Annotated in this window: 37 protein-coding genes and 3 pseudogenes (1 of these 40 only partly in view); 16 read left to right on the top strand and 24 right to left on the bottom strand. The window is 44.0% G+C overall.

Translation table 11 applies throughout. The features are described from left to right. On the top strand, positions 1 to 1,693 hold the 3' portion of the coding sequence (locus AB6D93_RS16275; protein WP_102332368.1) for a hypothetical protein. Its footprint begins 539 nt before the window's first position; 1,693 of the gene's 2,232 nt are visible here — the last part of the coding sequence; the start codon falls outside the window, past its left edge; it ends in the stop codon at positions 1,691 to 1,693. 43 nt (positions 1,694 to 1,736) lie between these two features. Here AB6D93_RS16275 and AB6D93_RS16280 read toward each other — a convergent pair whose 3' ends face one another. The 4 genes from AB6D93_RS16280 to ulaR form a co-directional block, all read right to left on the bottom strand. Beyond that, positions 1,737 to 2,198 carry a hypothetical protein gene (locus AB6D93_RS16280; RefSeq protein ID WP_017064007.1) on the bottom strand — a complete coding sequence of 154 codons (462 nt, stop codon included), beginning with the start codon at positions 2,196 to 2,198 and terminating at the stop codon, positions 1,737 to 1,739. A 206-nt stretch (positions 2,199 to 2,404) separates the two neighbouring features. Further along, positions 2,405 to 2,647: a hypothetical protein gene (locus AB6D93_RS16285; protein ID WP_017065673.1), complete on the bottom strand. Its 243-nt coding sequence runs from the start codon at positions 2,645 to 2,647 to the stop codon at positions 2,405 to 2,407. A 68-nt stretch (positions 2,648 to 2,715) separates the two neighbouring features. After that, positions 2,716 to 3,783: an L-ascorbate 6-phosphate lactonase gene (gene ulaG / locus AB6D93_RS16290; RefSeq protein ID WP_017060922.1), complete on the bottom strand. Its 1,068-nt coding sequence runs from the start codon at positions 3,781 to 3,783 to the stop codon at positions 2,716 to 2,718. A 120-nt stretch (positions 3,784 to 3,903) separates the two neighbouring features. Continuing rightward, positions 3,904 to 4,659, bottom strand: coding sequence for an HTH-type transcriptional regulator UlaR (ulaR, locus tag AB6D93_RS16295; protein WP_017064005.1), 756 nt, complete (start codon positions 4,657 to 4,659; stop codon positions 3,904 to 3,906). Positions 4,660 to 4,998: 339 nt separating this feature from the next. On the opposite strand from ulaR, the gene AB6D93_RS16300 reads away from it, so the two are divergent. The 6 genes from AB6D93_RS16300 (at position 4,999) to AB6D93_RS16325 (ending at position 10,552) form a co-directional block, all read left to right on the top strand. Continuing rightward, entirely contained in the window at positions 4,999 to 6,837 is a 1,839-nt protein-coding gene (locus AB6D93_RS16300; RefSeq protein ID WP_102332369.1) for a PTS ascorbate-specific subunit IIBC, read from the top strand. A 66-nt stretch (positions 6,838 to 6,903) separates the two neighbouring features. After that, the gene (locus AB6D93_RS16305; protein WP_017064004.1) at positions 6,904 to 7,371 is read left to right on the top strand and encodes a PTS sugar transporter subunit IIA; all 468 of its coding nucleotides are present in this window, start codon (positions 6,904 to 6,906) and stop codon (positions 7,369 to 7,371) included. Positions 7,372 to 7,381: 10 nt separating this feature from the next. Continuing rightward, on the top strand, positions 7,382 to 8,080 hold the full coding sequence (locus AB6D93_RS16310) for an L-ribulose-5-phosphate 4-epimerase (RefSeq protein ID WP_017064003.1): 699 nt from the start codon (positions 7,382 to 7,384) through the stop codon (positions 8,078 to 8,080). Between the two features lie 108 nt (positions 8,081 to 8,188). Beyond that, complete coding sequence (locus AB6D93_RS16315) at positions 8,189 to 9,010, top strand: pyridoxal phosphatase (protein ID WP_017064002.1); 822 nt, start codon at positions 8,189 to 8,191, stop codon at positions 9,008 to 9,010. Positions 9,011 to 9,014: 4 nt separating this feature from the next. Then, positions 9,015 to 9,662: a 3-keto-L-gulonate-6-phosphate decarboxylase UlaD gene (locus tag AB6D93_RS16320; protein WP_102332370.1), complete on the top strand. Its 648-nt coding sequence runs from the start codon at positions 9,015 to 9,017 to the stop codon at positions 9,660 to 9,662. Positions 9,663 to 9,670: 8 nt separating this feature from the next. After that, complete coding sequence (locus tag AB6D93_RS16325) at positions 9,671 to 10,552, top strand: L-ribulose-5-phosphate 3-epimerase (RefSeq protein WP_065583765.1); 882 nt, start codon at positions 9,671 to 9,673, stop codon at positions 10,550 to 10,552. A 163-nt stretch (positions 10,553 to 10,715) separates the two neighbouring features. Here the strand turns inward: AB6D93_RS16325 and AB6D93_RS16330 are convergent, their stop codons facing one another. After that, the gene (locus AB6D93_RS16330) at positions 10,716 to 10,925 is read right to left on the bottom strand and encodes a hypothetical protein (RefSeq protein ID WP_017063999.1); all 210 of its coding nucleotides are present in this window, start codon (positions 10,923 to 10,925) and stop codon (positions 10,716 to 10,718) included. A 246-nt stretch (positions 10,926 to 11,171) separates the two neighbouring features. Here AB6D93_RS16330 and AB6D93_RS16335 point away from each other — a divergent pair, with 246 nt between their 5' ends. From AB6D93_RS16335 to AB6D93_RS16345, 3 genes are all read left to right on the top strand, one after another. After that, positions 11,172 to 11,771 (top strand): HAD family phosphatase, encoded by a 600-nt coding sequence (locus AB6D93_RS16335; RefSeq protein ID WP_102332371.1) that lies wholly within the window; start codon positions 11,172 to 11,174, stop codon positions 11,769 to 11,771. A 36-nt stretch (positions 11,772 to 11,807) separates the two neighbouring features. Beyond that, on the top strand, positions 11,808 to 12,479 hold the full coding sequence (rpe, locus tag AB6D93_RS16340; RefSeq protein WP_102332372.1) for a ribulose-phosphate 3-epimerase: 672 nt from the start codon (positions 11,808 to 11,810) through the stop codon (positions 12,477 to 12,479). 251 nt (positions 12,480 to 12,730) lie between these two features. Continuing rightward, on the top strand, positions 12,731 to 12,868 hold the full coding sequence (locus AB6D93_RS16345; RefSeq protein ID WP_009845892.1) for a hypothetical protein: 138 nt from the start codon (positions 12,731 to 12,733) through the stop codon (positions 12,866 to 12,868). A gap of 199 nt (positions 12,869 to 13,067) precedes the next feature. On the opposite strand, the gene AB6D93_RS16350 is transcribed toward AB6D93_RS16345, so the two are convergent. The 13 genes and pseudogenes from AB6D93_RS16350 to yiaK form a co-directional block, all read right to left on the bottom strand. Continuing rightward, the gene (locus AB6D93_RS16350) at positions 13,068 to 14,267 is read right to left on the bottom strand and encodes an MFS transporter (RefSeq protein WP_102332373.1); all 1,200 of its coding nucleotides are present in this window, start codon (positions 14,265 to 14,267) and stop codon (positions 13,068 to 13,070) included. Between the two features lie 89 nt (positions 14,268 to 14,356). Beyond that, positions 14,357 to 14,680 (bottom strand): annotated as a pseudogene (locus AB6D93_RS16355) (hypothetical protein). 10 nt (positions 14,681 to 14,690) lie between these two features. After that, complete coding sequence (locus AB6D93_RS16360; RefSeq protein ID WP_102332374.1) at positions 14,691 to 15,560, bottom strand: L-ribulose-5-phosphate 3-epimerase; 870 nt, start codon at positions 15,558 to 15,560, stop codon at positions 14,691 to 14,693. A 9-nt stretch (positions 15,561 to 15,569) separates the two neighbouring features. Then, the gene (locus tag AB6D93_RS16365; protein WP_017058872.1) at positions 15,570 to 16,328 is read right to left on the bottom strand and encodes an IclR family transcriptional regulator; all 759 of its coding nucleotides are present in this window, start codon (positions 16,326 to 16,328) and stop codon (positions 15,570 to 15,572) included. 7 nt (positions 16,329 to 16,335) lie between these two features. Then, positions 16,336 to 16,980 carry a 3-keto-L-gulonate-6-phosphate decarboxylase UlaD gene (locus tag AB6D93_RS16370; RefSeq protein ID WP_017058871.1) on the bottom strand — a complete coding sequence of 215 codons (645 nt, stop codon included), beginning with the start codon at positions 16,978 to 16,980 and terminating at the stop codon, positions 16,336 to 16,338. Beyond that, positions 16,973 to 18,466, bottom strand: coding sequence for an FGGY-family carbohydrate kinase (locus AB6D93_RS16375; RefSeq protein ID WP_102332375.1), 1,494 nt, complete (start codon positions 18,464 to 18,466; stop codon positions 16,973 to 16,975). The genes AB6D93_RS16370 and AB6D93_RS16375 overlap by 8 nt, the downstream gene beginning before the upstream one ends. Further along, the gene (locus AB6D93_RS16380) at positions 18,466 to 18,954 is read right to left on the bottom strand and encodes a YhcH/YjgK/YiaL family protein (RefSeq protein WP_009845885.1); all 489 of its coding nucleotides are present in this window, start codon (positions 18,952 to 18,954) and stop codon (positions 18,466 to 18,468) included. Before AB6D93_RS16380 ends, AB6D93_RS16375 begins: the two co-directional genes overlap by 1 nt. A gap of 48 nt (positions 18,955 to 19,002) precedes the next feature. Continuing rightward, positions 19,003 to 19,866, bottom strand: coding sequence for a Cof-type HAD-IIB family hydrolase (locus AB6D93_RS16385; protein ID WP_017078564.1), 864 nt, complete (start codon positions 19,864 to 19,866; stop codon positions 19,003 to 19,005). Between the two features lie 10 nt (positions 19,867 to 19,876). Then, positions 19,877 to 20,587: an L-ribulose-5-phosphate 4-epimerase gene (locus AB6D93_RS16390; protein ID WP_102332376.1), complete on the bottom strand. Its 711-nt coding sequence runs from the start codon at positions 20,585 to 20,587 to the stop codon at positions 19,877 to 19,879. Between the two features lie 94 nt (positions 20,588 to 20,681). Next, positions 20,682 to 21,656 carry a DctP family TRAP transporter solute-binding subunit gene (locus tag AB6D93_RS16395; protein WP_017058866.1) on the bottom strand — a complete coding sequence of 325 codons (975 nt, stop codon included), beginning with the start codon at positions 21,654 to 21,656 and terminating at the stop codon, positions 20,682 to 20,684. A gap of 21 nt (positions 21,657 to 21,677) precedes the next feature. Further along, positions 21,678 to 22,958, bottom strand: a complete 1,281-nt coding sequence (locus AB6D93_RS16400) for a TRAP transporter large permease subunit (RefSeq protein ID WP_017058865.1) — start codon at positions 22,956 to 22,958, stop codon at positions 21,678 to 21,680. After that, the gene (locus AB6D93_RS16405) at positions 22,958 to 23,446 is read right to left on the bottom strand and encodes a TRAP transporter small permease (RefSeq protein ID WP_017058864.1); all 489 of its coding nucleotides are present in this window, start codon (positions 23,444 to 23,446) and stop codon (positions 22,958 to 22,960) included. Before AB6D93_RS16405 ends, AB6D93_RS16400 begins: the two co-directional genes overlap by 1 nt. 24 nt (positions 23,447 to 23,470) lie before the next feature. Continuing rightward, the gene (gene yiaK / locus AB6D93_RS16410) at positions 23,471 to 24,472 is read right to left on the bottom strand and encodes a 3-dehydro-L-gulonate 2-dehydrogenase (RefSeq protein ID WP_017058863.1); all 1,002 of its coding nucleotides are present in this window, start codon (positions 24,470 to 24,472) and stop codon (positions 23,471 to 23,473) included. Between the two features lie 426 nt (positions 24,473 to 24,898). On the opposite strand from yiaK, the pseudogene AB6D93_RS16415 reads away from it, so the two are divergent. The 3 genes and pseudogenes from AB6D93_RS16415 (at position 24,899) to AB6D93_RS16425 (ending at position 28,532) form a co-directional block, all read left to right on the top strand. Then, a pseudogene (locus tag AB6D93_RS16415) lies at positions 24,899 to 25,791 on the top strand (glycerate kinase). Between the two features lie 199 nt (positions 25,792 to 25,990). Continuing rightward, positions 25,991 to 27,442: a catalase gene (locus AB6D93_RS16420; protein WP_017066332.1), complete on the top strand. Its 1,452-nt coding sequence runs from the start codon at positions 25,991 to 25,993 to the stop codon at positions 27,440 to 27,442. A 217-nt stretch (positions 27,443 to 27,659) separates the two neighbouring features. Then, entirely contained in the window at positions 27,660 to 28,532 is an 873-nt protein-coding gene (locus tag AB6D93_RS16425) for a patatin family protein (RefSeq protein WP_065583767.1), read from the top strand. Positions 28,533 to 28,652: 120 nt separating this feature from the next. Here the strand turns inward: AB6D93_RS16425 and AB6D93_RS16430 are convergent, their stop codons facing one another. Together AB6D93_RS16430 and AB6D93_RS16435 are read right to left on the bottom strand one after the other, a co-directional pair. Then, positions 28,653 to 29,645 (bottom strand): 2-hydroxyacid dehydrogenase, encoded by a 993-nt coding sequence (locus tag AB6D93_RS16430; RefSeq protein WP_017058859.1) that lies wholly within the window; start codon positions 29,643 to 29,645, stop codon positions 28,653 to 28,655. 612 nt (positions 29,646 to 30,257) lie between these two features. Next, a complete protein-coding gene (locus AB6D93_RS16435; protein ID WP_102332377.1) occupies positions 30,258 to 31,058 on the bottom strand; it encodes a ferredoxin--NADP reductase in 801 nt (266 codons plus the stop codon). A gap of 332 nt (positions 31,059 to 31,390) precedes the next feature. Here AB6D93_RS16435 and AB6D93_RS16440 point away from each other — a divergent pair, with 332 nt between their 5' ends. Next, positions 31,391 to 32,335, top strand: coding sequence for an acyltransferase (locus tag AB6D93_RS16440; protein ID WP_102332378.1), 945 nt, complete (start codon positions 31,391 to 31,393; stop codon positions 32,333 to 32,335). Positions 32,336 to 32,440: 105 nt separating this feature from the next. Here AB6D93_RS16440 and AB6D93_RS16445 read toward each other — a convergent pair whose 3' ends face one another. The 3 genes from AB6D93_RS16445 to glgX all read right to left on the bottom strand — a co-directional run bounded on the left by AB6D93_RS16445 (position 32,441) and on the right by glgX (position 37,269). Further along, on the bottom strand, positions 32,441 to 33,169 hold the full coding sequence (locus tag AB6D93_RS16445) for a tRNA (adenine(22)-N(1))-methyltransferase TrmK (RefSeq protein ID WP_017069730.1): 729 nt from the start codon (positions 33,167 to 33,169) through the stop codon (positions 32,441 to 32,443). Between the two features lie 131 nt (positions 33,170 to 33,300). Further along, positions 33,301 to 35,043 (bottom strand): diguanylate cyclase, encoded by a 1,743-nt coding sequence (locus AB6D93_RS16450; protein WP_102332379.1) that lies wholly within the window; start codon positions 35,041 to 35,043, stop codon positions 33,301 to 33,303. Positions 35,044 to 35,274: 231 nt separating this feature from the next. Then, entirely contained in the window at positions 35,275 to 37,269 is a 1,995-nt protein-coding gene (glgX, locus tag AB6D93_RS16455) for a glycogen debranching protein GlgX (protein ID WP_102332380.1), read from the bottom strand. A 433-nt stretch (positions 37,270 to 37,702) separates the two neighbouring features. Between glgX and AB6D93_RS16460 the strand changes: the two genes are divergently transcribed. After that, positions 37,703 to 39,049 (top strand): carbohydrate porin, encoded by a 1,347-nt coding sequence (locus AB6D93_RS16460; RefSeq protein WP_081229325.1) that lies wholly within the window; start codon positions 37,703 to 37,705, stop codon positions 39,047 to 39,049. A gap of 73 nt (positions 39,050 to 39,122) precedes the next feature. After that, the gene (locus AB6D93_RS16465; RefSeq protein WP_081229326.1) at positions 39,123 to 39,971 is read left to right on the top strand and encodes a MalM family protein; all 849 of its coding nucleotides are present in this window, start codon (positions 39,123 to 39,125) and stop codon (positions 39,969 to 39,971) included. A gap of 526 nt (positions 39,972 to 40,497) precedes the next feature. Here the strand turns inward: AB6D93_RS16465 and pulA are convergent. Further along, positions 40,498 to 44,004, bottom strand: a pseudogene (gene pulA, locus AB6D93_RS16470) (pullulanase-type alpha-1,6-glucosidase); the annotation flags it as partial. Positions 44,005 to 44,063: the final 59 nt, after the last annotated feature.

A 44,063-nucleotide genomic window follows, 5' to 3' on the forward strand; every position in this document is an offset into this window, starting at 1 on the left:
GTTCGAACGGCTGACCTTTAAGTTCTCACAGTTTGCTGGCAGCGGCGAATTCTGGATTGAATACCCAACGGCTATTGATTCTCAGGGAAGGGTTTCACAGTGGGAAAGACTCGATGTAAAGAAAGACAAAACGCTCAGCATGACCAAAAACCAATCGGTGATTTGGAACCTTCCGGATAACTGGGTAAGAGCCACAACTCATGATGGCAGTGGTGCGAGCTATGGTGGCGGCCAGTATTTTGGTTCAACCTTTTTGAGAGATGGTGGGCGCTTATACGTTGTGAGAGTTCGTTGGCAAAGTGAGAACGCCGACGACAGGCCGCGTTTAAAAGAAGTGAAACTCAAAAACAGTTTTCCAACCGTCAAATTAACCGACGCTCCGACTACAACACCGGACGGCAATGCTATCAGCCAATGGCGAAAAATCCGCGGTTTTGATGTGTCTGCAGACCTAGATGGCGATAACTACTTGTCGCCAAGCGAGTATCGAAATCGAACCAATAAGAACGCAACAGCGCGTTTTCGTTGGGAATCAAGAGTGGTGCCATTTGGTCGAATGTGGAGCGCTAACTCATCTTGGTCGTTAACAAACGTCGCAAACGCGGATTATCTATCTGCCATTCATCGCTACTACAAGCAAAGTTGGGCAAGCCAAGGTTTGAATGGTGCGTACAACGACGACACAAATAAACTCATTGGTTCGAACCAGTTCTATGTTCATTCTGGCGGGCATGTTCAAGAGTTAGGAGCAGTTGCGGGTTCTAATCAAGCGGATGATCTCTATAAGCAACAATTTTCAGCGTTTCTGAAAAATCTATCTGCTTTAGAAAGTGATGCGTCGATTGGGTTGAATATCGGTACCGCGAACTTGCTGGGTCGAAATGGACAGTCTCATCTTAGCGAGGCGGGATCTCTGTATTTACGCGAGCACTACATTTTTCCATCTACTGGGTTTAGTGGTTACTCGGGAATCTCTAAATTCTGGGATAACTCTGCGCTCGCCTACAATGGGCAAAGTGTTATTTTTCAGGCGACAACGCGTTATGGGCGAGTTCAGTATCTTGGAAATAGTGAAGATAATTGGAAGCAAGACCAATACTCGACCCTAGCGATCTACCACCTCAATCGACACGCTCAACATAGCTACTTTAATCAGTGGAACAATGGTTACGTCTATGGAAGTGGCAATACGACGGCTGACACTTTCTGGCAAAGTGGTGTCCCTAAAAACATCGCCTACCAACCCAGTTCGTTATTGGCCGTTGACTTGGGAGAGCCGAGTCATCAAATCCCACAAGGCTTTGCGCCGATTCCTTTGATGCTTTCGACAACGACACCTCAGCCTGCTGACTACACCATCGTTGGCGATTCCTCGATGAACGAAATGGTGCATGCTGATCTGCCCAATGGTATCACTCACGTTCTACCGACGTTCACGTACTTTATGTATCAATCTGAAAATCAGGTGGTTGCTGGTGGCCCTGAGGACATGGTGTTAGCGAGAGAGTTCAGCAATGGTCGTGTGTTGTATCGCACGGATTTCCACGGTAAGAATCCGAGCTTTTATGACGCGGCAAAACTCACCATCGCGCTGGATGTTCCAATGAAACCTGTTGATGCTAACGGTAACGTTGGTGACTATGTGAGTGAAATAGAAATTGGCGGTTATGAAGGGCTGTTCTTACTTTATTAGAACTAATGCGAGTGAGCACTCTCGAACCAGAGCAGACTAGAGCTTAGGTTCGGGATATGAGCTTATTCTTTTTACACTGCTTAAATTCTTTGGCGATCCACGATTGCTCGTTTAAACCATTGTCGATTAGAGCAAAAAGGTAGCCATCGACTTTGCCTGAAGCCGCAGGATATTCTTGAAAAGCGTGCTTAGGGTAGCCGGGGTAATCCATCTCGTATTGAGCGTCTAACTGCTTACCGAGTTGACGCCATTTTACGAATAACTCAGAAGAAGATGTCTCAACCTTATATTGGCCCAAAATGCGTTGGTGATGGGTTAACGCCACTTTAGCGCAGTGGTTGGTCTGTACGACTTTTTGTATCAATTCAACTTGTTCTTCACTCATGGTTTTCGCCAGTACATTCTCTTGTTCGATGCGCGCCATTCGCTCACCAAACGTTTCAGCATGGATGGGAAACACAAAAGTAAGCGGTAAAGCCAATACCAAAAGACGCTTGTAGAACATAACCAAACTCGTTAGAAGGATTCGCGGCTATTATGCCGCCCGCCGCCAATATTATTAATGAATATAAACGCTTAATTGTAAGAATTATTTTTATCGAGTGGATTAATAAATGCTTTCTGTTTTCTTTTATTCGCTAGGCGAATGGTTTGCTTGTTCCGCTGGAATAACGGCTCTCTCCGATCTTAATTTAATCGGAATATGAGCGGTTAGAGATGTTGGATATCGATCGAGTGGTAAGGAAAGCCGATCGCTTTAGCGGCGTTCAACAAAGCTTGTTGAGTCTTGAATACCCTGGGTTGCATTTTTCTGTCGGATTCAAGAAAGCTGTTTACTCCCCACTTATGACTTTTGACCATTAAGTAATAACCATTAGCTCCAGGGGACACGACACCAATTGCTGCTTTCAGGTCGCCACGACTGAAATGTTTTTTGAACTCACGTAATACCATATCAACATCCTTATTCGATGATAAAAAAAGGGAGCGCATTGCTCCCTAGTTAGTGCTTTTCTTAATGTTTACAAGAATGCGCGGTATGGCAGTTCTGGGTCATTTGTGAAGATGTCTGCAAAGCCACGGAAGTGCTGGTAGTGCATGCGGCCTTTATCTGTTGGGTATGTGTATTTACCACCAACTTGCCAGAAGAAAGGTGCGAAGCCGTATTGAAGACGTTCTTTCTTCATGTTCCACAGCATTTCGATTTCACGCGGGTCATTTTGGAAGTTAGCCCAAATGTCGTGGTGGAACGGAACAACTACTTCACAGTTCAAAGACTCAGCAGCACGAAGAATGTCTGAAGATGTCATTTTGTCTGTTACGCCACGTGGGTTCTCACCGTAAGAAAGCAGTGCAACGTCGATCTTGTGGTCATTACCGTGTTTAGCATAGTAGTTTGAGTAGTGAGAATCACCAGAGTGGTAAACTGAACCGCCTGTTGTTTCTACTAGGTAGTTCACTGCACGGTCGTCCATTCCGTCTAGAATTTCTTTGTCTAGGGAAGATGTTCCTTCAGGAAGTGTCACTAGAGCTGTACGGTCGAATGCGTCAAGAACCTTGATGTTCACGTCTTTGATTTTGATCTCGTCGCCAACTTTAGCAATAACACACCGATCTTCTGGCACACCCCATTTCATCCATAAATCAACACACGCTTTAGGGCCAATGAATTTAACGTGGTCGCCGCAGTTTTGTAGAACTGCCGCTGCAACGTTGATATCAATGTGGTCGCCGTGGTCATGAGATGCCATAACTGCATCGATCTCTTTGATAGCGAAAGGGTCCAATGGGAAGATCGCGGTACGTAGGTTTGGTTGAAGTGCTTCCACACCGCCCATACGCATCATTTGGTGCTGGTTTTTCATTTTTTGAACGGCTTGTGTTTTTTTACCAGTACCACACCAGAAGTCCATTGATAGGTTTGCACCTTCTTCTGATTTTAGCCAAATACCTGTACAACCTAGCCACCACATAGAAAACGTACCCGGTTGCACAACTGTTTGTTCAATCTCTTCATTTAACCATGTGCCCCACTCAGGGAATGTATTTAGGATCCAAGACTCGCGAGTGATTTCGTTTACATTGCTCATGATAATACCTTTTATTTCAATAATTTGATTAATTTTGGATGTAGGGAGCCGAGCGCCTTAATTTGGATTAAGGCACTGAGCTAAATTTATTATTATTGGTGGGCTAGTTAGCCCTGCGATTTAAACTAGGATGACTTGCGTCCCTTGAGCTTCAATCAGTTTTACGACTTCGGGATTGGCGTCTTTACCGGTGATGACGATGTCTATTTGCTTGGTGCTGCAAAAGAGCATTCCGGTACGTTGTCCAACTTTTGAGCTATCGACCACGACGACAAGCTTATCGACCTGTTCGAGCATTTGTTGTTCGGCTACGGCCGTTAACATGTCGGCTTTGTACAGCCCGGCATCGGTTAAGCCTTTACCTGAGGTGAACATCCAGTTTCCCGCATAGCCGCCTAATGAATTAGGGGCAGGGTTTAGAAAGATGTTCTGCGCTTTGTTGTATTGACCACCAATGATGATGACATCGTCATGATCTTCGTTGATCAAGTAGCTTGCGAGTGGAAAGTAGTTCGTTACGATTTGAACGTCATCGCCACATAATTGCTGACCGAGTAGGAAAGCCGTCGAACCACAGTTGATCACGACTGTATCGCCAGCCTGACAAAGCCCTGCAGCTGCTTGAGCAATCTCTGATTTCTCTTCATAGAACTCAGTGCTGTTGATATTCAGTGGTGACCACTTTCTCTTCTGAGTTTCTACTCGTTCCGCACCATTTCGAATTTTTCTAAGTCGGCCAACTTCATCTAACTTAGCGATATCGCGCCTAGCAGTAGCAGGAGAAACGCTAAATTTATCAATAATATGAGAGACGTTGATTGTCTGCATATCTTCTAACAGCGACAAGATGCCGTTATGTCTTTGTACTTCATTCATATTTATCACTCTTTTTGTCGTTGTGACAATTTAATGATTACTTTTGATTTGTTTTGATTCTAATAATCACCATCATGATTGTCAAACCACATCGCTATAAAAACCAGACATTAATCACAATGTTTTATAAGTATTTGATTTTATTGTATTTACTATTTTTGCGTGTGATCTAAAGCTCAATTAAGCACATTCTGGGTGTGGTTAATTGATATAAATCAAAGTAATCACAAGTGAGCATTGAATGATTACTTTTGATTGGTAAAGTCTAGTTCGTGAGCAAAACTAGAATCATCACATCCTACAAATCATTAAAATTAAAAATCAATCAGGGGTAAAGATATGGAATTCTTATACGATATTTTCTATATTTTTTACAGTCAGGTAATGACCAAAGCACCGTTGCTACTCGGTCTTGTTACTTGTCTCGGCTACATCCTTCTAAAACGTGACGCAACAACTGTTATCTCCGGCTCTATTAAAACCATCGTTGGTTTCATGATAGTGCAGGTAGGTGCAGGAACATTGGTAGCGGGTTTTAAACCGGTTATTGAAAAAATGAGTGAAATACATGGATTAACGGGATCGGTAATTGACCCGTACACCTCCATGATGTCCACCATGGAAACCATGGGCGACAACTACTCTTGGGTTGGGTATGCAGTATTACTGGCTCTTGGGCTAAACATTCTACTTGTTGCCTTCCGACGTATTACGGGTATCAGAACCATCATGCTGACTGGGCATATCATGTTCCAGCAAGCTGGCCTCATTGCTGTTTTCTACTTCGTGCTTGGTGCAGGTATGTGGGAAACCATTATTTATTCAGCAATATTGATGGCGTTGTACTGGGGTATCTCCTCAAACATCATGTTCAAGCCGACTCAAGAAGTCACTGGTGGTGCGGGTTTCTCGATTGGTCACCAACAACAGTTTGCTTCATGGGTAGCCACCAAGGTTGCACCGAAGCTTGGCGACAAGAACGACAGTGTTGACCACATCAAACTGCCTAAGTGGTTACACATTTTCCACGACAGTATCGCTGCAACAACGTTAGTAATGACTGGCTTCTTCGGCATTATTCTTCTTTCGTTCGGTCTTGATAACCTTCAGGACATGGCAGGTAAAACGCACTGGTTTATCTACATTTTTGAAACTGGTTTGAAATTCGCTGTTGCCATTCAAGTCATCGTTACTGGTGTTCGCATGTTCGTTGCGGAACTGTCCGAGGCATTTAACGGTATTTCTCAACGCCTTATTCCTAACGCTGTTTTAGCAATCGATTGTGCTGCTATTTACGCCTACTCTCCTAACGCAATGGTATTTGGTTTCATGTGGGGCGCAGTGGGTCAATTCGCCGCTGTTCTTGCAATGCTAGCGTTTGACGCACCAATCATGATCATTCCTGGCTTTATCCCAATGTTCTTCTCGAACGCCACTATCGGTGTGTTTGCTAACCACTTTGGTGGCTGGAAAGCGGTGATGAAGATCTGTTTCGTGATGGGCATCATCGAAGTGGTTGGCTCTGCGTGGGCAATCCATATCTTCGCTCAATCAGGTACTGAGTTTAATGGCTGGATGGGCATGGCTGACTGGGCTCTGGTATTCCCACCAATCATGCAAGGTATCTCAAGCTCTAGCATGTTCTTCTTTGTGATTTTGGCTTTGGCTGGCATCTACATGTACTTCGCTTCTAAGCAACTACGAGCTGAAGAAGACGCAGAAGCTGCTGCTGAAACAATGACCGCAGTAACGCCTGAAGGTATTGAGGTTGAAGTCGCGGTTCCACAACAATCGACAGCAACCGCTGAAGCACCATCTGTTTCAACAACGGCAGCTTCTACAACATCAGAAACTCGAATCTCACCAGCCGCTGACCAGAAACCGGTTCGTGTCTTAGTGTGCTGTGGCTCAGGACAAGGTTCTTCAATGATGTGCTCTAAGAAAATCAAAGAGTATTTGGACAAGAAAGGCATCCCAAGCTCGACCTTTAACAGCGCCATCACTGATTACAAATCACACCTTGGTTCATTCGACATCATCGTTACTTCGGTTGCTCTTGCAGCGAAGATCACGGGTCTGCCGGAAGGTAAGCAACAGTTAGCGGTTAAGAACATGATTATGGTGAAAACTTTCGGCGACGAACTTGTTTCCATCATCGAGAACAACTTCCATAAATAATTAAAAACGGCTCAGTGGTGTCGCACTGCTGAGCCAATAAAAACAATTATATAAGTGAGCAATAACATGAACTTAAAAGAATCTCTTATCAAGAATAACTCTATCCTACTGAACGCAAAAGCAGCTGACTGGAAAGCGGCGATCAAGCTTGGGACTGATGCATTGGTGAAAGCGGGTATTGCAGAAGAGCGTTACTACGACGCGATTACCAAAGCGATTGGTGAAGAAGGCCCTTATATCTGTATTCACGATGCGTTCGCACTGCCACATTGCCGCCCTGAAGACGGTGTTATTCGTACTGGGTTTGCGCTAACCGTGCTTGAAACGCCAATTACGTTTGAAGGTGTTGATGAGCCTGTAGATGTGCTGATAACACTAGCGGGTAAGGACTCAGAAGAGCACATCGAAGGCACCATGCAAGTGGCGAACTTGATTGAATTCGATGAAGACTTCTCAAAACTTCGCGCGTGCAAAAGCCCAGAAGAAGTGGCGCGTTTAATTGATGCTGCATTGCTTCAAGCGGAAGCGGCGTAAGGAGGCAACGATGTCTAAATATAGCCAATTGAAACAACGTGTTTTAGAAGCCAATTTGCAACTTCCGAAATACGGTTTGGTGACATTTACTTGGGGTAATGTCTCTGAGTTTGACCGTGTTAACGGAGTGATAGCGATTAAACCATCAGGTGTCGAATACAGTGATATGACGGCTGAAGACATGGTGGTCGTCGATCTCGAAGGCAAGGTTGTTGAAGGGAAACTCAATCCTTCAAGCGATACCGCAACGCACTTAGAGCTCTATAAAGCTTTCCCTGAAGTGAGTGGCATTGTTCACACGCATTCACGCAGTGCCACCATTTGGGCACAAGCGGGTATCGACATCCCAGCCTTAGGCACCACTCACGCTGATTATTTCTACGGTGACATCCCATGTACACGTCGATTGTCTCACTCTGAAATTTCTGAAGAGTACGAGAAAAATACTGGCTTGGTGATTATTGAAGAGTTCAAGCAACGTCGAATCGATCCAATGGCCGTTCCAAGTGTGATTGTTGCAGGACATGCGCCGTTCTCTTGGGGCAAAGATGCCAACGACGCCGTTCATAACGCGGTGGTATTAGAAGAAGTGTCGGCAATGGCGTTGGCAACGCGCACCTTGAATAGCGGCATCAAAATTCAGCCAGAACTATCCGACAAACACTACTTACGTAAGCACGGTGAAAATGCTTATTACGGCCAACAGTAAATCGGCTTTTTGTTTAAATAAGCCGTTTAAGTAAGCCGTTACGAGCTTCGACTCTAAGTAGTTTCAATATTGATTAGGCCCGACTTCAGGGAATAAGTAGAGGACTCTATGTATAAAGTGCTGGCGTTAGATCTCGATGGAACCGTGTTAAAGGATGATCACACGATTCATCCAGAAGTAAAAAAGGCGATTCAAGAAGCCAAACAAAGTTGTCACGTCATGATTGTTACTGGCCGACACCACACAGCAGCACGACCTTACTATTACGAATTGGGGCTAGATACTCCAATCATCTGCTGTAACGGCACTTATGTTTATGACTATCAAACTGAAACGGTATTGACTCAAAACGCCATAGAGAAAGATAAGGCACTTACTTTCATTAACATGGCTGACGAGTTTCAGCTCAAGATGGTGATGTATATAACTCATGCCATGACGTACTCACAGTACAACCCATTTGCCTACATGTTGGCATTGGAAAGCTGGGCTGAAACGGCACCAGAGCAACATCGCCCACAAATTTACCAAGTGGAATCATTCATAGAAACAGCTCAACAAGCTGAACACGTTTGGAAGTTTGTGGTAGAGGGGAGCCAAGATTCCGTCGACCGTTTAATGCAACACCCATGGATAGGAGAGAACTTCAACGGTGAGCGTTCTTGGTCAAACCGAATCGACTTTGCTGCAAAAGGTAACAGTAAGGGCCTACGCCTTGCTGAATACATCGCAGAACTCGGTTATCACGCCGATGACGTCATTGCCGTCGGTGATAACCACAACGACATATCCATGATTAAGTACGCCGGATTCGGTGTAGCGATGCTCAATGCTGATGACATCGTCAAATCACACGTTCAACGCGTGTGCTCAACAGATAACAACCATGATGGCTTAGCCCGTCTAATACGTGAACAAATTAAAGGATAACAACATGACTAAACCAATGATTCAGATCGCCCTAGACCAAACAAATCTTCCTGCCGCAATTGAAGTAGCAAACAACGTTGAAAGCTTTGTTGATGTGATTGAAGTGGGCACTATTTTGGCTTTTGCTGAAGGGATGACAGCGGTTTCTACCCTTCGTAAAAACCACCCAGACCATATCCTTGTGTGCGATATGAAAACCACCGATGGCGGCGCAATTTTGGCTCGAATGGCATTCGAAGCGGGTGCTGATTGGATAACCGTTTCTGCGGCTGCACACATCGCAACCATTGGTGCGTGTAAGAAAGTCGCTGACGAATTTAACGGTGAAATACAAATCGAAATTTACGGCAATTGGACAATGGACGATGCTCAATCTTGGGTCGACCTAGGTATCTCTCAAGCTATCTATCACCGTTCTCGTGACGCTGAATTAGCTGGTGTGGGCTGGACTGAAGAAGATCTTGTGAAGATGCGTGCATTGTCTAAAATGGGCATCGAGCTTTCTATCACAGGTGGCATCGTGCCTGAAGACCTTTACCTATTTGAAGGCATTAAAGCGAAAACCTTTATTGCAGGTCGCGCACTTGCGGGTGAAAAAGGTAAAGAAACAGCAGAAGCACTAAAAGCTCAGATCGACCGTTACTGGAATTAGGAGGCGTTATGTACCAAAACTTATTACGCCACCGAGTAGGGCTTTATGAGAAGGCCCTACCTAACGAACTCAGCTGGGAAGACAAACTGGCAACAACCAAAGAGCTCGGCTTTGATTTTCTTGAGATATCGGTAGATGAATCAGACGAGCGCCGTAGCCGTTTGGATTGGAATGACGATGAAGTGTATGTCTTACGTCGCCTGTGTGAAAAGCATGGTGTACCGCTGCAATCCATGTGTTTAAGCGCGCATCGCAAGTTCCCATTTGGATCTGCAGATCCGGTGATTCGTGAACAAGCGGCTATCCATATGGAAAAAGCGATCTCACTCGCTTACAAATTGGGTATTCGTACCATCCAATTGGCTGGGTATGACGTTTACTACGAGCCTGCGGATAAGGTGACTCACCAGAGGTTCATTGAAGGCATGAAGCTTTCTGCGCAGTTGGCGGAAAGGTCGGGCGTTATGCTCGCTGTGGAGATCATGGATACCGATTACTTGAACTCTTTGAGCAAGTTTGAAGTGCTGAGTCGTGAAGTCAATTCACCGTATTTCACGGCGTATCCAGATGTGGGTAATATCTCCGGTTGGAATTACGACATAGTGACGGAACTAAAGTTGAGCAAGCCTCATATCACTCAGATCCACCTCAAAGACACTTATAAAGTGACTGACGAATACAAAGGTCAATTTCGAGACTTAGTGATTGGTGATGGTGAAGTCGACTTTAATGCCATTTTTGAAACGTTGAAAGAGACTGAGTGCGTCGTACCACTCGTGATTGAGATGTGGGCTCAAGATGAACGTTGGAAAGAGAATATTCTGACGGCACAAAAGCGTTTGAACGAGGTATGTGTGCAAACGGGTGTTCCGATGTTGTTTGACCACTAGCTCTACTTAGAATGATTAACCCGTTTCTCTTTGCGTTCTCAATGCTCCTAACGAAAAGAGAAAATGCAGCATATTGCCCCCCAATATGCTGCATTTTTATATCAACATGTCGCTCTAAACTGTTGAAGCTGAGGTTATGTCAATTTCGAAATAGTGGCTGTTCTTAAACAGCAATAGTCACATGATCACGGCCTACTTCAGCCATCTTAATTAGGTAGTCCGTATGGTATTTCTTCTTGATGACGATTTGGCTACCGATTTCAGCAACAATCTTTACCACTTCCAACGCATCAGAAGGATGCAATGAAGAGTCTTTTGAAATTTCGATATTAACGCCTAAATTTGCCAATTTGATGATGTCGCTAGAATGCATGGTCGTGTCCAAGGTATTTGATTTTCGTGGACTATATCATCTTCAATTTATGCAACTCTACTTGGTTTAAGCAAAAATGGGTGAGATGTGCTCAAAATATGATTTCAATAGTAAAACAACGGCTTTTTTTGCATCAATTCGTTTAATTGTCGGATTGTTGAATAAGATCATATTAAGGCGATCATGAATAGGTTTTATGTATGGTGATTAGTAGTATGAGTCTCAAAACAATATGAGAGATTGACGATGCCAAAGTTAGATAAATATAAAGGAATTATTTTTGATCTCGATGGGACTCTGGTCAATTCTATGGTGGCACACGCTCATGCATGGAAACAAACTTGTCAGAAGTTTGGTATTCCCTACGACAAAGAGTGGCTCGATCAACTTGGTGGGATGCCATCGCGAAAAGTGACTCAAGAGATCCTTAAGCGTTACGATCTAACTCTTGATGCTCAACAAATTACTTCGGACAAAATCGCTAACTTTGAGGCTATTGAGCACAAAGGGGATGTTATCCCTGAAACTTATGCGCTCTTGCAGCAACAGTATCAATTGAAAAAAATTGGAATTGGCACTGGTGCGCAGGCAAAGCATGCGAGGGCGATTCTCAAGACGACGGACATCCCTTCAATGATACGCACAATAGTGACTTCGGATGACGTAGAAAATCATAAACCTAACCCAGATACTTTCTTGAAAGTCGCAAGGCAGCTAGAACTTGATCCGACGGATTGTGTGGTATTTGAAGATACGATCATTGGGCAACACGCTGCAACGGCTGCAGGTATGGATTGTTATATGGTCGAGGATGGGCGCATAACCCAGTTTGTTCCAGCTAGCTAAACAGAATTTAACGATACAAAAATAACTAGGAAAACAATGAAACAATATCTTATCGCACCTTCGATTCTTTCTGCTGATTTGGCTCGCCTTGGTGAGGACGTAGAACGTGTTCTCGCGGCTGGGGCTGATGTTATTCATTTTGATGTTATGGATAACCACTATGTACCCAACCTGACTTTTGGTGCGCCAGTATTAAAAGCACTACGAGATTTTGGAATTACAGCGCCGATTGACGTGCATTTAATGGCAAAGCCTGTTGATCAACTGGTGCCTCAATTTGCTGAAGCGGGTGCGACGATGATTACGTTTCATGTAGAAGCGTCAGAGCATGTTGACCGTACTTTACAGTTAATTAAAGAGCACGGGTGCCAAGCCGGAGTTGTATTAAACCCTGCAACGCCGTTGAGTCATCTTGATTACATCATAGATAAAGTTGACCTGATATTAGTGATGTCGGTGAACCCTGGCTTCGGCGGTCAATCTTTCATCCCAGCTACGCTTGATAAGCTACGTTCAATCCGATCACGCATTAATGAATCTGGGCGTGATATTCGCTTAGAAGTCGATGGCGGTGTGAAAGTTAACAACATAAAAGAGATTGCTGAAGCGGGTGCGGATATGTTTGTTGCTGGCTCGGCTATTTTTGATAGTGAAGATTATGGACAAGTCATCGGTTCAATGCGCTCGGAGTTGGCTCAATTGAATTAAGTTGTGTACCTATTGCCGTACAAAGGTTCGAAGTGTTCTGTGTATCAGGCTTCGGGCTTTTTTTTGTATCTAATGGATGTTGATTGAATGAAAAATTACGTGGAGTAAGCAGAGGTTTCGAGGCGTTGTTTGGTTGGTGTGCTCTTCAATTGGAGTTTAGATTGTTGTGTAATAAAACTACAGTTATTATTGACTTTTGTCACATAATGGCGCAAAATTGACCTCAGATCACACAACGATGAGAACACAGTATGAACGCTACAGTAATCACAAATGAAAACAACGCATCACTAGCAAAACCTTCAGTAATGAATGAAGTTCTATTTTTTGCTAAGTCTACCGTTATCATGGGTGCAATTATCCTACTTGTTGCTTCTGCTTGGGTTTAATTTCTTAAATAAACCTGCGTTAAGTGTGATCAGTGGTGGTGATTAGCCACTCACTGACACAAATTAATATCAGAAGCATTACATCCATTCTCTGTATCTTTTTTCTCACCTCTAAGCCATTCAGGCCGAATTTCTCGCTATCGATTGCCCCCTAAACTTCTTTACTTCTTCAAGCCAAGCGACGTATCAAACCGATGGTTCAAATACGATGTTTTAAGCTCGCCCAATACAAAGCCACCATCAATAGATACGCTAATGTAGGCGCAATATAACTCGTGCTCAGCGACATCTCATCAATCAAGCTCGCCTGTGCGAATGGCAAAATAACCCCTCCAATGGAACACATGATTAGAATCGCTGCCCCTTGTGAGCTTTGCTTACCGGACGCATGTAGCGCTTGTGCGTAAATGATAGGGTAGAGAGCTGAATTACATAGCCCGATGAAAAGCATTAAATAGCCTATCCAAACATGATTTTGATACATCGCAATGGCACTAATCAAAGCTGCAATTACGCAAGACAGTGAGAATAGATAATGTTTGTTTACTGTATTGCCGAACTTTGCGAATAGCACTCTGCCAACAAACATGAATACCCAATAAAGAGCGATGATCTGTGTTGCGGATACCAAACCAAGGCCGCCATATTGCTGATCGGCAAGGTACGTAATAGTAAAGGTTCCAAAACTGACCTCGACACCTATGTACAGCAAGAGTACCAACGCTAACTTCATAAATTGCTGATTTTTAATTAGAAGTGTTAACCCTCGCCAAAAGCCGGTCATCTGTTTTGGTTTGATATCTGGAAGCGTCATTTTGCTAAAAAATACCAACAAGCCGAAAAAGAACAGGGCGATGAGTAAGAACAGATACGACACTTGATGGGCGGTGTTGTCGACGTTAAAACTTGTCGCCACGAGGATCACTGCGGTAAGTACTAACGGGCCAAGCACAGTGCCAACGGAGTTCGATGCTGTCGCCACACTTTGACGTATAACGCTCTTATCAGGTGTCGAGAGTAGTGATACGTAAGGTGAACTCACAACTTGAATGGCCGATACTCCTGAAGCCATCAACAAGATACCAAGCAGGGTTGTAACCAGTTGTTCTCCTCGGACCAAATATGCCATCGTTAGGCAGCCGAAAAGGCACCACATCAAGCAGAACTTCAATGTACTTCTATAACCCACTTTCGCCATCACAAATGACGTTGGAAGCGAAACTGTTATTCGCGTTATAAAAAAGGCCATGGGGAAGAGCATCGCCATTTTATAATCGAGAGAGAAAGCTTCTTTGTAATAGGGAATGAGGGAGTTACTTGAAACGGTAATGAGTCCCCAGATAAAAAATATCAGAGACAGCAAAACCAGTGGGGCATCTTTTAACGGGAATACTTTCATAGTGATTCCTTATCAATAGCGATAAAAAAAGCAGAAGATGATCTTCTGCTTTTCGATTGAGACTTTACGGTGTATTGCCTATTCAGCCGTTAATCACGAACAAAATTGATGTGATGAACATGAATATTGTATTTCTCAATTATCACTTTGGTCGCATGCATACTTTTGATTCGTTGCTCAGAATCTAAAGCAGCAGCCATTGCTGACTCGTTCTCGTAACTGTGTTGCATCATAAGCAGCAGGTTCTTATGGCTTTCAGCTTCAATCGCTTCAGGCTTATTCAGCGTTAACCCTTGGTTATTCGGAAACGTGCGAATAATAGGCGCGACTTCGTTTTCCATGTATTGGTAGAAGTCTTGTTTTTGTTCTTCAGTTTAATCAGCTTCGAAAAAAGCGGTGCGAAAAATTGTCATGGTCGTTTCCTTACAGTTCAAAGCCAGATTGGTTAGCGATAGATTTCAACGTTGCTTTTGCTTGTTTGATATCGTCTAACCAGTTGTCATTTTGAGCCCACATTTCAATCACTAATGGTGCGCTGTAATCAATTTCAGCGAGTGTTTTGAAAATAGCAGGGAAGTCGACTTGGCCTTCACCAATCACCAGATCTCTGAACTGACCTTTACAGGTTTCTGAAACTCGTAACGTGTCTTTAAGGTGAACTTGTACTAGGTGATCGCGGCTCAATTTTAGCTCGGTACACACGTCGTAGTTCCAACCAGAAATATTACCTACGTCTGGGTAAGCCATGAAGTAAGGTGATGGGATTTCACGCTTAAGTACTTCAAATTTGCTCAGAGAGTTAAGGTACGGGGTATCCATGATCTCCACACCTAACATGATGCCTGCACGCTCCGCCATTTTGGTGGCTTGTTGCATGCCTTCAATGAAGCGAGCGTGAGTTTCAGCGGATTGCGGCTCGTAATACACGTCGTAGCCCGCCATTTGAATACAACGAATACCCAGTTTGTATGCTAATGAAATCGCTTTCTCCATGATGATCAGCGATTCCGTGCGAATAGCTTCATCCATAGAACCAAATGGGAATTTACGGTGCGCGCTTAAACACATCGATTGGAAAGGCACTTGGTGCTTTTCACAAAGGCGACGAAGCTCGTAAATTTCTTCATCAGACCAATCCAAACGAGCGCGTCGCTCATCGGTCTCATCGACAGAAATTTCCACAAAGTCGAAGCCCGCTTCTTTCGCGTGAATCAGGCGCTCTTCCCAAGTAAGGAAAGTTGGCATCGCTTTTTCGTAAATACCTAATCTGAATTTGTTTTTAGAATCAAACATTCTTTTTCCTTAAAAGAGTTGTTGTTCTATACGCGTTGTAATGTCTTGAATTCTGCTAGCAATTTCTTCGTAGCCGAGTGCTTTCATTTTGGGCGTAAGCGACGAGACACTTACCGCGTATACAGGAGATTTGTTCTTGTCAAAAATAGGAACAGCAACACAAGAGATACCCGCTTCGTTCTCTTCATCATCAAGCGCATAACCACGCGCTTTGATTTTATCGAGAACATCAAAAAACTGAGACTTATCGAGAATCGTATTCTCAGTTAACGGCTTCATCGTGCTGACATTGCGTTGCCAGTAGGTTTCTCGAACGCTCTCTGAGCTGAATGCGAGGTAACATTTACCTGCAGCAGAGCAGTACATTGGTGAATGCAGCCCGACGTAGGTTCGAGTTCTAAAGGCAGAGTTAACGGGTTCGAACTTGTCTTTAAAAATGATGTTGTCAGCATCAAAAGAGAGAAAGTTAACCGTTTCATTCACATCGTCGAGCAGTTCAGATAGATATGGCTTAACCGTGCCAGTGACATCAGAGTTGATAGCAGCATGTCCTAGCTGAACCAACTTCATTGTTAAGCGATATTCTTTACCTGAACACATTTGAGCAACATAACCAGAGGCTTCAAACGTCGCTAAAATACGGTGGACAGAAGACTTGTTGAAGCCTGTCCCTTCAGACACTTTTTGTAGAGAAACTCCATTCGGGTAGTTCCCAAGGAATTCCAATACAGTCAGTGCTTTAGACAACGATTTAATTTGCTCACTCATATATGTGCTACCAGTGTTTACCTATTTCAGTATGGAAGTTTTCTGCGATGTCACGGCCATTGCTACCGGCTAATGCACGACCAGCAATAAATGACTTTGCAGACAGATTCTTAAACAAATGCAGATCGTCTGGCACAATACCACCAGTTATGGATAGTTCAATTCCAATATCCGATAATTTCTGCATTTTTATCAAATCTTCTTCGGTCCAGCTCACACCTGCGAGCTCAGCATCACGTGAGCGGTGATAAATTGCTTGTTTAATACCCATGTCGACCCATGCTCTTGCGTCGTCTAGAGTCCAGTGTCCATAGAGCTCAATTTGTACCTCGCCACCAAATTCGTCAGTCACTTTTTTGGCTGAACGTATTGTTTCGATATGAGCCGCTGCACTCACGGTTACCCAGTTGGCCCCCGCTTCCATTGCTAGACGCGTTAAAATAGCGCTGGCATCGGTGATTTTCATATCACACACAATGATGTGGCTTGGGTATTTTTCTCGTAGGATTCTTACGCTATCTACGCCGTGGGCGAAGGCTAAAATCGTCCCGATTTCAATCACATCTAACTTATCTGCAACATGCTCTATTGAGGCTAATGCAGTGTCGATATCATTGGCATCAAGTGCCATTTGTAATAAGGGCTTAGACATTCATTTCATCCTCAAATTGTTTGAACAACTGCACCAGTCTTTGATAGTGCTTATATTTTGTTTGGTATAGGTCGTAATGTTCAGGATTTGGTTCAACACGTGATGCAGAATTGGTAATGGCTTGCGTGCATTCTTCTAGTGATGTGAATTCGCCTGCTCCCACCATCGCCATCATGGCTGCGCCTAATGAGCCCGTTTCATCAACGTCTGATATTTCAACCGTCATACCGGTTAGGTCAGCCAGCATTTGCATCCATACAGGACTAGACGCAGGGCCGCCGGTCACTTTCAATACGTTTGCTTTCGGAAAACGCTGGCGCATACGTTCAAGATGTATGTTGTGACAGAACAAAATACCTTCCCAAATCGCTTGAATCAGGTGACCTTTTGTATGGTGCGATTGCAGCCCGTAGAAGCCTGACTTCAAGCCGAGACCTTGGTTAGAACCGTAAAGAAATGGCACGAAATAGAGGCTGCTTGATGCCGTGTCTAATGCTTCCACTAACGCTTGATTTTGCTGGTGGTTAATCTGGCCATTTTCACCAAGGTAGTCGGCGAACCATTCATAATTACCCGCAGAGGTTGGGCTCGCTTCGTGAATGATGTATTCGTTATCGACGGCGTAATGGCCGTAAACAAAGTTGTGGCTCTCTTGCGTTACTTTCTTTGATATGCCAGACGTTACCGCCCATGTTCCCATCACGTAATTCAGGGTATCTTCTGAAGAGTTGATTCCAGAACAGATCGCGGTAGACACAACATCAAACAAACCGCCGAACACAGGTGTACCTATTGCTAGTCCGGTTTCATTAGCAACGGCCGCAGTGATTTTCCCTGCTTGCTGTTGAGGTTTTACAACGGGTGGTAGCGCATCCCAAATTTCTTCGATGTCAAAGGTTTCCAGAAGGGCTTTGTCATACTCACCAGTGATGGAGTTGAAAAAATTACTTTCTGAAATATTGGTCAGTTCTGCTGCGACTTCGCCCGTTAAGCGATAACGAAGGTAGTCGTGAGACATCATCACTGCGCCAATGTTGTTGTATCGTTCGGCATCGTTCTCTTTGATCCAGCGAATAATCGATACAGGGTGACCTGTCCACAGTGTTTGCAGTGTGGTTGGATAAATCTCTTGTGCTTTACCCTGTTCTAGCCACTCTTTAACGATAGGCAGTGAACGCGAGTCAGAAGACATAATGCCGTGGCCGAGGTTTTGTCCCTCTTTATCAAGAAGGTAAACGCCTTTGCCTTGGGCTGAAATGCTCAAGCCTTTGATAGAGGTCGGTTCTACTTTTGTGGTCTCTAAAAGCTGCTTAATGACATCGACAGCGTTACCCCATAGTGCGTTTAGGTCGCGTTCTACCCAACCTTGTTTTTCGTTGATGACGCTCGCCGATACGCGGGCAAGACCTTGTTGTTCACCTTTTGCGTTAAACAACGCGGCTTTCATAAAAGTGCCGCCAGAATCAATTCCAATGTAGTAATTCATTATTTGGCTTCCAGTAAATCGTTGTGAATTTTCACCACCAGTTTTCTAACGGGTTGGCTGTCATCATTTTCAATATTGGTGATATGCACGATATTTGGTGTGAATAAATAAAATTGATTGCGTTTTGCATGAATGAAGCTGAGTTCAATTCCTGGGTATTCGTAAAACTGAAGGTCACGTTCTTGGTTATAAGGTTGTGCGTTGCTGTGTTCGCCAGTGTCGATCGCCCATGCCATCACTTCAGAACCTTCGAGAATGATCTGCAAGTCAGAATGGTATTTATGGACTTCAGGTTGGAAGTTTCCTAGAGGCTCTTTGTCATATTCCAATACAACAAACCATGCCTGTTTTGAATCAAAACCAGGGAGTTCATGGCGACCTAATGCGAGTTTTTCTTGGTCGAGACTGTTCAAGTACTCAAGCACGTTTTGAATAACGACAGGGTACGACTTACTGATCTGCGTAGGTTGAGTATTTCCGACTAACATAAAAATTCTCTTTAAATATAAACAGCTTAATAAAGCCGATGCTTTAAATTAATGGGCACCAAATAGATCTTGCAAAAGCGTCGCTAGCCCTGTCTTATCATCATTGTTTTTAGGCGTGATCAGGTTGGCTGAGCTTTTTACGGTGTCATCTGCGTTTTGCATTGCGATGCCAAGCCCTACTGCTTTAAGCATCGAAATGTCATTGTGGTTATCACCAATCGCGACACACTGCTCTAGGCTGATACCGAGCGGCTCAATGTAGCGAGTCAATGCATTACCTTTGCTATTACCTGTTGCAGCGAAATCGACACGATCAATCCAAGATCGCTCGCCATTGAAGTTTTCTTTCACAAAAGGAATTTCTGCGAATGTGTTTACTTCACCTTCAACGACAAACTTCCACACATACTCTGAAATTTGTGCTTCATGTTGGAAGTCGTCGACCTTTTGAATGTTTGGTCGCTGGCTTTCTGGAAAGGTTTGAGACCACGTCAGTAGCGCTTCCATGTATTCAATAGGGCGTGCTCTCGAGTAAAGCATTGCATCACGCACATACATCACCATCTTTAGATCATGAGCTTGAGATAGGGTGATAAACTCAGCCGCAATTTCTTTGTCGATTGCGTTTTCTTGAATGACCGTATCGTTCTGGTAATCAAAGATGTAAGTGCCATTGCAACAAATTATTGGCGTCGATAAACCAAGCTGATCGTAATAAGGTTTTGCCGCGACATGATGGCGACCCGTAACGATAACCACATGAGTGTGTTGAGCGACTTGCTTGATGGCTTCGACTAACTTTTGGCTAATAGTGTGCTGCGAGTTGAGCACCGTCCCATCGAGATCTAACGCCAATAGCTTGTGCTTATCCAATTTATGTTTATAGAACTTATGCGGTGATGACTTGTGCATGTGCGAGGCCTTACTTCTGTCCGTAGTATGAATTCTTACCGTGTTTACGGTTGTAATGCTTGTCGAGTAGCTCTGGTTGAATTGCTGCTTCTGGACTGATGGCACGAGTAGCTGTTGCCATGGCTGCAATCTCTTCCATTACGACAGCATTGTGCACTGCGTCTGAACCATCCTTGCCCCATGTAAATGGTGCGTGGCCTGCGATGATGACACCTGGCATTGCCTGTGGATCGATATCGCGTTGGTTGAATTCTTCGATAATCACTAAGCCAGTGTTTTTCTCGTAATCAGATTCGATTTCAGATTTCGTTAGTAGGCGAGTACAAGGCACATCACCGTAGAAGTAATCGGCGTGTGTGGTTCCAAGCGCTGGAATGTCTCGGCCGGCTTGCGCCCAGATTGTTGCATTGCGAGAGTGTGTGTGAACAATGCCGCCAATGGTTGGGAAGGCTTTATAAAGCTCAACGTGCGTTGCTGTGTCGCTCGAAGGATTCAGCTTGCCTTCAATGCGGTTGCCTTCTAAATCGAGAATAACGATGTCATCTGCCGTCATTACATCGTATTCAACACCTGACGGTTTGATTGCAATCACGCCACGTTCACGATCGATTTCAGAGACATTGCCCCAAGTGAAAGTCACTAAGCCATATTTAGGAAGTTGTAAGTTTGCTGCGAACACTCGTTCTTTTAATTCTTGATACGCGTTTGGTTCTTGAGACATGGTATTTGCCTATGTTGTATTGAGTTGAAGTACGAGTTGATTGCCTAGCTAAATTCTTAGCCAAAAACGCGCTAGGCAATCGCACTCAATCGCGTTACTTAGTGGCTAGCTTGATCTTGTTGATCATGACATCGCCATTTTTCTCGATGTAAGCGCTCCATACTGGCTGAATTGCTTGTTGGAAAGCTGCGCCATCAACATCACGGTTTACTTGCATACCGTTCGCTTCTAGCTGAGCAATCATCTTGTCTTCTTTCTGGATACTTAGCTCTCGCTGCATTGCCACGGCTTCAGCAGAAACCTCTTCGATGATTTTTTGCTCTTCCTCAGTTAGCTTGTCGAACTTACGTAGGTTCATAGTAAGAACCAGTGGCGAGTATGCGTGTTGTGTAAGGCTTAGGTATTTTTGTACTTCATCAAATTTGAAAGACAGCGTTACAGAAATTGGGTGGTCTTGAGAGTCAACAACGCCTGTTTCAAGTGCAGTATAAAGTTCAGATACTGGAAGTTGCTGCGGGTTAGCCCCTAGTTCATTGAACATGTCATTCAGTGCTTTCGAGCCGTTAACACGCATTTGTAGGCCTTTTACATCTGAAGGTAGACGAATCGGCTTCTCGTTGTTGGTCATGTTGCGGTAACCATTTTCTGGGAAACCAAGGCCTTTAAGACCGAATTTCTCGAAGTTCGCTAGCACTTCTTTACCCGGTTCGCCGTCTAGTACTTTGTAGGCTGTTTGACGATCTGGAAACATGAATGGCAGTGTGAATGCTGCTGATTCAGGCATTAGACCGTTGTAGTTGTTTAGGCCAACCATCGCTAAATCAACGATGCCAGCGCGTGAGCCATCGATCATTTGCTTATCACTGCCCAGTTGACCTTGTGGGTATACGTTTACTTTGATTTCGCCGTTTGAACGAGCTTCTACTTCTTTCTTAAAGAACAAAGATAGGTCTTGTTGCAAATCTGACTCTGGTGCAGCGTGCGCCAGTTTTAGAGTGGTTGTTGCAAGCGCGTTTGAGCTCAATGCAATCGTTGAAGCAAGTAACGTAAGTTTTAGTAGGGATTTCATTATTATTTTCTCCGTCGAGGATTAACCAATGACAAACGACATTGGCACAGTGATAATGCTTGGGAAGATGACAAACAGTGTGAGCAGAGCCATGTACGCAGCGATGAATGGCAATACACCTTTCACAGCCGTTGACATAGGAACTCTAGCTACACCACACACTACGTTCAGTACGGTGCCTACAGGAGGCGTAATCAGACCAATTGAACAGTTAATAACGAACAAGAGTCCGAAGTACGTTGGGTCAATCCCAGCCATCTTGATGACAGGCATTAATAGAGGTACAAGAATCAGAATTGTTGGGCTCAAGTCCATAACCATGCCAACACACAGCACAAGCAACATAATCACTGCCATGAGTAGACGAGGGCTATCCACTAGTGGACCTAACATTTCTGCGAGTTGTTGAGGAAGTTGAGCAACAGTAATTAGCCAAGCTGCAACCATTGCACAACCTACTAAGAACATTACCATTGCGGTCGAACGACCTGCGTTCAGTACGATGTGATAGAACTTCTTAATGGTGAGTTCTTTGTACACAAACGTAGAGATAAAGATTGCGTATGCCGCCGCAACGACTGCCGCTTCTGTTGGGGTGAAAATACCAAAGCGAATACCAACAATGATGATGACTGGCAGCATCAATGCCCAAACACCATCTTTCAGTGCTGCGCGCTTTTCTGCTTTTGTCGCTTTTTCTGAGGTCGCTAGATTTTCTTTACGAACCGTCCAACGCCAAACAAACATCAATGTCATACCCATCAACAGGCCTGGAACAATGCCGCCTAGGAATAGGTTTTTAATTGAGATACCGCCAGCAACACCAACCAAAATCAAAGGTATTGAAGGTGGGATAACAGGTGCGATGATACCGCCGGATGCCAATAGACCCATTGAAGGTGCTTCTGGGTATTTCGCTGCTTTCATCATTGGGTAAAGAATACTTACCAAGGCTGCGGCATCTGCTACAGCGGAACCTGAAAGGCCAGCAAGTAATACCGACGTCATGATTGCGACGTAACCTAAACCACCTTGACGATGCCCAACGTAAGTGGTCGCTAAGCGGACAATACGCTGTGACAAACCACCCGATGCCATTACTTCTCCTGCAATAAGGAAGAATGGGATGGCAAGCAAAGTAAAGCTGTCGACACCATTAATTAAAGACTGCGCAAGAATGTCTGCACTAAAGAAGTCCATATGAAGCATCAACGCCATTGAAGACAACAACAGTGCAAATGCGACAGGAAGACCAAGTAAGATTGAGACAATCAATACCGATAAGAAAATGGCTAACGTCATTATTCTTTCTCCTCTTCTAAGCTATCTAGCTGCCAGTCTGGTTTGAAGATTCGTACAAAGGCAATCACACCCATTAACGCGCCTGATACCACGCCAGCTAAGTAAAATAATGCTGAAGGAAGCCCTGTTAGTTGAGAAATATCTGACCAGTTGGACATCATTTGACGGTATGAACCAACGTAAAGCATGCCAACTGATATCAATACAATTACCCAACAAATTCGTCTTAGTACGGGTACTGCTTTAGGGAATAGTCGTTCAGAGAATTCCGAAACCGCGAGGTGCTCACCTCGGCGCAGCACAACGGCTGCACCAAGCATGACAATCCATACAAGACCAAGGCGAGATAGTTCTACAGAGGGACGAAGACCAGAAGAAAAGCCGTAGCGTAAAACTACGTTTGTAAATACGAGAATAATCATACAAGTCAGAATGACCGCCATGATGACATCGATACTTTTCCAAATACTCTTAAATACACTTTGCATAAAGCTTTCCCTACCTTTGGCAAATTACAGAGATGTAATCTGTTCCCAAATTCCATCATTGATTTCAATGCCGCCAGCTGCTTCGTGTTTCTTGATGAAGTTTTCAATTTCAGAACCAGCAATCATCACTGAGCCAGTTTCTGCAGGCTCTGATTCAAGTACGTAGTCACGAATGCGCTTCATCTCTTGTGCGTAAGTGCTTTGGTCCATTGTCTTGCTTAGGTCGATAGCGATAAGGAATTGAGATACACCAAACTCACCACCCATATCTTCAGTTAGTGCGGGTACTGAGTGGCCGCCAGTGATGGCAGTTAGCATCATGTCTAGCACGATTGCCATTGATGAACCTTTCCAAAAGCCCATTGGAAGTAGACGTTTATTTTCCCAAAGTACATGTGGGTCTTTGGTTAGTTCGCCGTTATCATCGAAGCCGCCGACGACAGGCAGTTCTTTGTCAGCAAGGACGAAATTTTGAAGTTGGCCGTAAGAGAATTGAGTCATTGAGCAATCAACAACAACAGGTGGATCGCCAGCTACTGCCATGATTAGAGGGTTTGAACCGACACGGTGATCTTTACCACCCCATGCTGGCATTACTGCTATTGAGTTTGTCGATGCAATCCCTGCGAAACCTTCACGAGCCATTTTTAATACGTAAGCTCCGCCACGCATCCAGTGGTTCGAATTACGCATACCGACCATGCCGATACCGTAGTCACGTGCTAATTCCATTGCACGTTCTGCACAGATAAGACCATTAAGAACGCCAGGTCCGTAGTTACAATCCCATTGCTCTAGTGCTCCCATGCTGTTAACACATTCTGGCTCGGCATTTAATTTGATTTGACCTTTATCTACTTGGTCAATGAATACCGGAAAACGGTTGATGCCATGTGAGTAAGTGCCTTCGTTTGCCATTTCAACAAAACCTGCAGCAAGCTTGCTTGCCATCTCTGGTTTCATGTCTCTAGCCAAAAGGATTCGTTCATATTCTTGTTGTAGTTTCTCTGTAGATACTAAAGGCATCAGTGCTCTCCGATAAGTTAAATTCCATAATGCGGAATCAATTATTGTTGTTATTCCGAAAATATTCTGTGAGCAAAGTTGCGAAATATTTCCTTATTAAGTTTTTCTCTGATAACTGTTAACTGGTTAAAAAGTGAAACAAAAAGATTTCATGATTCCGTAATGCGAAACAAAAAGCGTGTTCAGGATCTGGTTTCTAAGACTAAATCTAATGAAATTCGATAAGTTCGGCGGAATAAACTTGTCAAATTATGGAATTCGAGCAAACAGTAACTTTACTGAATATAAAATAGTGGCGTTGAAATCTGAGCGAAGGGTCAAATTTAGAGAGGGAAATCCGTACAGTTGAGCAGTCTTCTATATAGTGGTTTTGTTGTTTTGGAATTATTTCTTGGTAGATATTCGTTAAGCATTGAGCTTACTTCTATGAAAATTGTTATTGCACCAGACTCGTTTAAAGAATCTTTATCGGCTGTATCTGTGGCGGCGTGTATTGAAAAGGGCTTTCGTGAAATCTTCCCAGACGCTGAATACGTAACATTGCCTTTGGCTGATGGTGGTGAAGGGACTGTGGATGTATTGCTCCAAGGGCTTGTTGGTGAAAAGCGACATAGGCAAGTCGAAGGGCCGTTAGGGCAACAAGTTAATGCTGAATGGGCGATGCTTGAGTCATCCAATAGCAACCCGAACAAAACGGCACTGGTTGAAATTGCTGCTGCATCGGGTTTGGACTTGTTGAAACCAGAGCAGCGTGATCCATTGATTGCTTCTTCATTCGGAACGGGGCAATTGATTTTGGAGGCGCAAGCCCAGAACAAGTTGTGATGCTTGATAAGGCGCTTGAGAATTTTGCTCAAGTAGTTGAATCGCAAGGTTGTGTTCGTGGGGATGATCCCTTTCACAAGCGTACTGGTTATGGCGCGGCTGGTGGTGCTCCAATGGGGCTTGGTTTATTGTTTAACATGCAGATTAAACCGGGTATTGAGATGGTGCTTGATGTTTTGCAAGCCGATGAAGTATTGAAAGGCGCAGATCTTGTGATTACCGGTGAAGGGCAAATGGACAATCAAACTCTGCAAGGAAAGACGCCTTATGGCATTGCCAAACGTGCGAGCTTACAAGGCATTCCGACCATAGGGATTGCAGGTTCTTTAGGTACAGAAGTCGAAGCCTTATATGGTGAAATGAACAGCTTGTTTGGTACAGTGCGCTCTCCTCAGTCACTCGAGCAAGTACTGCGAGAAGCTGAATTGAACCTAACCAGAACGGCGAGGAACATTGCCTCAACTCTGAGGTTAGGCCATGCCATTTTTAAATAAACCGAAGTTATACATAGGCTTATTCGCAGTGAAGTTCAATAGGTTTCATAGATAACAACGATAAATATAAACGATTATATTTTCTGCCAACTCAGGTCTATTCTTTATCCATATTGTTTTAGTGGTTTTTAAAGTATTGAATCCACTTAAATCTAAGATGTGGCAACGATGCGATATCTTTAACCTTAAGGAATAGACCATGAGTAAAAAACTGACCACAGCTGCGGGTTGTCCTGTCGCTCATAACCAGAATGTTCAAACGGCGGGCAAACGTGGTCCACAACTTCTTCAAGACGTTTGGTTTTTGGAGAAATTGGCCCATTTTGATCGTGAAGTGATTCCAGAGCGTCGTATGCACGCGAAAGGCTCAGGTGCTTACGGCACATTTACCGTTACACACGACATCACAAAATACACCAAGGCAAAATTGTTCTCTGAAATAGGTAAAAAAACCGACTTGTTTGCACGTTTCACAACAGTTGCGGGTGAGCGCGGTGCTGCCGATGCTGAACGTGATATTCGTGGCTTTGCATTGAAGTTTTATACTGAAGAAGGCAACTGGGATATGGTGGGCAACAACACGCCAGTATTCTTCCTTCGTGATCCTCTTAAGTTCCCTGACTTAAACCACGCGGTGAAACGTGACCCACGCACCAACATGCGTAGCGCGAAAAACAACTGGGATTTCTGGACTTCTTTGCCGGAAGCTCTGCACCAAATTACTATCGTAATGAGTGACCGTGGTATCCCTGCGACTTACCGTCACATGCACGGCTTTGGTAGCCACACGTTCAGCTTCATCAACGCTGATAACGAACGTTTCTGGGTGAAATTCCACTTCAAATCTCAGCAAGGTATTAAGAACCTTTCTGATGCAGAAGCGGCACAAGTGATCGGTGATGATCGCGAAAGCCACCAACGTGATTTGCTAGACAGCATCGATAACCAAGATTTCCCGAAATGGACGTTGAAAGTACAAGTGATGCCAGAAGCGGATGCAGCGAAGGTTCCATACAACCCGTTCGATTTGACTAAGATCTGGCCTCATGCAGATTACCCGTTGATCGAAGTGGGCGAATTTGAGCTAAATCGTAACCCGCAAAACTTCTTCGCAGAAGTAGAGCAGTCAGCATTCAACCCAGCGAACGTAGTTCCAGGTATCAGCTTCTCGCCAGACAAGATGCTGCAAGGTCGTCTGTTTGCTTACGGTGATGCACAACGTTACCGTTTGGGTGTAAACCATCAGCACATTCCAGTGAATGCGCCTCGTTGCCCAGTACACAGCTACCACCGTGATGGCGCGATGCGTGTCGATGGTAACTTCGGTGGCACATTAGGTTATGAGCCAAACAACGAAGGTCAATGGGCTGAGCAACCAGATTTCGCTGAACCAGCACTGAACCTAGATGGCGCAGCAGCACACTGGGATCACCGCGAAGATGAAGATTACTTCTCGCAACCGGGTGACTTGTTCCGCCTAATGACACCAGAGAAGCAAGCGATTCTTTTTGATAACACTGCTCGCAACCTAGGCGGCGTGCCAAAAGAGATTCAATTGCGTCACCTAAGACACTGTTACAAAGCTGACCCTGCATACGGTGAAGGCATTGGTAAACTGCTTGAAATCGACGTGAGCGAATTTAAGTCGTAATCAATCATCTTGATTCGTTAATTGAAAGGCCGTTGAGTGAATCACTCAACGGCCTTTTTTGATCTCGCTGTTTATTAAGCAACCCTAAATCATTGAAAAATTTAATAATCCACATTGATAGTTTTTACCTATCGAATTGATAAATCTATCCCATTATCTTTGTAAGAGTGATGGGATTATTCTACGACTATCAGTTTATAAAGTAGAAGAGTTTGAGATGAATAAGAGCGCATTAATCGTTGAAGGTGGAGCAATGAGAGGTATTTTTGCTGCTGGAGTTTTAGACGCCTTCATGCAAGACGATTTCCGTCCTTATGATTTTGCCATCGGCGTATCTGCAGGTGTGTCGAATCTGGTTGGCTACTTATCTCATGCACCAAAACGCAGTTATGATGTGATCACCACGATGGCGACGGATAAAACTTTCTTTAATCCTGCTCGCTTTGCCAAAGGCGGTAACTTGGTAGATGTTAAATGGTTATGGAACGAATCCAATCAACGTTATCCGCTCGATTGTGGTGAGTTGTTTTCAAGTATCCCACTCATTGCTGCTGTCACAAATGTCGATACGGGCAGTGCAGACTACTACCATATTAAGCCAGAAAACCTTTCTAATGTTGTTGAAGCAACAACGGCTTTACCTATCGCTTACCGTGAAACTCCGTGTTTCTCTGGTGGCTGTTATACCGATGGCGGTGTAGCCGATTCGATTCCGGTTCGTGAAGCATATCGCCGTGGCGCACGCGATATTACCGTGATTCTGTCTCACCCATTGAGCTACCGAATGAAGCCTCAAAAGCACCAATGGATGCTGAAGAAACTATTAAAGAAATTCCCGAATATTGCTGAGTCGATGGCGGTACGTGCTGAAAACTACAACCAGTCTCTGGAGTTCATTCGTAACCCACCCAAAGATGCGACCATTAAAGTGATAGCGCCACCTGAAGCCTTCGCGGTTAAGCGTTTAACTATGGATCAAAGTACTCTTAATACAGGTTACGAGATGGGCGTCAAAGCCGGTGAAGAGCACCTTGCTATTAGAAAAGGCGTTTATGGTTTAGACACTGAAGATTGTCATTTCTGCGTCTAGGAACGGTTTTAGAATACTGAATAAACGACGAAGCCACGCTGTTCACTTCAGAATAGCGTGGCTTTGTATCTGTAGACTTAGTTTGTTTTTAACTCAGCCTGCTGTTAACTCAATCTGTTATTAAACGAGTTCGTTGCCGCTGGTGTTGCCAGCAAAGAAAGCATCAACACTGGTGAGTGTTGTGTTCGCGATATTGAACAGAGCATCTTTGGTTAAGAAAGCTTGGTGACCTGTGAACAGCACGTTGTGACAAGCAGATAGACGGCGGAACACATCATCGACAATCACGTCATTTGATTTGTCTTGGAAGAACAGCTCTTTCTCGTTGTCATACACATCAAGACCAAGTGCGCCAATCTTACTCTGTTTAAGCGCTTCGATAGCAGCTGTGGAATCCAGTAGTTCACCACGGCTGGTGTTGACAATCATCACGCCGTCTTTCATCTTCTCAAACGCAGTCGCATCTAATAGGTGGTAGTTCTCTTTACTCATTGGGCAGTGTAGAGAAATCACATCAGACTCTTGGTAAAGTTCGTCGAGTTCAACGTATTTAGCGCCTAACTCAACAGCTAACGGGTTTGGATATGGGTCATAGCATAGGATATTCATGCCTAAACCCTTCAGAATTCGCATCGTCGCTAGGCCAATCTTACCCGAGCCAATCACACCGACCGTTTTACCGTGGAAGTTAAAGCCAACTAACCCCTCAAGAGAGAAGTTCGCATCACGAGTGCGTTGGTATGCCTTGTGTAGTTTACGGTTCAAACACATCATCATGCCAACCGTGTGTTCTGCTACCGATTCTGGTGAGTAAGCCGGAACGCGAACCACTTGCAGACCAAACTCTTTGGCTGCGTCTAGGTCGACCTTGTCAAAGCCCGCACAGCGCATCGCGATTAACTTGGTGCGGCCTTGAGCAAGAATCTCTAACACGTCTCGCGATAGGTCATCGTTTACAAACGCACAAACCACTTCGTTGTCGTGCGCCATTTTTGCTGTTGTTGTGGTGAGTCGAAAATCGTGAAAATGAAACTCAGCGTTGAGTTCGCCTTTTGCCAGTTCGAATGATTTTTCGTCGTATGATTTTGAGCTAAAAAAAGCAATGTTGAGCATGGCTTCCTCTCTTACCTAAAATATAAATAACCCACTAATTCATTCTCTGAAACGGGATTAAAACAAGGGCATGTTGACCTTTCGCGGTTAAGTTTTGTTCGAGATAAAATCGTTTTAATCGCGACGAGAGGTTTGCCGCCTAGTCATTCTAAGCAAAACCCTCTCAACAAAGAGTAAAACGATTTTAGCCGAACCCTTCGGGCAGTGTTTGTGGTTCCTTTCTACAGCGTTATCGAATTCTCATGTAGGCGAGCTACACGTCGAATTCTCTGCCTTGTATAAATAACCCACAAACGGCTGCAAAAATCAGCTCGATAGGTCAACATGCCCTACAACTCTGTTCAGTGTGCTAGAGTTTTTTTCTCTTGTCTATCACCATTAGTCATTGTAATTGCTATGGTTATTTGATCTTTTGTCTTCACTTATTGAACATTAAAAATCACATTACGAGGTTGCTTGCTTATAAGTTCATCAATATTGAATGAATCTTACTTTCGGGTGTGGAACGTTGAATTTTCCAGTGTGACGGAATACGTAAATGACTCATATAAAACCTCTTCTCTAACTGTTCTTTGAAAGTTGTGCTTCTGTCTAACGAGTGGCGGTTGTTATTTACCAGTAGTTCTCACTGCTGAATTGACCGGGTTTTCTGCGTAAGTGCTTTTCGAAACCTAAGCTAGTTAGCGCTTCGCTTGTGTCACGAACCATTTGCGGATTGCCGCAAAGGTAGAAAAAACTGCGGGTTTGATTGAAAGCGACAGACGCGGCTTGCTCGAGGTCGCCTCCAAGTAACAAATTTGGGATTCGTCCGCGCAAAGTTCCGGTAACTGATTCTCTAGAAATAATTGGCACATATTTAAGTCTCCCTTGAAAGTGATTAACGAGTTGAGTGATACGATCTCGATAAGTCAGGTCTTGCTCTGTTCTTACAGCATGCACTAGAACCAGATTCTTGAATGAAGAGGCTTTGTCTGAAGCCAACTCAGTTTGCTGTATCTGCATGCTCTCAAGTATTGAGATAAATGGGCCTACCGCGGTTCCGGTTGAAAGCATCCATAGATCGTCGGCGATCTCTGGGATCTCATCTAAGGTCATAAAGCCACTTGGGTCTTTGCCGACAAAGATGTCATCGCCCATCTTCAACTCATGAAGTTGAGGTGAAAGCTGACCGTTCTGATCCTTAATAATCAAAAATTCCAGATGTTGATGACCTTGTTCGTGCTCTGGCGCGTTCACCATCGAATAGGCGCGTCGAACAAATTCACCTTCACTGTTGCGTAACCCCAACTTTGTGAATTGACCAGCTTGGTAGGATGAAACTGGTGCACTGACTTGGAGTGAGAACAATTGATCGGTCCACTCTATCTTGTGTAGGACTTTTCCGGTTACCAAACCATGAGGAATATCTGTCATATCATCACCTTTACGTAGAGAAGCTATCTCATTAAGGATACTCAACTATCTTACTTTTTGGAGTTGCATGTACCATGCCAATAATGAGAATGCTTATCAGTACTAATTCTTTAGTGGGATATAGGTTTGATTGAGTCAGAAAGACTAGATTATTTTGGTGTCCAAAAGACTCTATTGTGTTTTTTTGTTTCTATTAGCGTTCTGAGAGTTAAGTGAGCCATGTCCGAGATCTGTTGAGTGGTTCGACCCTTAGGATATTCCACCAATAACTAAAGAGAATAATTTGTAGATGCGTATAATGGCGGCTTTCGATCTCAATATAGCCGTGTTTTATGCTTGATAATCTTCGTATGGCCTTGAACGTGTTGTTCGTGACCATCAATACTGCAATGACTGCGTTTACCGTAAGCTTCTTTGGCCTCATTAAACTAATTCTTCCAATCCCTGTTGTGCAGAAGTCATGTACTCGTCTCGCTAACTTCACATTTTGGTGTTGGGCTTCGCTCAATTTTTGGATGTTGAATGTTAATAATGATATCGAATGGCAAGTGGAAGGGGGGGAAGATATTTCGACCAAGCAGTGGTATTTGATGATGTCTAACCACCTAAGCTGGGCAGATATTGTGATTTTGTCTTCAATCCTAAAAGACAAAATGCCGATGACGAAGTACTTCTTGAAACATGAATTGTTGTACGTACCATTTGTTGGCTTGGCCTGCTGGGGCTTAGATATGCCATTCATGAGACGCCACTCTCGTGAGTTCCTATTACGCAACCCAGAACGCCGTAATGATGATTTTAATGCAATCAATAAAGCGTGTACTAAGTTCAAATTAGCACCGACAACATTGGTTAATTTTGTTGAAGGGACTCGTGCAAACCACGAGAAACTGGCGTCAGCAAAGACCCCTTATCGCCACTTATTGAAGCCGAAAACTGGGGGCGTGGCATTTGCTTTATCTGCAATGGGCCCAATTTTGGATGGCATCGTGGATGTGACCTTAGCTTACCCTGAAAACCAAACCTCTCCGTTTGAAGATATGCTGAAGGGCAAAATGACTAAGGTCGTTGTGCGTATTAAATTGCATCCAATGGATGAGAACGTGAACGGTAATTACTTTGAAGATAAGGCTTTTAAACGTCGCTTCCACAATTGGTTGAACAGCACGTGGAAAGAGAAAGACGTCTACCTTGATACGGTTTATGGGGTTGATAAGCCTTCTGAGGTAGAGACAGTTGACGAGCCTGATGTGGCTTATAAGAAACAAGAACAGTAAGCTAAAACTGAATCGATAGCATTAATAAAGCCGATAGCTCATTGAACTATCGGCTTTTTTATTAATTTGACTTTCTTAATATTCAAACCATTAAGTTAGTACTTACTATGGCTTAACCGCCTGGTAAGCATCAATAATATGCTTTACTTGGCTAGGTTTGCCTTGCTTCTCTTGTCCTTGATGGATACGTAAGTAGTGCTGCAATGTTTTGGCTTTGTATTGCTGTGATACCTTCACTTGTTCATCACAACTTGGTGTCCAGATCTTGTCACCGACGTTTGATATCTCGCTAACGGTTTGGCTCTTTTCTGAATCACCGCGACTATTACTCACCAATAAAATCTCGTAGTAACGACGGTTCTCTTCAATCAACACTTCATCAATAAGGCCAAAATGGATCGCCTTTAAATGGCTTCTCAACTCGAATTGCTGATGCACCGGACAAAGCAAGAAATCGATCGCTTTGTCTGGGTGTTGACGATGAATATCATCGACGAGCTTTTGAGTAAGATCGCCACCGACGCCCGCAATAATCACCAGGTGTTTGCCAGTATGTTTCTCAAGCGGGATAGCGGCGACATCCATACAGTAGACTTGCCATTGGCTAGTCACTTTCTGTTCTGCTATTGCACCTTGCGGAAAGTAACGCGTAAGTTTGCTTTCCAAATCGCTCATAAGAGACGGGACAATATCGACAAAGTGAAGCTGAGGTGCTTTGTTATCCGACAACAGTTGAACACCCAAGAAGCCGTGATCACAACAACAGTCCCAAATATGTTGGTAGTCATTGCTGACAAGGGAATGGAGAGTTTGCAGTCGGTTACTTAGCTTCATAAGGCTCGTGTCGTTAGAAAAGGGGTATTGTCGTGTTGAACGCGCATTGTAATGACTTTCCATAAAAACAAAAGCACCTAGGGTATGAATCCTAGGTGCTTTGTAGTGGCTACAGAAATGTAAGTATAGGTTTACGATGCTTTGGCAACGGCTCTGATATGGCCTTCCACTCGGTTCTTACCAAGTTGTTGCGCGATAAGTTTCGCTTGTTCCGCCAGCGCTAAAGCTGAGTCTGTTTCACCCTCTATTTGCGAGTATCCCACGCTAACCCCTAGCGATAAGGTGATATCTGGAGTGACGATGGTTTTCTCCGCGATTGCGACTCTGCACTGGTCTAGCTGGAATTTGGCATCTTTCACATCATTGGCTTTGAATAATACTGCGAACTCCTTTCCTCCAACACGAGCCAAGCAAAGTCCCTTTGGCTTGGGGAAGTAACTGCGTATCGATTCTGCAGTCAGCTTGATCATCTTGTCGCCAACCGCTTCACCGTAGGCTCGGTTTACGTGGTCGAAGTTATCGATATCAAGCAGAGCGACATAGGTATCGGGCTCGCTCACGTAGTTTTCGATGGCGATGCTGAAACTGCTCTTATTGTCTAACTGCGTCATCAGATCTTTGCTGCTCAATTGATGTTGAAGCAGTAAGTTAGACAAAGAGACTTCAGTGTAATCACGGATCATTCGTAGAATACTCTGGCTGATCGGTAAGTTTACGTTTACGTACAACACTGCGATCAACTGCTGACGAGAGTGCAAAGGAATACAGTAATGACGTTGGTGTATTTTGAGTTTACACGCCAGTGGATCGGCGTACTTACCACTTCGGTAAGCCATAGTGTCCGGTGTAAATCGCTCTGCAAGGGCTTTGTCACAATGTACCGTGGATTTGTTTCCGTGATAGTCGATGGTACTGAATGCGTGGTTCTCAAGCTGATAGAGACAGAATTGAATGCCTTTTTGGTAGGTGAAACTATCCAGTATGGATTTTAACTCTCGCTTAAAGCTTACAAGGTCATCGACTTTATTCAGTTGCGACAAGGACACGTTCAAACGATAAGCCAGATAGTTGGCACCAATCCACAATAGCAGGAGTGAGCCCAGTACTAAGCCCGTCAACGTAAATTGATGTGAGTTGGTTAAGATGTCATGGCGGTCAGTGCCCGCAATGAACACCCAATTTAAGCTGTTGTCTGCGTCAAATACCGATATTTTGAAGTTATCTTGATAGTAATATTCGTGCTTACCAACGGTTTCACCTTGTGAGAGTTGGTGGCTGATCCCTGCATGGAAGCTGATGGATTTAGAACCGATACGCTGTGGATCCGGGTGGAATACCAGTCGCTCTGTTGCTCTGTCTACAACAAATACATAGCCATTATTAAGCGTTTTTAAATCTCTTAAACCCTGCGTGGTGTGCAACAAGTCAAATTCAATCCATATTTCCTCGTTCAATCTTTCTACCGTGTGTTTTACCGCAAATACCCAACGCCCATCAGGCTTTTGATAAACGGAAGAAATGTAGAAATCCTCAACGACGTTGTCTATTGAATGCCATTGTATTACGGCGATTTGTTCGCTCGAAAGTGGAAGACCTCGAGTGGAAATATAATTTTGAGATTGCGGTTTGTATCGAACGATATCTGAGAAATTGGGTGTTCTTTTTAGGATATTATCACTGATTTCGCGAAATTTTTTGTCATCAAAGCTGGATGCCTTAGGTAAGCCTAAACTGGTCTCAAGAAAGTAAAGCTTGCCGAAAACGGCTTCGATATTTGAGCGAATAGTGGAACTAGCGATACGAATATTTGATGATGATTGGTTAGTTGCTGTAGTTTCAACTTTCTCTAGTTGAGCGATAGCTAAATAAAGCATTCCTCCGGTTAGTAAGAGTATGTATGGTTTGAAAAGCCGAATAAGTGTTTTAGGTAAAGCCATGATATCCAAGACGTTATAGATTCATTTTTATAGTACGGCAATACTAAACAGTTTCATCCATCACATCAATGCAAATGATTCCATATAAAAGAATGATTTATGTGATATTCAGCTAATAAAAAAACCAGCTATAAATATAACTGGCTTTTATGGTTTTTTGGCGTTTTATTAAGCTAGCTTAGCTTTTACTTCAATCAAATCAGTGTTATCTGGCGAGTAGTGCAAAATTGCCATCGAAGTCGGCGATAGCAGCATTTCACCTTCTGCATGACCTGGTTTTACATTTCGTAAGTTGGTATCACAAATGGTGACCCAGTTTTGGTCGCGATCAGTCGGTAACGAGAATCGAGCGGGTGCGTTGGTTTGGTTTATCAAATAAATCAATTCGTCACCGTCTTTGCCAATACCTAAGTGCAGCGCAACAGAGCTTAAACGATTCCAATCATCATGCTCCATGAGTGTGCCATCGACACGGCTCCAGAAGATGCGGTTCGAGTTGCGTTTTTCTCCGCTGAACGCCTTAATAAAAGGCACCATATATTGTTGACGTGCAGAGATCATTTCAGCTAACCAAGTCTTGAAATAAGTTTTTCGCTCAGAATCTTCCCAGTTAATCCAGCTAGTTACACTATCTTGACAGTAAGCGTTGTTGTTGCCTTTTTGAGTGTGAGATAACACATCAGCTGTCAGAATATGTGGAATGCCAAAGGCAAACAACAGACTCGCCATGAAGTTACGTTTCTGTTTTTCGCGTGTGGCAACAACCAATAGGTTTTCGGTTTCCCCTTCAACACCGTAGTTATCAGAGCGGTTATCACCGTGTCCATCTCGGTTGTTCTCGCCGTTATCTTCATTGTGCTTGTGTTTGTAAGAGACAAGATCTTGCATTGTGAAGCCGTCGTGATACGTGATGTAGTTTACGGTTAGTCTGTATGGCCAGTGTGCTGCGCTGTAGATATCGCGAGATCCCATTAAGCGCGTCGCAAACTCTTTTAGATAGCCTTGATCACCGCGCCAGAAGCTACGTGTGATATCACGCAGTTTGTCGTTACATTCATTCCAACCAAGCGGGAAATTACCCACTTGATAACCATTAGGACCAATATCCCACGGCTCTGCGATTAACTTAGTTTCTTTAAGTACAGGGTCTTGAGCTACGGCTTTAAAGAAAGCAGCCTCAGGGTTGTAGTTGTCACCTTCGCGCCCCAGTGTCGCTGCCAAGTCAAAACGGAAGCCGTCGACTTGGAATTCGCTTACCCAGTAACGAAGCGTATCCATTACTAAGTTGAGTGCTGGCTGGTGGGTAAGGTCGACGGTGTTTCCACAGCCAGTGAAGTTCGCGTAATGGCAACCATGTTTAATGTAGTAGCGGCTATCGAGTGCTTTTAGGTTGAAGGTGGTTCCGCCTTCCCCACCTTCTGCTGTGTGGTTGTACACCACGTCTAGAATGACTTCGATGCCATTGCGGTGCAGTTCGCGAATCGCAGTCTTTAACTCGTTTACGGCATCTTTCTCTGCGTAGCGAGGGTCAGGCACCATAAACAAGTATGGGTTGTAACCCCAATAGTTCACTTTACCCATGTCTAATAGGTGTGGTTCATGCATGCATGCAGCAATGGGCAAAAGCTGTAGAGAGTTAATATTTTGCTGTTTGTAGAACGCAAGCATTTCAGGGCTCACTAACCCTAAGTAGCGTCCTTTAGTATTGGCAGCCACTTCTGGGTGCAGTTGAGATAGACCTTTTACATGCGTTTCAAAAAGAACGGTATCTTCGCGGCTAATGCGTGGCTTTTCTACATCTTGCCAATCGAAGGTGTCATCAACAACGACACATTTCGCCATAGCAAAGCTTTTTTCATTGGTATATGGCGTGACGTAATCGAGCGGTTCGCTTATTGCTTTGGCATACGGGTCTGAAAGCAGGATAGGGCCATTGTCCGTTTCGGCAATGAAGCCGTATTTTTGCCCCGCTTTAATACCATCAATAAAGACATATCTGATATCAGCGTATTCATTTTCCAATTTATAAGTGGTGAATTCGTCGTTCTCGTCAAAAAGAGCGAGTGAAAGAGATTTACAGTCAGGAGAATAAATAGAGAAGTTGCAGCCAGTGTTACCTAGCGTTGCGCCTAGCGGATAAGGGCGAGCGAGCGTTCTAGTCATTGCTTGATTTCTTGTTCGTTTATCAACATCAGTGAACTATTAGTAAAAGGCTTTGTCACAGTAAGGTCAAGCTACTTCACAGATTAATTACGGTAAAAAAATAATTCATCGATGAAGTTCAAATTATATATTTGAGCTAGATCTCACTTATGTTGAATAATTAGATCTGTGTGCTGTCTACTCCTCCTATATTAAGTGATCTACCTCTTTAAAACACCATTCTGTATATTTTCTACTCCCCTCTAGTCCCCCTTAATTAACTTAGGGGCGGAGGAAGTCAAACTTGTCATCCCCTCTTAATATTGACCCCGTTGAAACGAATCAGGGGAAACCCTAAACCTCTCTATCTTACGACTACCATTACTGCCTTTGGTTGCCGCAAGAGAGCAAAAATATAAAAACCTAAAATAAATCGTCCTTAATGGAGTTAAGAATGAAAAAAGTAAGTTTGATTGCTGCAGCAGTGGCTTCGACATTGATGGCTGGTTCAGCTTTCGCTGCCGAAGTTGATTTTCATGGGTATATGCGCGCAGGCTTCGGTATGAATGCTGATGGTGGCTCGCAATATTGTTATGGTAATGGTGGCCCTACTACATTTGGGCATGCAGTTGGTCGTTTAGGCGATGAGTGTGATAACTATGCTGAACTTTCTCTAGGCGTAAACAAGATTTGGGAAAGTTCAGATGGCGATGCATTCAATATCCATACTCTAATGGCATTTGGCACGTATGAGAATGGTGGCTTAGATGGACGTGGTAATTCGTTCCAAAGTATCGGTACAGATCCTGATGACCCATGGTCTGGTGAGAGAGCTTCGTTCCGTGAAGCTTGGGCTGACTACACTATGGCAAACGGCATGAGCATTTGGGCTGGTGAACGTTATTACGGACGTAAAGATGTTCATATTATGGATATGTACTACGTAAATAACTCTGGTGCTGGTGCCGGTGTTGAAAACATTGATTTGGGCTTTGCGAAGCTTCATGCTGCAGTTGTTCAGCATAAATGGAAGGCTCCATTACTAACTGCAGATGATCCATCGACACCTGAAGATGAAAGACAGCCACTTGAGGGTACACAAGTTTACTCAACTGCTAATTCAATCGACCTTCGCTTGACAGGTATTGAAACAAATGACAAGGGTAGTATGGAGTTCATTTTAATGGCTGCAGACCCTTCTCATACAGATGTACAAAGTGATGCAATTGACGGCGGTATTGGTAATGCAGGTGATTATGGTCTAGATAAAGCAGGCTTTTTCCTTACAGCTGAACACACTCAAGGCCATAGCATGGGCTTTAACAAAGCTGTTATTCAGTATGCAACTGAAGGTTATGCTTGGGCTGGTTTCGTAGGTAACCACGCAGGTGATTCGTACAACATGGAATTAGGTCAGGAAGGACGAGAGTCTTTACGTCTAATCGATTGGGGTGTAATCGAAGCTGAAAAATGGAATCTTGGTTACTCGTTCGTTTATGCTCAGTTGTTGGATGACGGCAATGGCAACAGTGATGGCAAAGCTATGAGTGTTGTTCTTCGTCCTGGCTACAAATGGTCTGAAACAATGAGCACTATTCTAGAGCTTGGCTATCACCAAGATGAATACCCTTGGGCTGATAAAGAAGACTTAACGAAAGTTACAATTGCTCAACAATGGCAAGCCGGTTCAAATTTCTGGGCTCGACCTGCAATTCGAGTATTTGCATCTAGTTACAGTGGCGACAAAGCTGTTGATAACAATGACTTAATGTTCGGTGCACAAGTTGAAGCTTGGTGGTAATCTAGCATTTAGTCATTAATAAAAAACAGTAGCCAGCTTACAAGCTGGCTACTGTATTACAAGGGATAAGTGAATGAAAAAAATAGTATCGATTCTAATGGGGGCGACCGTTTTATTTGGTTGTGCGAGCCACCAAGATTTTTCTTCTTCGAGCTCGGAACAAGCAAGTATCTCTACGGTGGAGCAAATTAGTTGGAATCAAGTTGGCGTTCCATCAAGCTTTTCTATTCACTTTTCTGAAGATTCTCAGATTTTAAATAGCACAGACATAATGGGACCAGTGGCTGGTTTTTCTTTTGATGTTTCTGAGCCTCAGGTCATAATAGAACTTTCGGGCATGGTTAAACGCTTAGAAGTATTTTCTCCAAATTTAGCCATTTATGATCAAAATTTTAAATTATTGCGAAATTACGACTCATCCTTTTTTGATTATGATAAAAATGACTTTATAAAGGGTGATGTTTTATTTGGTGAAGTTGAATTGAATCTACCGATGAGTACCACTCGTATTTATGGTGTTGTTTACACTACTAAACAAGATTTAACACAAACTACCCAGCTATTGCACCCGGCCAAAGCAATGGCTATTGCCAAGCGAAATGTTGTCCCTGCTATTGATGATCCTGAAGCGAAGCATGTTGACATTGGTGAAGTTAGAGTTGCTATAAAACGTGAAGGTTTCTTTAGTGGGTTAACGAAACCTTCAAAATCTGCATCAGCTCCTGAAATTCCTGTTATTGAAAGCAAGAAGCTAACAATAGAAGCAATTCAACCAGAAACACAAACTTACTACCATAATGCCATTCAAGCAGCAGTAGACGCAGATAATATTCCAAAAGCTCTGAGCCTACTAGATGAAGCAAAAGCACTTGGTATTGAAGGCGCACAAGAAATTTTTGTAAAAGCCGTCAATAAAAAATAGTCGACGAGTTTGTAAATACCGATTGATATAAAGAGAAGGGCTCCTGACTAGGAGCCTTTTTTATTGTCCATAATAAATTAAAAGTAATACTGATATTCATCGAATGCTTGAATGTAAATAACCACAGACTTAAACACAATAACCAATGGCTAATATAAATGGGCGTGATTCGTTATTTATGGTTTTTATTAGCTACTAGTTAAAACACTCTCGTCTATTTTACTCTTCTCAAACCGCTGAATACGAACTCTGTTGACGAATCGCCACTTCATCTACCGACCTAAGCTCGGCTTCCTAAATTTTACGTACACTGGAATGAGACGTTCACATGTACTCGTTATGCTTTCTATTAAGAACTAAAGTGGTTCGTTTTATCTATTAACATTGGGATTAATGGAGACCATGGATTGATGTGGTGTATTGGGAATGGTGTTTGTTTAGGACAAAAAAAGGGAGACTGGCGTCTCCCAAAGGCTAGCTTTCGCTGGTTTTTATTATCTGTTACTTCGCTTCGATACTTTAAGCTTTACTGCTTAGTGACCGAAACAACTGGACCATCTACATTGTCATCCAGCTCGTGAATTGCATTCAGAGTGAATGTGTAGCTGCCAGTTTCTGTTACGCTTAATTGGCAGTTACCATCAGTACCTAGGTCGATTGACCCACCAGCAAGTTCGACTGAATCGCAACCAAAGTTAGGTGATACCCAATCAGCATCAGCAAACTTGAAGCCATAGTTACCCACTTCCAAGTTGCCTGTCACAGAATAAACACCATTAGCGACAAAGCTCATTGCCCAATCATCCGTTGCGCCCCATCCATTCATGTCACCTTTAACGTAGACGGTTGTTTGGCCGTATGGCGGAATGCTCGATACATCCTTGCCTGAGTTATCAACCGGCAAACCAGCACCTTGTGCATCGCCTTGAGCTTGTACAAATACAGCGGTGGTTAGTGCAGGGACTGTGAAGGTTTCAGCGGCGAAGCTTGCACCTTTTACAATGTCATCTTCAGAGCTCTGTTGAACGGTGTGAAGTGTAAAGCCGGTTGCTCCCGTGATTTTGAACGATTGAGATTCATTCGTTGAGTTTACAACTGCGACAATCGCATCATTGGCAGGGTCAAGATCGTCGCCCGCAGACACGCCATCATCGATCGACATGACAATCAGGCCTTCGACTTGATCTTCGCCAACGTTACGGAAGTCGACACGCTTCATAACTTCGTCAGCTGTATCTAAGCGGAACAGTTCGCTTGAGCTACGGATCTTTAATAGCTCTAGGAATTGCTGCTTAGTCAGCTCAATGTCGTCTGAGTCTGGTTTAGCCGCGCTGTCAGCAATGATTGTTTTGATCAGATCCCAGTTTGCACCATCTTTATCTTCACGAGGTAAGCCAACATTCCAGTTGTTGTCCGTCCCATCAAACATGACGCGGTTGTACCAGTCACCAGAATCGTAAGAATCGCGCTGCATAGACTTAGATCGTAGCAGTTCAGAACCCATATGGATGAATGGTATGCCTTGGCCTAGCATCACGGTAGAAAGCGATACAGACTGCATACGCGCACGCTCTGCAGAGCTAGTACCAGTGGCGATCTTGTAAGCGTTGTTATCCCAAAGTGTTTGGTTATCGTGTTTGGAAACGTAAGAGATGTTCTCGGAAGGCATCTTGGTGTAACCAGCTGGCGCGCCGTTGTAATCAACGTTTTTACCCAGTTTGGTATCGCCTTTGTAATCAATCAGTACGTATTCTGCGAGGTTACCTGCCATACCTAAACGAACAAGGTCTTGGTTATGTAAACGACCATTGATCGAATCTTGATCAACTTTGGTTTCTTCATTGGCAATCGCTGCGTTACCAAAGCCTTGGTTAAAGCGAAGTGGGTGGTTGCCTGCTGAATCGACGCCACCGTCGAACGGACTACCACCACGAACGGCGTCACGCAAACGGTCTGAGAAGGTACCGATTTCTGTACCTGCCATGTTGATTTGGTTCGCTTGATCGAAGCGGGCGTTGTTGGCGACTTCACCAAAGTCCCAGCCTTCCCCGTAGAACAGAGTATTCGGGTCGATTTTGCGCACTTCTTCCAATGCTTCGACCATTACATCTTTTGGCTGGTGGCCCATCAAGTCAAAACGGAAACCATCCACTTTGTAGTCGTCAGCCCACACCTTAAGTGAGTCGACCATCAATTTACCCATCATCAGGTTTTCGGTCGCAGTGTTGTCACAACAAGTCGAGTTTTCTACGCCACCAGTGTTGACGTTAAGACGGTGGTAGTACCCAGGGACAATCTTATCCAGTACCGACTTATCGTTCACACCAGACGCATTGGTGTGGTTGTATACCACGTCCATGATCAGCTTAAGATCCATGTCGTGCGTAGCTTTGACCATCTGACGGAATTCGAGAATACGCTGAGAACCATTAGGATCGGTCGCGTAACTTCCCTCAGGCACTGTGTAATGGAATGGGTCGTAGCCCCAGTTGAAGCTATCAAGCATACGAAGGTCATTCATTAATGCTTGTGCGTCACCCGTTGAAGGGTCATAACCATCGAGTACGTCTTCGATGACTTTGTTTTCGTCTTCGCTTCCACATAAGGTAGCTGTCGGTTTTACATCACACAGTTTTCCTACGGTGTCGGTGATATCAACACGGCTCGCGGCATCTTCATCGACGGTAGCGATATCAAATGCTGGTAAGATATGCAGCGTAGTTAAACCTGCTTCTTGGAGAGCTTGTAGGTGTTTGACCGACTCACGATCGGCTTCTGTAAGAGCGAGGTACTTGCCATTTAGGCTAGCTGTGCCGAGCTTATCGCTGAAGCTAAAGTCACGTAGGTGTGATTCGTAAAGTACGTGGTCTTCGTCTTTTTCTACGGTTGGTCGTTGGTAGTTGTCCCAGTTCGCTGGTTTCAAGGTTGAATCATTTAGGTCAATCACTTGAGAGTATGCCGAATTCTTCGATAAGCTGAGAGAATATGGGTCTGTCACAAGGCGAGTTTCGATATTGCCTGTGGTTGGGTGATAAACCTTCACTTGGTAACGGTAATAACTGTTCACTGCATTAGACACCGCGTCAGTCGCCCAAATGCCTGTCTCAGTGTTTTCCGTCATCGGGATTACTTGTGAACTTAGCAGATCTTCACTGTATAGAACGAGTTCTACATCTTGCGCGGTTGGTGCCCAAAGCTTGAAGGTCGCCGCACTGCCTTCAACAATTGCGCCTAGTTCTTCAGCCATTGCATTACCAGCATCTTCGCTAGCAAATACCGCATCAAGCACACCAGGTTTTTGAACCTCAGTTGAAGAGATAACATCGCCATTGGCATTGTAGGCAACAAAAATTATCTGAGATTTTAAAATAGTGCGAAGTGTGCTGTCGTCAACATCGATAGCTAGGGCAGGTAAGCTTGCAAGGTGTCGGAAACGCTCTTTCAATTCAGAAGATAGTTCTCCGTCTTTGCTTAGTTCAATTGCAGTTCCACCGACAATCTCTTTGTCATCGTTCATTGTGATGCTGTTGTCTAGTGCATAGAAAAGCTTCACAGAGTCTGCATTGCTAGCCGCTTCCCAACCAATTGTGGTTGCATCTAGCCAGTGTGCTTTTTGACCATCAATATTGACTGGTCGCTCTGAAATAGGGTCGTAGTACAACTCGCTGCTGCCATGGAAACCAAATACGCCTTGTGAATCGCCAAGCTTAGTTAACTCGACTTTTGAGTTCGCACTGCCAAATGCTTTCTCATCACCATTGTGCAAGATGAAGTTCATGCATTTGTGTGGGTCAGAGGCATCTGGGTCAACTTTCAACACATAATAGGCACCGTAAGTCTCGCTGATACCATCATATTCGTAAGGGCTGTTCCAGTCGGTTCCGGTTTCACTTAATCCCATGCCGACTAAATCTGTGCTGGTACAGCCTTCACCATTCCAAAGGTGCAGCCCCCAACCGTCGTAAGTTGAGCCAGATGAGCTGGCAGCGGCAACATCGCGTTTGTAGTAAATAACGACTTCGTTTTCAGCTGCAGGGGGCGTTGTTGATCAAATCAGTTTGAAGGTCAACGACGCCATACTTGACTCAGCAT

The sequence above is a fragment of the Vibrio sp. 10N.247.310.23 genome (genome assembly GCF_041467155.1).
GTDB lineage: Bacteria > Pseudomonadota > Gammaproteobacteria > Enterobacterales > Vibrionaceae > Vibrio > Vibrio crassostreae_C.

What these genes read in the sequence shown, in the direction of transcription:
- AB6D93_RS16380 (WP_009845885.1), bottom strand. Translation starts at nt 18,954, where the DNA reads ATGTTAGTCGGAAATACTCAACCTACGCAGATCAGTAAGTCGTACCCT.
- AB6D93_RS16320 (WP_102332370.1), top strand. Translation starts at nt 9,015, where the DNA reads ATGACTAAACCAATGATTCAGATCGCCCTAGACCAAACAAATCTTCCT.
- AB6D93_RS16400 (WP_017058865.1), bottom strand. Translation starts at nt 22,958, where the DNA reads ATGACGTTAGCCATTTTCTTATCGGTATTGATTGTCTCAATCTTACTT.
- rpe (WP_102332372.1), top strand. Translation starts at nt 11,808, where the DNA reads ATGAAACAATATCTTATCGCACCTTCGATTCTTTCTGCTGATTTGGCT.
- ulaR (WP_017064005.1), bottom strand. Translation starts at nt 4,659, where the DNA reads ATGAATGAAGTACAAAGACATAACGGCATCTTGTCGCTGTTAGAAGAT.
- ulaG (WP_017060922.1), bottom strand. Translation starts at nt 3,783, where the DNA reads ATGAGCAATGTAAACGAAATCACTCGCGAGTCTTGGATCCTAAATACA.
- AB6D93_RS16425 (WP_065583767.1), top strand. Translation starts at nt 27,660, where the DNA reads ATGAATAAGAGCGCATTAATCGTTGAAGGTGGAGCAATGAGAGGTATT.
- AB6D93_RS16435 (WP_102332377.1), bottom strand. Translation starts at nt 31,058, where the DNA reads ATGACAGATATTCCTCATGGTTTGGTAACCGGAAAAGTCCTACACAAG.
- AB6D93_RS16420 (WP_017066332.1), top strand. Translation starts at nt 25,991, where the DNA reads ATGAGTAAAAAACTGACCACAGCTGCGGGTTGTCCTGTCGCTCATAAC.
- AB6D93_RS16375 (WP_102332375.1), bottom strand. Translation starts at nt 18,466, where the DNA reads ATGAATTACTACATTGGAATTGATTCTGGCGGCACTTTTATGAAAGCC.
- AB6D93_RS16430 (WP_017058859.1), bottom strand. Translation starts at nt 29,645, where the DNA reads ATGCTCAACATTGCTTTTTTTAGCTCAAAATCATACGACGAAAAATCA.
- AB6D93_RS16385 (WP_017078564.1), bottom strand. Translation starts at nt 19,866, where the DNA reads ATGCACAAGTCATCACCGCATAAGTTCTATAAACATAAATTGGATAAG.
- AB6D93_RS16330 (WP_017063999.1), bottom strand. Translation starts at nt 10,925, where the DNA reads ATGCATTCTAGCGACATCATCAAATTGGCAAATTTAGGCGTTAATATC.
- AB6D93_RS16305 (WP_017064004.1), top strand. Translation starts at nt 6,904, where the DNA reads ATGAACTTAAAAGAATCTCTTATCAAGAATAACTCTATCCTACTGAAC.
- AB6D93_RS16285 (WP_017065673.1), bottom strand. Translation starts at nt 2,647, where the DNA reads ATGGTATTACGTGAGTTCAAAAAACATTTCAGTCGTGGCGACCTGAAA.
- AB6D93_RS16315 (WP_017064002.1), top strand. Translation starts at nt 8,189, where the DNA reads ATGTATAAAGTGCTGGCGTTAGATCTCGATGGAACCGTGTTAAAGGAT.
- AB6D93_RS16445 (WP_017069730.1), bottom strand. Translation starts at nt 33,169, where the DNA reads ATGAAGCTAAGTAACCGACTGCAAACTCTCCATTCCCTTGTCAGCAAT.
- AB6D93_RS16370 (WP_017058871.1), bottom strand. Translation starts at nt 16,980, where the DNA reads ATGTCTAAGCCCTTATTACAAATGGCACTTGATGCCAATGATATCGAC.
- AB6D93_RS16300 (WP_102332369.1), top strand. Translation starts at nt 4,999, where the DNA reads ATGGAATTCTTATACGATATTTTCTATATTTTTTACAGTCAGGTAATG.
- AB6D93_RS16460 (WP_081229325.1), top strand. Translation starts at nt 37,703, where the DNA reads ATGAAAAAAGTAAGTTTGATTGCTGCAGCAGTGGCTTCGACATTGATG.
- AB6D93_RS16440 (WP_102332378.1), top strand. Translation starts at nt 31,391, where the DNA reads ATGCTTGATAATCTTCGTATGGCCTTGAACGTGTTGTTCGTGACCATC.
- AB6D93_RS16350 (WP_102332373.1), bottom strand. Translation starts at nt 14,267, where the DNA reads ATGAAAGTATTCCCGTTAAAAGATGCCCCACTGGTTTTGCTGTCTCTG.
- AB6D93_RS16325 (WP_065583765.1), top strand. Translation starts at nt 9,671, where the DNA reads ATGTACCAAAACTTATTACGCCACCGAGTAGGGCTTTATGAGAAGGCC.
- AB6D93_RS16365 (WP_017058872.1), bottom strand. Translation starts at nt 16,328, where the DNA reads ATGAGTGAGCAAATTAAATCGTTGTCTAAAGCACTGACTGTATTGGAA.
- AB6D93_RS16280 (WP_017064007.1), bottom strand. Translation starts at nt 2,198, where the DNA reads ATGTTCTACAAGCGTCTTTTGGTATTGGCTTTACCGCTTACTTTTGTG.
- AB6D93_RS16405 (WP_017058864.1), bottom strand. Translation starts at nt 23,446, where the DNA reads ATGCAAAGTGTATTTAAGAGTATTTGGAAAAGTATCGATGTCATCATG.
- AB6D93_RS16465 (WP_081229326.1), top strand. Translation starts at nt 39,123, where the DNA reads ATGAAAAAAATAGTATCGATTCTAATGGGGGCGACCGTTTTATTTGGT.
- AB6D93_RS16335 (WP_102332371.1), top strand. Translation starts at nt 11,172, where the DNA reads ATGCCAAAGTTAGATAAATATAAAGGAATTATTTTTGATCTCGATGGG.
- yiaK (WP_017058863.1), bottom strand. Translation starts at nt 24,472, where the DNA reads ATGCCTTTAGTATCTACAGAGAAACTACAACAAGAATATGAACGAATC.
- AB6D93_RS16360 (WP_102332374.1), bottom strand. Translation starts at nt 15,560, where the DNA reads ATGTTTGATTCTAAAAACAAATTCAGATTAGGTATTTACGAAAAAGCG.
- AB6D93_RS16390 (WP_102332376.1), bottom strand. Translation starts at nt 20,587, where the DNA reads ATGTCTCAAGAACCAAACGCGTATCAAGAATTAAAAGAACGAGTGTTC.
- AB6D93_RS16310 (WP_017064003.1), top strand. Translation starts at nt 7,382, where the DNA reads ATGTCTAAATATAGCCAATTGAAACAACGTGTTTTAGAAGCCAATTTG.
- AB6D93_RS16395 (WP_017058866.1), bottom strand. Translation starts at nt 21,656, where the DNA reads ATGAAATCCCTACTAAAACTTACGTTACTTGCTTCAACGATTGCATTG.
- AB6D93_RS16450 (WP_102332379.1), bottom strand. Translation starts at nt 35,043, where the DNA reads ATGCTTTATTTAGCTATCGCTCAACTAGAGAAAGTTGAAACTACAGCA.
- glgX (WP_102332380.1), bottom strand. Translation starts at nt 37,269, where the DNA reads ATGACTAGAACGCTCGCTCGCCCTTATCCGCTAGGCGCAACGCTAGGT.
- AB6D93_RS16345 (WP_009845892.1), top strand. Translation starts at nt 12,731, where the DNA reads ATGAACGCTACAGTAATCACAAATGAAAACAACGCATCACTAGCAAAA.